Source organism: Micromonospora noduli, assembly GCF_003264475.1.
GTDB lineage: Bacteria > Actinomycetota > Actinomycetes > Mycobacteriales > Micromonosporaceae > Micromonospora > Micromonospora noduli.
This window is the reverse complement of record NZ_PYAC01000010.1, coordinates 57,672-112,989: the sequence shown is the minus strand read 5'-3', so window position 1 is coordinate 112,989 and position 55,318 is coordinate 57,672. Positions and strand designations below refer to the sequence as shown.

Here is a 55,318-nt window from a genome sequence, read left to right as displayed (position 1 = left end):
TGATGTGCCGGCGGTGCTGGCCCGGCGTGCCCGGCGGCGCTGGAGGTCGCCGCCGCGCACGGGCATCGAACGATCGTGTTGGGTGCGTGGGGATGCGGCGCTACCCGAATCGGTCGACACCGCTGGCTCAGCCGTAAGCAGCAGTGACCAACGGAAGTGGCGGCACCCACCGGTGCCGCCAATTCCGTCGTACGCCGACACCGATCCGCCCGCCGGCATCTCCGATGTCGTGCTGTCGGATCAGCGCGCTCTCGCCGCGTGAACGATCAGGTCCGCCACCGGGCCGGCCCAGCGTCTGTTTCGCCGCCTGTCCCTGCTGTCGGGGCCGGATTTCGACGCACGCCGCGCGGCGGCCCTGGACGGAAGCGATCTGGACGACACCGAGGACGCCCTCAAGGAGCTTGTTGAGCTGAGCCTGTTGCGGGCCGGAACGGACGGTCGGTATGGCTTCCACAACCTCATTCGCCTGTTCGCCAGGCAGCGACTGGTCGACGAAGAGCCGACCGCCGGCCGCGACGGGGCACCGAGGCGTCGGGTCGACCGGCGGCTGGACGGCGGCAACGTCACCGGCCCCCGGTCTGACTTTGAACCCGCCGGGCTCCGAACTCAGCGGAAGGCCGCCGTCGGCTGAGATCGCCACGGACGGTGACGACCAACTGCAGATTTGTTTCTGCATACGGTTTTTCGTGTTCTCCACCGCCCGCACCAGGTGGAATCAAGGAACGGGCACCGGACGCCGACGATGGCCAGGCTGCCGGCTCGCCCCGGGGGGCCTGGACGGAGTCCAAACGGTCTGCGTCATCTGGCTGTCCTACCTCGAACAGGTCGAGGCCACCGTGCGGCCCTACGGCGGGAAGTGGCTAGCCCAGGGTGACGTGAACCGTGGTCGAGGGGGCCTGGCCCGGCTCGGTGGTCCTGATGGAGTTCCCGGACCGCGCCGCTGCCGAGAAGTGGTACGGCTCGGCTGAGTACCAGGCTATCCTGCCGATGCGTGCCAACAACGCGATCAGTGATCTCATCCTGGTCGACGGCGTCGGCCCGGACTTCACTGTTGCCGGTTTCGCCCAGCAGGTCCGGGACGCGATCAAGGCCGCCTCCCACTGACCGCGTCCTCGCGCAGCAGCGGACACCGCATCTGAACCCGTCAACAGTGACCGTGGGCGACCGGCCGAACTCCGTGTCGCCCCGGCACGCCGGCGGATCTAGTGCCGAAAAAGGGGTAGAAACGACCATGTTGAGCTATGCAGTCCACGTCGCGCCGGCCAAGGTCGCCGTCACGGATGATCTTCCGCCGGGCGAGGATCGCCGCCGGTGGTCGCCGACGGCGTCCACGCTCATCTTCGGTGAGCGGGACGCGGTCCTGGTGGATCCTCTGATGACCATCGACGAGTCGAGAGTCCTGACCGATTGGATCCTCACTACCGGCAAGATCGTCACCACGATCTTCATCACCCATGCCCACGGTGATCACTTCTTCGGAACTCCCGGCGTGCTGGAGCGGTTCCCCGCCGCCCGGGTCGTCGCGGCGCCGAGCGTAGCCGAGCACATACCCGCGCAGTGGAGCCCTCAGTGGTTCGACGGCTACTGGCAGCCCCGCTTCCCCGGCCAGCTTTCCGGTCAGCGGTTCACCGTCGAACCACTCGCGGACGGGTGGCTCGAACTCGAAGGCGAGCAGCTGCAGGCCGTCGAGCTGGGCCACACCGACGCCGACAGCACCAGCGCGCTGTTTGTGCCCGGCATCGGACTGGTGGTGGCCGGCGACGCCGTCTACGGCGATGTACACCTCTACCTGGCCGAATCCACGGGCGGCGGCAGCGATCGGTGGCTTGAGGCACTGGACACGATCGAGGGTCTGCGCCCGAGCGCGGTCGTGTCCGGGCACAAGCGGGACGGCGACGCGGACAGTCCCGATGACATCGGCCGAACCCGGCGGTATATCGAGGACTTTTCCGCCGCGCTGAGGAAGACGGCGAACTACCAGGAGTTGTACGACTCCATGCTGGCGCTCCATCCCGACCGGATGAACCGGGGCGTGCTCTGGAACTCGGTCAAGGCCGTCTTCGCCTGACATGGTTTCCGCCCCGCATGATCGCGCTCGATCCATGTTGTAGTGGTGTCGCTGGCATCGGGAAGCCACTCGATCCTGGATTGAGCACGATCATGCAGTGGGCAGTGGGCTTCGTCGCTGCCATGATGAAGCGTCCCCAACTTCATGCGCTTCAAGTCAACCGATGTGACGGGGCACCACTCAGCGGTTTGCCCGTTCGATACCTCGCCGGACGAGGCCGCTGATGCCGGGCAGGGTGATCGCCCGGATGGTCAGATCGCTCATCCAGACGTGGAATCGGCTGGGTGGCGCGTACTGGGCCATTCCCCGACGGGCGAGTGCCTGTCGTTTGCTGACCTCCGGGCGTAGTCCGGTCTCCCACTCGGCGAGTGCTGCCGGGAGGTCGTCGGCGTGCCGCCGTAGGGCGGCGCCGAGGTGGTCGGCGCCGGCCAGGGCGAGGGCCGCGCCGTGTCCGGCGAAGAGCGTCACGCACCACGCCGCGTCTCCGAGCAGGACGACGCGACCGGTGCTCCAGCGTGGCATGACCACCTGGCTGACGGCGTCGAAGTAGGCGCTGGCCGGGTCCTTCGCAAGGTGGTCGATCGCGTCGGGCACGCCACCCGAGAGATCTCCGAACGCGGCCCGCAGCGCGTCGACCGGCCCGCGTTCCAGGTCGGCGGCGGGCTCCGCGCTGCGGTAGGTGAAGAACGCCGACGACCGTTCCGGGCCCAGGTTGACCATCGCCGCGGTGCGCCCGGGACCGATGTACGTGGTGGCGGACGACTCGGGTACGCCAGGCACCGGGTGGGTCAGCGGGAAGGCGGCCACGAGGTACGGGAGGTCCACCCGGAAGTCGGGGCCGAACACGGCGGTACGGGTGGCCGAGTGCACCCCGTCGGCACCGACCAGCAGGTCGGCCTGCTCGATGGTGCCGTCGCTCAACTCCACGCGTACGTGATCGGTGTCCTGGTCGACGGAGGTGACGGTGGTGCCGAAGCGGATGTCGACACGGTCTCGCACCGCGTCGAAGAGGCAGGATTCCAGGTCGCCGCGGAACACCGAGAGGGCCCGCTTGCCGAGTGCGGCCTCGGCGATGGCGGACGGCACTGTGAACTTGGGGCGTCCGTCGGCGTGGACCAGCACTGTGGTGAACAGCCCCAGGTCGGCGGCGGTCAGCGCGGAGATCAGGCTGAGGCGTTCGGCGGCGTCGTAGCCCGGCCCGATCAGGTTCACCATGTAGCCGCTGCTGCGCCGGGCTGGGGCACGTTCGGCCACGAGGATCTGCCACCCGTCCTGGTGGAGTCGGAGGGCTGTGGCCAGCCCGGCTATCCCCGCGCCCACGATCACCGCACGTTTCATCCAGCACCTCGCCGCCTAGAATGAGCATCTGCTCAAACTAGTATGAGCGACTGTTCATACCGGCGCAAACGGCGGCGGCGCAACCGCCTAGACTTCAGGCATGCCGCGCGGAGTCGCCATCCCAGCGCTCAGACAGCAGCTGTTCGCTGCCGTCGAGCGGTTGATCGTGGAAGAGGGGCCGAGCCAGCTCACCGGCCGGGCCGTCACGCGCGAGGCCGGCGTCGCGACAGGGCTGCTCTACGCGCACTTCGCGAACTTCGAGGATTTCCTGACCGGGTTCGCTGTCGACCGCGTCTTCCAGATCTCCGGCGAGGTGGCCGGCCTGCCGCAGCGCGCCGGGTCCGGCACGGTTGCCGACAATCTGCGCCAGGCCGTCCTGGCCACGCCGTTGGGCACGCTGACGGCACTGACCCGGCTGACCGCATTTCGGCCGGAGTTGACGGCGAACGTCGAGGCGGTCCTGGGTGGCGGTATGTCGGGGCTACGGGGGATCGAACGCGCGGTCGCCGACTACCTGGCCGCCGAGCAGACCCGTGGGCGCGTGCCGGCCGGCGCCGACACCGACGCACTGGCCCTGGCTGTGGTCAGCGTGCTGCATTACGTCGCGCTGACCAGCCACACCGACCCGACGGCGGAGCACCGGATCCAGCAGGTGATCGGCGCGCTCACTGATGGTTTCCCCGCCGCCGCACCCTCCTGAGCGCCGCGCCGCAGGCGGCGTCGCAGCCTGCGGCGCTGCCAGGCCCCGAGAGGCTCACTGATAGCCGATGTGGACGGTCAGCCTGCCCTCCCTGGGGTTGGCCCCCACGTAGACAGACGCCGGGTCGAACACTGTCGGCGGCAGGCTCAGCTCCTCAGAGAGACCCATCTCGCGTGCCAGATCCTCGGGAGACTGCCCCGCCGCGGGCACCAGGGTGATCGTTCGCCAGCATCCACCGGAGGCGCATTCCACGCTCTCGTCGGCGATCGTCGCTCCGGACGGCACCTCCGGCATCCGCGACTTCGGCGGCAACGATCCCTCGGTCTTGAACACCTGCAACCACAGGAACGACAGGACCCACAGGCACGACAGCAGACCCAGCGTCACGGACACGGCCACGAGGGCGCGCTTGGTGCGCTTCCTCAGCGCGGTCCGTGACGTCATCGCGCGATGATAGCGGGGCATGGTCGATCAGCCGGGGCGGGAATGGGCTCAGGTCAGCCGGTGAAGGGCTCGGGTCCGAGGCGGCCCCAGGTCACGAACGCGGCCATCGCGAGGTAGACCAGATTCAGCACGATGAACCTCGCCTCGCCGTAGCGCAGGTGGGTGATCATCGCGCCGATCATCAGCAGGATCCAGCAGACGGCGGTGACCGGCACCAGCACCGGTGCGATATCCAGCACGGCGGGCAGGATGAGGCCGGCTGCGGCCAGGAGTTCGAGGACGCCGAGGGTCTTGACGAAGCGCACGCTGGCGTCCCCGGTCCACCCGCCGCCGTTGACCGCTGACAACTTCTGCTTGGGTACGAACGTCTTGGTGATGCCGCCGGCCAGGGCAATTGTGGCCAACAGGCCGGCCGCTATCCACAGTGCAAGGTTCATGAGGTGTCCTCCGTTTCGGGTCACACAGGAGACACCGCCGGCCGGTGCGCCGTGACAGCTCGTGAGGTGACGAGGAGCACGGACGCCCGGCGTCACAGAAGTCGGAAGGCCGGTGTCTGGTGGGCGACGCGGTCGAGTTCGGCGAGACTGGAGGACGCATGGATGCGGAAGGCGGAATCATGAGTGCGGACGGCCGGGGGGACCGGGCCGTCGACGCGTTCGTCACACACCGGAACCTGCTCTTCACCGTGGCCTACGAGATGCTCGGCTCGGCCGCCGACGCGGAGGACGTACTCCAGGAGACATGGCTGCGGTGGGCGGACGCGGATCTCACGGCGGTGCGGGACCAGCGCGCCTACCTGGTCCGGATCACCACCCGACTGTCGCTCAACCGGCTGCGTGCCGTCGGTCGGCGTAGGGAGTCCTACGTCGGCTCCTGGTTACCCGAGCCGCTGTTGACCGCGCCCGACGTCGCCGAAGACGTCGAACTCGCCGAGAGCGTCTCGATGGCGATGCTGCTGGTGCTGGAGACGCTGGCGCCGACCGAGCGGGCGGTGTTCGTCCTTCGTGAGGTCTTCGACCTTGGATACGACGAGATCGCCGAGGCGGTCGACAAGAGCCCGGCCGCTGTCCGTCAGATCGCCCACCGTGCGCGGGCGCATGTCGCCGCGCGGCGGCCGCGCGGGATGGTCTCGCCGGCCGAAACCCGACGTGCGCTCACGGCGTTCCGGCTGGCGGTCGAGACCGGCGACGTGCAGGGCCTGCTCGACGTCCTCGCGCCGGATGTCGTGCTCCTCGGCGATGGCGGCGGGATCAAGCAGGCCGTGCTGCGGCCTGTCGCCGGGGCCGACAAGGTGGCCCGCCTGCTGTGCAGCACACATGCCAGGGTCGCGACCATGTCGCTGCATTACGCCCAGGTCAACGGTCACCCGGCGCTGGTTCTGCGGCTCGACGGCGAGCTCGACACGGTCCTCGCGCTGCGTGTCGACGGCGGTCTCATCAGCGGGGTCTACGCGGTGCGTAACCCCGAAAAGTTGTCGCACATGCGGAGCGAAACGGCCCTGCGCCGCTGACGGTCGGCGGTGACCGTCGGTCGCCTCCGTCGGGGCGGATGCGGGTTTGAGCGCTATACCTCAGAGGTATGAATATGACTCTGAGGCATACCGCTCGACCACACATCGACTTGCCGGGCCAGCCAACGCGTTAGGACTTACTCGTCTAGTACGGGGGCGTGGGCGTCTCCGGCGACCGGCGGAGGGATCGTCGCGCGTCCGCTCCGGCGACGCCGAGCAGCACCACGGCGGCGACCGCGCCGGCGGTGAGTGGCTGGAGGTGCAGTGCTGCCGGGATCAGCAGGCCGAACGCCAGCAGGCCGGCCAGCCGGGACCGGGAAACCCGACCGAAGACCTGATATTCGAGCGCCGATCGTCCGGCGAGGAAGAGCACCGGGCCGCCGAAGATGGCGATGAGCCAGGTCGCCGGGAGGTGCCCGAGCGGCTCGGCGATGAACAGCTCGAAGCCGACGCCGGTGAGCACGATCCCGGCGATCATGACCATGTGGGCGAACGCCATGTCGGTCGCGAGTCGGGCCGGGTTGCGGGAACGGTCGACGGCCGTGCCCAGCATCCCTCCCGCCACGTGGAAGTAGATCCGCCAGAGCAGGACGGTGCTCGCCAGCGCCAGGACGAACCCACCCGTCTGGTCGGTGTGGAACTCGCTGCCGCTGAAGGCGAGCCCGATGACGAAGATCGCCTCGCCGAGAGCGATGAGGAGGAACTGTTGGTACCGCTCGGCCAGGTGCTCGGCCGCGATCATCTGGACGCCGAGCCGTTGCGCGCCGAGTCGCGGGGTCGGCCAGCCGAGGAACAGCCCGGCGTAGTCGATCAGCACGGCGAGGGTCCAGAGTGCCCCGCGAACCGTGCCGTCGTTGACCAGCCCGCCGGAGACCCAGAGCGGTGCGCTCAAGCCGAACCAGAACAGAATCCGGATCGACTGTTGTGGGTCCGGCCGGCCGTGCCCGGCGACGTGGAAGAACACCACCCGGCCGATCTGGAGGGTCACCAGGGTGATGGCGAAGAGGGAGGCCCGTGCGCCGAAGCCGTGCGGCACGGCGACGGCCATCGTCATGGCGCCGACCAACGTCATGATGATGACGGTCTGGACGATCGGGGCGTCCGGGTCCAGCCAACTTGTCGACCAGACGGTCACCGACCAGACCGCCCACAGCGCCAGGAACAGCAGCAGAGCCTGGCCGAGACCCGCGTACACGCCGCTTTGACCGTCGGTGAAGTCGGCGATCAGCCGGGCGGAGATCCGGGTGAGGGCGAAGACGAAGACCAGGTCGAGGAAGAGCTCCAGAAAGGTGGCCCGCTGGCGGGTGGCTTCGCTGCGCAACAGCCTGTCGGGGGTGTTCCTCATCGGCTCGCCACGCGTCGGTGTCGCCGAACCACGTGCCCTCCCGTCGCGGTGATCTCCTCGCCTAACGAGCCAGGGGGCGGCTGTGGCACGTGGAGCGAAGGGGCCGGCGACCCACAACAGTCACCAATCCGTCACCAGACCGCTACGGCAGGTGTACGCCTCTACGCTCGTGGGCGTGCCCGGACCTGCCGAGAAGGCCACTGAACAGGACCGGCGTGACCTCATCGTCACGGTCGCGCGAGAGTTGGCCGAGACGGAGGGCTGGGCGGGTGTGACCACCCGACGGCTCGCCGAACGAACCGAGATCGACATGGGCGACATCTATCGGCACTTCGCCGATCTGGAGGCGCTGATCGCCGCGGTCGCGGTGTGCGCCTTCGCCGATCTGGCTGCCGACCTCGCCGAGGCGCACGCGGAAACCGCCGGGAGCCCCGAGGGGGTCTGGCCGGCGGTCGCGACCGCGTACCTCGACTTCGCGTACACGAATCCCGAGGTCTATGACGCGATGCTCGCGCTGACCCCCGACCTGGCTCTCGGCGTGGATGGCGTGCCGGCCGCGCCGCGGGCGGTCTTCGCCGAGCTGCGGGCGGCCCTGACCCCGCTGGCCGAGGGGCGGGACCCGGACACCTTGGCCGAGGTGGGTTGGAGCCTGCTGCACGGCGTGGTGATGCTCACCCGCGGTGGCCGGCTGCGACCCGAGGGGCAGGAGGACCGCGAAGCGTTGATCGCGCAACGGTTGCTGCGGTGGCCCTGACCAGGTCGCACCGACGCCCCCTGATCGCGGTCAGTTGATGGGCTGGCGGTCGGCCGGGCCCTTGTCGGCGAACCGGAACGTGGTGTCCAGCTTGGCGTTACCCAACTCCTTGAGGACGAGGCCGTTGCCGGGGAGGTGCTGGAGGAATCGGGTCTCGCTGCCGATCGCGTACGTGCCGTCGCCCTTGGCGATGATGGTGAACCGCTGGATCGGGTCGTCCTGGTCGCAGACGACGGCCCCGATGGTCAGTTCGGGCTCGATGTCCAGGCCGTTCACCTGCCAGCAGGACGGATCGTCGTTGGCGGGGTGGCCGTCCTTCGTGCCGAACGCCCTGATCACGTACCGGTCGCCGCCGATCGGTGTCGGCACGAACAGGGTCCGACCGCCGGTGTCGCCGCCCTCCTCGAGCCGCCCGCTGATCTCCAACGGCTTCCCCGAACCCTGCACCCGGGTGATCGTGACCTCGCGCTTGCCGGACAGCAGTGGGTCGGTCGCCGCTGCCGATGACGTGGTCGGCGCCGGTGGCGTCGGCGCGCCTGTCACGGCGCCCGACGGCGTCGGCGTGCCCGCCGCGGCGCCCGGCGCCTTGTCCGCACCGCCCTGGCACGCCACCAGCGCGCCGGTGCACGCCAGCATCGCCGCGCCGGTGACCCACTTCATGGTGAACATGCCGTACTCCTCAAGAGGCGTCCCGAACCTGGGCGGGAATCATCATGGATGTCGCCTCCGCATGACGACGGCCGAGCCGGAACGGTTCACGAAAATCCGGAAGATCTCAAATCGATCTCCCGCCTATCCTGTCTCTCGGCCTTGGCGACGGTGGCACGGGGAGGGCATGGCATGACGGTCGGTGTGGCGGCGCGACGACAGGCGCAAGTGTTGATCTTCGATGCGGACGACACGTTGTGGGAGAACAACGTCGTCTTCGAGCGGGTGATCGACGACTTCCTGGGCTGGTTGGACCACCCCACCCTGGACCGGGCCGCGCTGCGGGCCGTCCTCGACGACATCGAGCGGGCCAACGCGGTGGCGCACGGGTACGGCAGCAAGGTCTTCCTGCGCAGCCTGGCGGAGTGCCTGGAGCGGCTGCGCGAGCGGCCGGCCACCGACTCCGAACGTCAGGAGATCGACCGGCTGGCGGTGGCCCTCGTCGAGCACCAGGTGGAGCTGATGCCCGGGGTGGCCGACGCGCTCGACGAGCTGGCCGGACGGCACGAGTTGCTGCTGCTCACCAAGGGCGATCGGGAGGAGCAGCAGCGCAAGCTGGACGCCTGCGGTCTGCTGCACCACTTCGGGACCGCGCACATCGTCGCCGAGAAGAACGTCGACACGTACCGGTGGCTCACTCGCGAGCACGGCTTCGCGCCGGACGGCGCGTGGATGATCGGCAACTCCCCGAAGTCCGACATCCTGCCGGCGCGTGCCGCCGGGTTGAACGCGGTGTTCATTCCGAACGCGAACACCTGGGTGCTGGAGGACGACGAGCTGGACCCGACCGACGGCGGGGTGCTGCGGCTCGCCGCGTTCCGGGACCTGCTGCGCCACTTCTGACCGTACCGAAGCCAAACAGCGTCGGCGATCATGGTCGCGTTACGCCAAACTGCCCGATTTTGAGCGTGGGATCAGTCCTGCCGCCGGTCGTCCGACCCGGCTTGTCCGGCCGGCCGGAGCGCGCCTAACCTGGTCCGGCGCTCACGGCCCGTCGGGGTGTGTCGGGGGCGCGTCGGCCTTCGGCGGGTGAGCACCGTGGAGCTGAGTGCGAAGTGGCTGGCTCACCCCGTTCTGGCGCGTGGCGTCGTGCCACGCCCGCGCGGCGGGGTGCCGGAGCTGTCCGCTTCCCTGCCGGACGGCCGAGGGTCAGGGCCGGGTAGTTGCGGACCCGGTCCTGACCCGGCCCGCGAGTCGTTCGACCGATGCGAGCGGGGCAGACCGCGCGCCGGTTCGACTGTCAGGATGGCGGCATGAAGCGCAGATCTCTCCTACTCGGCGCGGCGGCCGGTCTGGTCGCCCCAGCCGTGATCGTCCCGGCCGCGCCCGCACTCGCGGCGGACCGGCCGCTGCGGCCGGGCTGGGGCACGGCCGCGGTGCAGCGACCCTTGCCGAAGTGGCAGCCCCAGAACCGCGCCAGCGCATTGACCACGCTGCCGGCGGAGACGAAGCAGGTGATCATCGTCGGGGCCAGCAGCTACACCACCACCTACGCCACGCTGGAGGCGTTCGTGCGGGTCCGGAGCACCTGGCAGCCGGCCTCGGCGTCGTTGCCCGCCCGGATCGGCTCAAAGGGCTTCAGCGACAACCACGTGGAGGGTGTGCCGACCACGCCGACCGGCGTCTACTCGATCGGCCCCACCATGTACGGCATCGCCGCCAACCCGGGCGTGCGATTCCCCTACCACCGGCTCGTCAGCGGTGACTGGTGGAACGAGAACCCGTCGTCCGCGCTCTACAACACCTTCCAGCAGAGTGCGACCAACCCGGGCGGGGCCAGCGAAGCACTGTGGAAGGAGGTCCCCGCGTACACGCACTTCGCGGTGATCACCTACAACATGCCGCCGAACGTGCCGAAGCCGGTGCCGAACGCGGGCAGCGGGATCTTCCTGCACCAGTTCAGCACCAGCGCCGGCAACGCCACCGCTGGTTGCGTCTCCCTCGCCAACGGTCACCTGGTCGACGTGCTCAACTGGCTGGACCCGGCGCTGTCGCCACGCATCGTGCTCAGCCCGTACGCCCAGCTCAGCCGCTACTGACAATCGGGGCGACTCAGCCGGCGTCGCGCCGGACGATCGACACTGCGACCCGGCAGAACTCGTCCATGTCCGGGTTGAACCCGGCAGCGATGTCGGGATGCAACCCGGAGCGGGTCTCCTCCAACAGTCGCTGGCAAACCTGCTCGACCGGTTCGCCGCCGTAGTCGGCGCGGATCCGCTCGGTGGCCGCCTGAAGCGCCGAGGTCAGCTGCTCCTCCAGCGGGCCGCGCAGCTTCTGCTGCACAGGATCGAGCCCGCGGGGGTCGAGCGTGACATGTGGCTCCGACATCGGTGCTCCCTTCTTCGGCGTCCGCGATACCCCACCGCGAACGTCGGTCAAACCCCGGTCGGTACGGCGGCGACCCGCACCTGGTACGAGAACTCCTCCGCCGGCTCCTCGTGGTACGACAGCCGGCGGATCTGCCGGTCGTCGTCGTAGAGGGCGACGTCCACCAGCACGCCGAGGTGGGCGAGGCCGATGCTCGACACCCGCTTCTTGTCCTGCAACACCTCACAGACGCCGCCGAGAAGGGTGCTGGCGTCGGACGTACGGTGCCCGGGCGGGCAGCGCAACACCAGGTCCACCTCGATCGGCCCGGGCAACGGCGTCCAGCCGGTGCGCTGGGCCGCGGCGAGAGCGGCCTGGAGCAGGGTGCGGACCCTCGTCGCCTGCCGGTGGCCGGCGGCGAAGATGGACAACGCTTCGGTCTTGACCGGTGGCAGGCCGCTCACCTCGAACGTCAGGGCGAGAGCGCGGGTGTCCTGCACGACGGCACCTCCTCGTTGGGACGATCCTGCCGAACCGGGGGCGCGGCGGTGGGACGTTCCCGCGATTACCAACCGATCGGGCAGGCATGGGTCGGCCGGAGGCGTGTCGACGGCGGCGGCGAACGCGCCGGCTACGGCGCTAGGAAAACGCTAGCCGACGACGCCCGCGCTCGGTAGTCGGTCGTTCACCCGGTGGGGCGTGGTGCGAAGGCGCAGAACTCGTTGCCCTCCGGGTCGGCCAGCACCCACCACCAGTGCGCCTCGTCGAGCGGCTCCCGCAGCAGTGTCGCGCCCGCCGCGATCAGCGCCATCGGCTCAGGGTCGACCAGGTCGACGTCCCAGTGCAGCCGGTTCTTGACCGTCTTGGGCTCGAGCCCTGCGACAAACACCCAGTACTCCCACGGGAACCCGGCCGCGCCGGCCACCGACGACGTGCTCGACTCGTGCTCGATGGTGCCGCCGACCACCCCGGCCCACCAGGTCGCCTGCGCCGCCGGGTCGGTCGAGTCCACCACCAGCTCGAACGGGCCCGGTCGGGTGCCGTCGCGGGCCGGGAACGCGCAGAACTCGTTGCCCTCCGGGTCGTCGAGCACCCACCAGGTCGCCTCGCCGCCCGGTTCGCGGACCAGCCGGGCGCCGTCCGCGAGCAACGCCGCCGGGTCCGCGTCGGCCAACCGCAGATCCAGGTGTACGCGGGTCTTGCCGACCCGAGGCTCGGGCACCTTGTTCACCCAGATGGACTCTGCGTTCGAGCGCGCCGAGCGGGGGTCCACCCGGGTGTCACCGTCACCGGCATCGGCCACGTCACCGTCGAGCATCCGGGCCCAGAAGGCGCCCAGTGCGAGCGGGTCGTTGGCGTCCAGACAGAGGTCCTTGAAGCGCGCGATCATCGTTCCAGCATGCCTGATCCGGTCCGGGCGAACAGTCCGGGCAGAAGGTTCGGGGCTGGAGCGATCCTGAATAGAATCCTTGCCGTTATATAACGCCGCGCGTACTATGCGCTCATGCATGAATCCACCTTCCTGATCCTCACCGCTCTGGCCGCGCAGCCGTTGCACGGCTATGGGGTCGTACAGGCGGTGGAGGAGTTGTCGGCCGGCGACGTCAAGCTGCGGCCTGGCACCCTCTACGGCGCACTCGACCGCCTGGTCGAGCAACACCTGATCGAGGTTGACCGGGAGGAGGTCGTCGACGGGAGGCTGCGTCGCTACTACCGGCTCAACGAGGCGGGAGCGGCGGCCCTGCAAACCCAGGCCGAGCGGTTGCGCCGGCATGCCACGGCGGCCGACACCCAGCTGAGCAAGCGCCCCGGTGGTGCCCTGGGCTTCGGGACGGTGATCGCATGACCGCCGCCACCTGGTCGACCGACGACCACAGTCTCGAACGCCACTACCGGAAGCTGCTGCTGGCGTACCCAGGCCGGTACCGGCAGCGGTACGGCACCGAGATGATCACGACGCTCCTTGAGATGGCGTCGCCCGGGCAGCGTCGCCCTCGACCCGGGGAGGCCCTGCACCTGCTCGCCAGCGGTGTGCGCCACCGGCTCCGGCTCCCCGCACGCCGGCCGCTCGCGGTGATCGCGGCGGTCCTCCTCGCCCTGACAATGGGCGCGTTCGGTGGGGCCGCCGGGTCGTGGGCCGGTTCCCAGACGTTCGCGGACCTGCCCGACGACGCCACGATCGCCCGCCTGGCCCAGCGGGCCAGCGGTGCCGCCAGCGATTCCATCCAGCTGCGTGTCGCGTCACCGTGGCTGGAAGAGTCGATCTCGACGACTACCGAGGTCGATGGCGCCTGGGACGCTGAGAAGGCCCGGCAGCGGTTCGCAGCTGACGGCTGGTCGGTCTCCGGCATCACGCCGCTCGGCGGCAAAGCGGTCGCGTTCAACAGTGACACCAAGTCCTTCGTCGACCTTCCGATGCGCAACTCAACGTTCAGCGCCAAGTCGAACGGGCTGACACTCCAGGTGCGGGGCTACCTCACCGCCGACCACGGCTCTGTCCACCTCGACGGCTGGGCGCAGAGCAGGCCCATGTTCCTACCTCTGATCGTGACGGGCATCCTGATCGGACTTGTCGTCGGGTGGCTGTTCGCAGCGGCCCTCGCCTATCGGATCGTGGAGGCGTCTGCCGAACGGCGACGCGCCTCCGCCGGGCTCTGGGCCGTCGCGCTGGCCGCGCTCGCTCTGCCGGCAGTAGCCCTGTACGGCAACGTACTGCGGGCATTTCGAGATCACGGCGACGTCGGTCCGGTTTTCACAGTGCACAGCGCATTCACACCCGGCTCCTATTACCCGTTGGGGCCGGCCTGGCAGATTCTCGCCCTGACCATCGCCGGTGCCGTGCTCGCGGGTGCCGCGATCCGGCTCGCCCGTCCGGACAGCCAGCCGAAGACGCAGGAAGCGGCGATAGCAAGCTGAGGGCTTCGGCCGCTGCTGTCCGATGGTCGGGACGGTAGTTCGTCATCGAACTGACTGACGGTGGTCGGAGGCTTTTCAGGGTAGATCTTGGACGGTTTCCGTTCCGGCAGAACGGAAACTGTCCAAGATCTCCAGATCCGCCGGAGCATGTCTTAGGCAGGAGGGATCTTTTCCGAGTTCACGTTCAGTGCTGCTTGGCGTACGCGACGAACGCCTTCCAGGCCGTCGGATCGACGTGCAGGGTGCCGCCGTCGCGGTCCTTGGTGTCGCGCACCAGCACCACGCTCGGCAGGTTGTCGGCGACCTCGACGCAGGCTCCGCCGTTGCCGCCGGACCGGGTCGACTTCCGCCACTGTGGGGTCAGCATGCCCATGACTTCGCCACTTCCTTGATCAGCTCGGTTGACTGCCGGCGGGGGAGCGCCTCGTTCCGCACGATCTCCCACGTCTTTGCCAGCTTAGCGACGTCGGCCGGTGCATCGACGATCTGCGCGGTGAGCTGGTTGTCGGCATAGGTCACGCGCTCACCGTCGGGCATCTCGGCGATGATGAACTGACCGCCCATCCCCAGGTACATCCCAGCATCCACCGGCACGATGTGCACCTGGATATGCTCCGCCGTCGCCAACTGGACCAGGTGCTCGCACTGCTCGACCATGAGGCCCGGCTGGTCGAGCACCGGCCGGCGCAGCACCGCCTCGTCCAGCACGGCGATGAGCTGCGGCGGGCGTGGGCGTTGCAGGATCGCCTGGCGCTCCAGCCGGGAGGCGACGATCCGGTCCACGTCCTCGGCATCGAACCGGCCACCGGCCAGCGTCGCGCGGGCGTACCGCTCGGTCTGGAGCAGGCCCGGCACGTAGGCCAACTCGAACCAGCGCAGCGTGGTCGCCTCCCGCTCGAACTCGATCCACTCGCGCAGCCAGGCCGGCTCGGCGTCGAGCCGGGCCAACCCGTCCAGCATGCGGAGGAAGCGTCCGCCGGTCTGGTGGTGGGTGTCGACCGCCCTCATGTACTCCTTCGTGGGCGGTCGCCCGCCGGTCTCCACCGAGCTGACGTGCGAACCCGAATAACCGATGCCCCTGCCGAAGTCGTCCTGACTGAGCCCGAACCCCGTCCGGAACAGGCGCAGTTCCTCCAGTACGTAGTCGGTTACGGTCCCCATCGATTCCCCAACCTTCGCTCAGTCTGGCTCGGCGTGTCCCTCATGGGTGCTCACCTGGACCGCTGAGCTGCACAAATGGCGCGAGCACGTATCGACGGTAGTCGCCTCATCACCACACTGTCACCAGTGGCGGGTCCGCTGGTGGCCGGAATGGCGGCGGCGGGCCCTGCCCTCCGGGGTCGCTCCCGTCTCCCCCTTGCGGGAGCGGCCCCTTCCCCGTCCCCGAGGAGGTCGATGTGCTCACCCCGACAGCCCAGCAGCCCTCGGCGCGGTGGCGGTGATGGTGGTCCGGCCGCCCGTCCCGCACGTCGCCATGCGCCCGCTGTGGCGGTGCCGGAACTGTGGCACCGAGTGGCCCTGCCAGCCGGCCAAGCTCGCCCTGCTGACGGAGTACCGGACCAGCCGAACCGCACTGCTGATCTACCTCGGCACTCTGATGCACGAGGCGACGAATCAGCTCACCCAACTCCACCCGGATCATCCACCGACCAGGATGACCGAGCGCTTCCTCTCCTGGGCCAGGGCCCGGAGCTGACGCTCGGGCAGCAGCGCGCAGGAAGTCAGGGCCAGCAGCTTGTGCGCAAGGCCTGGCGCTGCTCGTACCGTCAGGCGGGTTTGACTCTGGTCGCGTCCGCGTGCGAGGTCTCGGCGGCGGTCCGGCCCTCGCGCAGTGACAAGCGACGCGCCAGCACCGTGGCGCCCGCGAGTGCGGCCAGCACCATGGCGATCTCCGCGACCACCACGGGCGGCGCCGCGCTGTAGCCGGTGGCCCAGGCGAAGGCGACGGTGATCGGCATGATGACGATGCCGGCCACCGGCATGAGGACGCTCATCAACTGAGCCGTCCGCCGGATCCTGGGCAGGTCGCGTAGCCGGGTCCGTACCGCGATGACCGCTCCCGTGATGACCACGGCGGCCGGTATGCCGTAGTAGACGGCGACGGCGAGCTGGACCGGTACGTCGATCGAGCGGGGATGTCGATCATGCGGACGAAGGCCGGGTAGGCCGCCATCAGGAGGCCGTAGCCGAGCACGACACCGAGCACCGCGCCGATCAGTGCCGTGCCGAGAATGCGCCCGTAGTCGCCGCGCACCCGCCGGACGCCCGCCTCGTCGGCGAGCCGCCGCGCGAAGCCGGCCACGTCACCGCCGATCAACTGCGCGGGATCGCCCCCGTCGGCGGCCGCGGCCCGCAGGTCGAGGCGCAGGTCGGCGGCGAGTGCCGCCCGATCGGCCGAGCCGACCCCGTACCCCCGCCACGCCTGGTCGGCTTCGCCCAGAAGGCGGTCGATGGTGTCCATGGGTCAACTCCTCGTGGGGTTGTGGTCGAGCGGGCAGAGAACGGCGTCGACGGTGTCGGTGAAGCGGTTCCACTGTTTCTGCCAGGCATCCAGGTGGATCTGACCGGAGTCGGTCAGCGCGTAGACCTTTCGGGGCGGGCCGGTCGGGCTGACCTGCTGTTCGTGGGCGACAAGGCCAAGTCGGCGCATGCGGGTCAGCAGGGGATAGATGGTGCCGTAGCTGATGGCGCCGAAGCCGGCCGTTTCCATCCGCCGAACCAGCTCGTAGCCGTGCGCGGGCTCGCGTGCCAGCAGCGCCAGCAGGCACATGTCCAGCGCGCCCCGCAGGAGTTGGGTCTGCCGGTCGTTGTCGTCGATGGGCTGGCTCTCCGCCGCTACCATGCGACACATACTACCTTGCTATTTGGCGTCACGATATACCGGCGCGGACTTCCGCTGTGACAGCCATGTTTCGCGACTTCACGGGTGGGGCAGAGTAGCCGCTACAGAGCATCCGGGCCGGAGTTTCCGCAGCTTGCCGACTCGGAATCGGCTCGCCGTGCGCCGGGGCACGGATGCCCTCCCCGGTCTTTCGCCGAGGAGAGGGGGAGGGCGATGACGGACCCCGAAACGGCTCGACACCGACGCCGGCCGGTTGTTCGGCTGGGCGCGGCGGCTGCCGCGCTGGCACTCGTCGCGCCGCTGGCCGCGTGCGGCGCGGACGACGCTGGTGGCCCACCGACGATCAACCTGTACTACCCGCCCGAGCAGAACCTGCAGAAGGTCGTCGACGACTGCAACGCGCAGGCCCAGGGACGGTACGAGATCGCCTACCGGGTGCTGCCCCGGCAGGCCGACGACCAGCGGGTGCAGATGGTGCGCCGGCTGGCCGCCGAGGACAGCGGGATGGATCTGCTCGGGCTGGACGTCACCTGGACCCAGGAGTTCGCCAGCGCCGACTGGATCCGCGAGTGGACCGGCCAGGACAAGGCCGAGGTCGAGCAGGGCACCCTCGCCGGGCCGTTGGACACCGCCCGGTACGAGGACAAGCTGTACGCGGCGCCGAAGAACACCAACGTCCAGCTGCTCTGGTACCGCAAGGACCTGGTGCCGCAGCCGCCGACCACCTGGGACCAGATGATCAGCGCGGCCCAGCAGCTCAAGGACCAGGGCAAGCCGTACCAGGTGCTCACCATGGGCGCGCAGTACGAGGGTCTGGTCGTCCTCTACAACACCCTGGCCGAAAGCGCCGGTGGCAAGATCCTCAGCGACGACGGCAAGAAGGCCGTGATGGACGACGGCACGGTCCGGGCGTTGGAACAGCTGAAGAAGTTCGCCACGTCGGGCGTGACCTCGCCGTCGTTCAGCAACGCCACCGAGGACCCGGTTCGGCTGGAGTTCCAGTCCGGCGCGGGCGCGTTCCAGGTGAACTGGCCGTTCGTCTACCCGGCTCTTCAGGAGGCGAACCCGGAGCTGGCCAAGCAGGTCGGCTGGGCTCGGATTCCGGGCATCGACGAGGGCACCCCCAGCAAGGTCACCATCGGTGGGGTCAACCTGGCGGTCAGCTCCTACTCCAAGCACCCGGAGCAGTCCTTCGAGGCGGCCCGGTGCATCCGCAGCGCCGAGCACCAGAAGTTCTCCGCCATCAACGACGGTGTGCCGCCGACCATCGAGGCGGTCTTCGACGACCCGGAAATGACCGAGGCGTACCCGATGAAGGACACCATCCTGGAGGAGTTGAAGGAACCGGCGACGCGTCCGCTGACCCCCGCCTACCAGAGCATCTCCACAGTGATGTCGGCGATCCTGTCGCCGCCGTCCGGGATCCGCCCGCAGCAGACCGCCGACGAGCTGCGCGGCGCCATCGCCGACGCCCTCCAGTCCAAGGGGGTCCTGCCGTGAGTATCAACGCCACGCCGACCGGCGCCGACGTCGCCGCCGACGAGACCCGCCGGCCCGCCGCCGTACCGAAACAACGCGGCGGCCGTCGCAAGCCCCCGTTGAGCGAGAACAAGAAGGCCGAACGCCGGCTCGGTCTGCTCCTCTGCGCGCCGGCCGCGCTGGTCATGATCGCGGTGACCGCGTACCCGATCATCTATTCGGTCTGGCTGTCGTTGCAGCGCTTCGACCTGCGCTTCCCCGACCAGCGTGAGTTCATCGGGCTGGAGAACTACGTCACGGTGCTCACCAACGAGTTCTGGTGGACCGCGTTCGGGGTGACCGCGCTGATCACGGTGGTCACCGTGGCAGTCGAGCTGGTGCTCGGCATGGGCCTGGCGATCATCATGCACCGCACCCTGGTCGGGCGCGGCCTGGTCCGGACCTCGGCGCTGATCCCGTACGGGATCGTCACAGTGGTCGCCGCGTTCTCCTGGCGGTACGCCTGGACGCCCGGCACCGGCTACCTGGCCGACCTGTTCAGCGACGGCGCGCCGCTCACCGAACGGGCCAGCTCCCTGGCGATCATCATGCTGGCGGAGATCTGGAAGACCACCCCGTTCATGGCGCTGCTGCTGATGGCCGGCCTGGCGCTGGTCCCGGAGGACCTGCTCAAGGCGGCCTCCACCGACGGCGCTACCGCCTGGCAGAAGTTCACCAAGGTGATGCTGCCGGTGATGAAGCCGGCGATCCTGGTCGCGTTGCTGTTCCGCACCCTGGACGCGTTCCGGGTCTTCGACAACATCTTCGTGTTGACCGCCGGAGGCAACGAGACGTCGTCGGTGTCGATGCTCGCCTACAACAACCTGATCCGGGGCCTCAACCTCGGCATCGGTTCGACGATGTCGGTGCTGATCTTCATCACCGTGGCGATCATCGCCTTCGTCTTCGTGAAGCTGTTCGGCACCGCTGCTCCGGGCAGCGACGACGGAGAGAGGCGCTGACATGGCTGTCGAAACCACTACCAGGGCAAAGCTGCGCTGGGGTCTGCTCGACGTCCTCGTGGTCGTCTTCGCGCTGGTCCCGGTGCTGTGGATCGCGTCGCTGTCGTTCAAGACGCCGGCCACCCTCACCGACGGGAACTTCATCCCCCGGGAGTGGACGCTGGACAACTACCGGACCATCTTCGACACCGACCAGTTCGTCCGGGCGCTGGTCAACTCGATCGGCATCGCGCTGATCGCCACGCTGATCGCTGTGGTGCTCGGCGCGATGGCCGCGTACGCGATCAGCCGACTGGACTTCCCCGGTAAGAAGCTGCTGGTCGGCGTTTCCCTGCTGATCGCGATGTTCCCGCAGGTGTCACTGGTGTCGCCGCTGTTCGAGATCGAGCGTCAGCTCAAGATCTTCGACACCTGGCTGGGGCTGATCCTGCCGTACATCACCTTCGCGTTGCCGCTGGCGATCTACACGCTGTCGGCGTTCTTCAAGCAGATCCCGTGGGATCTGGAGAAGGCCGCGAAGATGGACGGCGCCACCCAGGGGCAGGCGTTCCGGCGGGTGATCGCGCCACTGGCCGCGCCCGGGCTGTTCACCACGGCGATTCTGGTCTTCATCTTCTGCTGGAACGACTTCCTGTTCGCCATCTCGCTGACCTCGACCGAGCGGTCCCGCACGGTGCCGGCCGCGTTGTCGTTCTTCACCGGCGCGTCGCAGTTCGAGGACCCCACCGGGGCGATCTGTGCCGCCGCCGTGGTGATCACCGTTCCGATCATCCTGTTCGTTCTCTTCTTCCAGCGTCGCATCGTGTCCGGCCTGACCTCCGGCGCGGTAAAGGGATAGGTGGGTAGTCATGGCTGACATCGTGCTGGACAAGGTGAGCAAGAGCTTCCCGGACGGGACCGTCGCCGTGCAGGACGTCGACCTGGAGATCGCCGACGGCGAGTTCGTGATCCTGGTCGGGCCCTCGGGCTGCGGCAAGTCCACCACCCTCAACATGATCGCCGGGCTGGAGGACATCAGCTCCGGTGAGCTGCGCATCGCCGGGCAGCGGGTCAACGACAAGGCCCCCCGGGACCGGGACATCGCCATGGTGTTCCAGTCGTACGCGCTGTACCCGAACATGACAGTGCGGGAGAACATGGCGTTCCCGCTGCGGCTGGCGAAACTCGACAAGGAGACCATCGACCGCAAGGTCGACGAGGCGGCGAAGGTGCTGGAGCTGACCTCGCTGCTGGACCGCAAGCCGGCCAACCTCTCCGGTGGCCAGCGTCAGCGGGTGGCGATGGGCCGGGCGATCGTCCGCCAGCCGAAAGCGTTCCTGATGGACGAGCCGTTGTCCAACCTCGACGCCAAGCTGCGGGTGCAGATGCGCACCGTGGTGTCCCGCCTGCAGAAGCAGCTCGGCACCACCACCGTCTACGTCACCCACGACCAGACCGAGGCGATGACCCTCGGCGACCGTGTGGTGATCATGCGCGGGGGCGCGGTGCAGCAGGTCGGGCCGCCGCAGGAGCTGTACGACCACCCGAAGAACCTCTTCGTGGCCGGCTTCATCGGTTCGCCGTCGATGAACTTCCTGCACGCCGCCGTGCAGGACGGCGAGCTGCACACCGCCCTGGGCAAGGTGCCGATCGGTGACCGGGTCCGCCGGGAGTTGGAGTCGGCCGACGCGCCCCGGGAGCTGATCCTCGGCATCCGGCCCGAGCACTTCGAGGACGCCGAACTGGTCGACGACGACACCCGTCGGCGGGGCATGGAGTTCGAGGCGCCGGTGGACATCGTCGAGTCGATGGGCTCGGACAAGTACGTCTACTTCACAGTCGAGGGGGAGAAGGCCAGCGCCGCCGAGCTGGAGGAGTTGGCCGCCGACGCGGGCGCCGCCGACTTCGCCGGTGCCGGCGGCAACCTGGTGACCCGGTTGTCCGCCGAGTCCCCGGTCGCCGAGGGGCAGACGCGGCGGGTCTGGTTCAACCTGGAGAAGATCCACCTGTTCGACCCGGCCAACGGCCGCAACCTGACCCTGCACGAGGGTCGAGCCGCCGGCGCGCTCGCCGACTGACGGCCCTTCTCGCGCCGATCTTGCACTTTCGGCTGTCGATACAGGTGGAAGGCTCCTTGTGTCGGGACAGGAAGTGCAAGATCGGCGCGGCGGGGGCGCGCGGGGCGCGGGCGGGGGCGCGTGCCCTGCGGTGTGGGGGCGGGCGTGGCAAGGTGGTCGCAGGTTTCGTCGTGAAGCGGGGGACGGCATGAACCGACGACTGGCCGCGCTGGCAAACGCGCACGGTGTTTCCACCTGGTACGAGGATTGGCGGCACCGCCGCGTCGCTGTCGCACCGGACACCGTGGTGGGTGTGCTGGGGCTGCTCGGCGTGGACGCCAGCAGCCCGTCGGCGATCGCCGACGCGCTCGCCGCCGCCCGCGCGGTCGACCGGAGCGCCCTGCCGGAGACGGTCGTGCTCACCCAAGGGCGCAGCCGGGCGCTGCCCGGCCCCGGGGTGGTGACCCTGGAGGACGGTGGCCGTCGCGCGGTCGACGGTGAGCTGCCGGCGGACCTGCCGCTGGGTTGGCACCGGCTGGCCTGCGCCGACCGGGAGGTGACACTGGTGGTGGTGCCGCGCCGGCTGCCGGTGCCGCCGTCGAGCTGGGGGTGGATGCTCCAGCTCTACGCGCTCACCTCGGAGCGCTCCTGGGGCATGGGAGACCTCGGTGACCTCGCCGAGTTCACCGGGTGGGCCGGTGACACCGGGGCCGGGCTGGTGCTGCTCAACCCGCTGCACGCGGTCGGGCCGGCGCATCCGGTGGCCACCTCACCGTATTCGCCCGCCAGTCGACGCTTCGTCAACCCGCTGTACCTACGGGTCAGCGACACCGCCGCGTACCGGGCGGCCGACCCGGCCACCCGTGCGGTGGTCGACGCGTTGCGTCCCGACCGCGGGCCCCTGATCGACTACGACGAGGTGTGGGCCGCCAAGCGGCGCGCCCTGGAGTTGCTGCATCCGTACGCCCAGCCGGTGGATCTTGCCGCGGACCCGGCGCTGACCAGCTTCGCCACCTGGTGCGCGCTCGCCGAGCGGCACGGCAACGACTGGCGTGCCTGGCCGGCGGAACTGCACCACCCGGACGCCCCGGCGGTCGCCGAGCAGCGTCGGCGCCTCGCCGACCGGGTCACCTTCCACGCCTGGCTGCAACACCTGTGCGACGAGCAGCTCGACGCCGTCACGGCGGCGGCCCGCTCGGCGGGAATGCCGGTCGGTGTCCTGCACGATCTGGCCGTCGGCATCGACCCGGGCGGCGCGGACGGATGGCAGCTCGCCGACGTGCTGGCCCAGGGCGTGCGGGTCGGCGCGCCACCGGACGACTTCAACCAGCTCGGCCAGGACTGGGGGCTCGCCGCGTGGCGCCCGGACCGGCTCGCCGCCACCGGTTACGCCGCCTACCGGGACATGCTGCGCCGCGTCCTGCGGCACGCGGGTGGCCTGCGGGTCGACCACGTCGCCGGCCTGTGGCGACTGTGGTGGGTGCCGCCGGGCGGCGGCGCCGCCGAGGGCACCTACGTGCGCTACGACGCCGAGGCGATGCTCGGCATCCTCGCGTTGGAGGCGCACCGGGCCGGCGCGGTGGTGGTCGGTGAGGATCTCGGCACGGTCCAACCGGCGGTGACCCGAGGGTTGCGGGGGCGCAACATGCTCGGCTCGACAGTGCTGTGGTTCGCCCGCGACGAGGCCGGTGACTTCGTCCCGCCGGCCCGGTGGCCGCGCAACGCCCTCGCCACCATCTCCACCCACGACCTGCCCACCGCGCCGGGCTTCCTGACCGGTGAGCACGTGCGGGTGCGTGACGAGTTGAAGCTGCTCGGCACCGACGTGGCGGTGGAGCGGGCCCGCGCCGCCGACGATCGGGACCGGCTGCTCACGATGTTGGCTGCCGAGAGACTGCTGCCCGAGCCGGCTGTGGGGTCTGAGTCGGCTGAACCGGCGAAGACGCCCGACGACGGCGAGGTGGTGGTGGCGATGCACGCCGCGCTCGCGGCCAGCCCGACCCGGCTGGTCGGCGTCTCCCTCTACGACGTGCTGGGTGAGGTGCGCCAACCCAACATGCCGGGCACTGTGGACGAGTACCCGAACTGGCGGCTGCCGCTGCCGGCCAGCGTGGCGCAGATCCGCGCGGACCCCCGGGTGACCCGGATCGTCGACCTGCTCAGCGCCGCCCGCCCACGACCGGCCGACCCGGCACCACCGGAGCAGTGACGCCGCCGGGTCAGGTCAACCAGTCGTAGCGGGCCGGCAGCCCGAGGAAGGCGGCGTAGCGCCCGAGCGCCTGCTCCACCCGGGCCCGTGCGGCGGCGTCGAGCGTGGTGAGCGGCTGGATCGTCACGGTGACCGCGGTGCGGCCGACCTTGCGCTTCCACACGCCCACCACCCGACCGGCGCGGACCACTGTGGCCTGGAAGATGCCGTTGTTGCCCGGCACGACGGCCGCCTGGTGGGCGGGGTCGAGCATCAACGTGCGGTCCCGGAAGCCGAGCAGATACTCGTCGAAGCCGGGCAGCGCCAACACGTCGTCCGGCGCGGTGCGTGGCGCGTCGGCCACTGCCGCGTCGACGTACATCGGAGTGCCGTCGACGCGTACCGTGCTCAGCGCGTCGTCGGCGGCGGCCAGGCCGCGCCGGGCGTCGGTCAGGGTGAGGCCGCTCCACCCGGCGAACTCGCGGTCGGTGACCGGGCCGTGCCCGCGAACGTAGCGGTGGGCGAGCAGAGCCAGCGCCTCGTCCCGCTCCAGCCGGTGGGACGTGGGTGCCCACTCGTCGAGCAGGGCGAAGGTCTGCTCGGTGCCGACGTTCGGCGCCACGCACGTCACGCCGCGAACGCTCGCATACCACAGCAGGTGGTAGCCACGCTGCCCGTCGGTGCCCAGGCCGGCCGCCCGCAGGGTGGCCAGGCACTGCGCGCGGGTGAGTCGCCCGCCGCCGGCCAACGCGGTGCCGAGCACCTCCACCGCCCGGTCCGCGTCGGCCTCGGTGAGCCCGAGCTGCGCCCGCCGGGTCGCCACGCCGGCCAGGGATCGTACGCCGGTCAGCTCCAGCATCCAGCGGGCGTCGGCGGACGGGACGAGGTGCACGGTGCCCCGCATCGGCCAGGTCCGCAGCGCCTCACGCCGCTCCAACGCCGCCTGCACGTCGGCCACACTGCGACCGGGTAGCCGGGCGCCCAGCGACCACAGCCCGCTGGCCAGATCCTGTGCCTGCATCGCGCCGAACCACTCGACCACCTCGGCGACGGTGCCGGGTCGGATGCTCGGGTGTGGGCGCAGCAGCAGGCTGGTCATCCGCAGCGCCAGCGCGTCGGCCGCGCTGAGGTCGACAGGCATCGGGCGCTCCTTTTCGTGGCCGGGCGGCCAGCCTAGGGCCGACCACCGACACTCCTGCTGGTGGGAGGCGTAACGGCGGTCGTCGGGGGAATGCCCTCGCCGCAAGTACGCGCGCCGCGCGTACGGAAGGGAATCTCATGACTGCCGCAAGCGAGCCGGCGCGGGGCGCCGGCGTAACGGCCGGATCCCGCGGCCATCGGGGGGACACCCGCGCGAAGACGAGCGCCGCGGCGACCTTCGCCCTGGTGTTCGGAGTGGCTGGTCTGTTCAGCGTGTTGACGGCGATCCTCGCCTGGCTGGGGTTGGTCCTCGGCATCATCGGGATCATCCTCGGCATCGTCGGCCTCAAGATGGCGCGCCGACCCGGGGTCACCGGTCGCGGCGTGTCGATCGGCGGCCTGGTGCTCAGCATCCTGGCCGTGCTGATCGGGCTCGGTCTGGCCGCGGGCATCACCACGTTCGTCAACAACGAGAACGCTGTGGACCGCCTGCAGACCCAGGTCGACAAGCTACGCGACAAGCTCGACTGACCCGCGCGTGCCGGTCTGGGCCGGCCAGCCACCCGTCCCTGCCGGCCACAGTAGGGTGGGCGGCGTGCTCCGCCAGGTCACCGCGATCCGATACGTCACCCCGCTGCGCGAGGGTGGGTCACTGCCGGGCGTGGTGGAGGCCGACGACCTCGGCACCTACGTGGCGAAGTTCCGAGGCGCCGGGCAGGGGCCCAAGGCGCTGATCGCCGAGGTGATCTGCGGTGAGCTGGCGCGCCGGCTGGGGTTGCGGGTGCCGCCGCTGGTGGTCCTCGACATCGACCCGGTGATCGGGCGGGCCGAGCCCGACCAGGAGGTGCAGGAGCTGCTGCGCAACAGCGGCGGCGCCAACCTCGGGATGGACTTCCTGCCCGGGGCGCTGGGCTTCGACCCGGTGGCGCACCCCGTCGACCCGGCGCTGGCCTCCCGGGTGCTCTGGTTCGACGCGTACGTGGAGAACGTCGACCGGAGTTGGCGCAATCCGAACCTGCTCGTCTGGCACCGGGAGCTGTGGTTGATCGACCACGGCGCCTCGCTGTACTTCCACCACAACTGGCCACGCGCCGAGGCCGCTGTGCACCGGGCCTACCGCGCGGAGGACCACGTGCTGGCGCCGTACGCGTCGCGGCTGGCCGAGGCCGACGCCGAGCTGGCCCCCCAGGTCACCCCGGAGCTGCTCACCGAGGTGCTGGCCCTGGTGCCGGGGGAGTGGTTGACCGCCGCCGACTTCGAGACGGCCGACGCGGCGCGCGACGCGTACCTGAATCACCTGTCCCGCCGGGTCGCCCGCACGGCCGACTGGCTGCCATCGGGGAGCGGGGCATGAGGCAACCCTTCGAGTACGCGCTGATCCGGCTCGTGCCCCGCATCGAGCGCGGTGAGCAGATCAACGTCGGGGTGTTGCTCTACTGCCAGCAGCGCGACTTCCTGGCCGCGCGGACGCACCTGGACGCCGACCGGGTTCGCGCGCTGGCGCCCGACGTCGACCTGCCGGCGGTGGCCGCGGTGCTCGACTCCTGGGACCGGACCTGCTCCGGTGACGGGCCGGCGACCCGGATGCGCCTCGGTGAGCGGTTCCACTGGTTGGCCGCGCCGCGTAGCACGATGATCCAGACGGGGCCGGTGCACACCGGTCTCACCGTCGACCCGGCGGCCGAGCTGGACCGGCTGATGGCGACCCTGGTCCGCTGAGCCGGAGCGGGGCGCGGGGAGCGGTGATCGTCCCCTGATCGCGCTGCGCCAGCGCCGTTGCCGGCGGAGCGCGATCCCCCGTTCAGGTGCCCGGTGCGGGGCGGCGGCTCGATCCCGCCGGCACCGATGGCACCAGGATCGCGGTCCGGGCGCGACGTCGGGCCGGAACGACCGGGAAGTTGCGGAAAACTTGAGCCGGCGGACCGGTAACCGGGAGCGCCGGGGCTGTCGTTAGAGCGGGTCCGCAACGGGTAGTCGCGGGAGCTGATCCGAGACGAGAAGGGGACACTCTGATGGCTGCCCAGACCAAGGTAGCGGTGATCTACTACAGCGCCACCGGCATCACGTACCAGATGGCGCAGGCCGTGTGTGAGGCCGCCGGGGACGCCGGTGCCGACGTGCGCCTGCGCAAGGTGCGCGAGTTGGCGCCGGACGAGGCGATCCGCTCCAACTCCGGCTGGCAGGCGCACCGCCTGGAGACCCAGGACGTGCCCGAGGCGATGGTCGACGACCTGGCCTGGGCCGACGTGGTGATCCTCGGCGCGCCGACCCGGTACGGCATGGTCGCGGCGCAGCTGAAGCAGTTCATCGACACCACCGGCCCGCTGTGGGCCCAGGGCGCGCTGGCCAACAAGGTCTACTCCGCCTTCACCTCGACGGCGACCTCGCACGGGGGTCAGGAGACCACGCTGACCTCGCTCTTCAACGTCTTCTACCACTGGGGCGGTGTGGTGGTCACCCCCGGTTACACCGACACCAGTCAGTTCATCGCCGGCAACCCGTACGGCCCCTCGCACACCAGCAACAACGGGGAGATCGCCCCGGACGCCGTGGCGCTCGGGGCGTGCGCGCTGACCGCCCGGCGCGCCGTGCAGATGGGTGCGGCGCTGAAGGCGGGCCTGGCCGGCTGACGGACGAGGGCGACCGGCGGCGCGGGCGGGGGCTCTCGGCCCGTCCGCGCCGCCGGTCCATCCAGCCCTACCCCCGGGCCGGGGCGACTATGCGCCTCCGCGCGTCGCGGACAGCTCGTCCGGGCGTGGCGCGGGCAGCAGCTCGGTCAACAGCTCGCTGAGCACGGCGAGCCCGTCCGGGCTGAGCACCGACTCCGCGTGGAACTGCACCCCGGCGAAGCCGTGTCCCCGCAGCGCGTGCACGGCGCCGTCGTCCGGGTCCCGGGCCAGCTCCACCGGCCCGTACGCGGTGGTCAGCCGGTCGGCGTCGGAGCGGGCGGTGAACGTCGAGTAGAACCCGACCCGGCGGGTCCGGCCGAACAGCGGCACCTCCCGCTGCAACCCCTGGTAGGGCGCGTCCCTGCGGTGCAGCGTCAGCCCCAGCAGCCCGGCCAGCACCTGATGGCCGAGGCAGACCGCGAGGGTCGGACGGCCGGTGGCCAGCAGCCCGGTCAGCAGCTTCCGCAGCGCCAGCATCTTCGGCTCGTCCGTGCTGCCCGGGTCGCCCGGTCCGGGACCGGCGACCACCAGGTCGTAGTCGTCGACCGGGCCGCTCGCGTGCCAGGGGAGGGTGGTCACCGCGAGACCCAACGCGCTCAGTTGGTGGGCCAGCATTCCGGTGAAGGTGTCCTCGGCGTCCACGATCAACACCCGGCGGCCGACCAGCCCGGGCAGTCCGGGCGCGTCCGGTGACCGCTGATCCAGCCAGAATCGCGCCAGCGGCGCGTTGCGGGCGGCCAGCGCGTCGCGTACCGCCGGGTCGTCGGCCAGGCGCGCGACCGGCCCGCGGTCGCCGACGGACGCCGCCGGCCCGAGGCCGAGCGCGGCCAGCACCCCGGCGGCCTTGGCGTGCGTCTCGGCCACCTCGCCGGCCGCCGTCGAGTGCCGGACCAGGGTCGCACCGACCGGCACCCGCAGTCGGCCGGTGGGGGAGATCTCGGCGGTCCGGATCAGGATCGGGGCGTCGAGCGTCTGCCGGCCGCCCTCGTCGTGGCCGAGTAGTGCCAGCACGCCCCCGTAGTAGCCCCGGCCCCGGCGTTCGTGTCGGGCGATCACCCGGCAGGCGTTCTCGATCGGGCTGCCGGTGACGGTGGGGGCGAACATCGTCTCGCGCAGCACCTCCCGCACGTCGCGGGTGCCCCGCCCGGCGAGCAGGTACTCGGTGTGCGCCAGGTGCGACATCTCCTTCAGGTACGGGCCGATCACCTGCCCACCGTGCTCGGCGACGGTGGCCATCATCTTCAGCTCCTCGTCGAGCACCATGTACAGCTCTTCGGTCTCCTTCTCATCGGCGAGGAAGCGCAGCAGGGCCGCCCGGTCCGCGACCCCACCGGGGCAGCGGAAGGTGCCGCTGATCGGGTTCATCATCACCAGTCCGTCGTCGACGCTGACGTGGCGCTCCGGGCTGGCTCCGACCAGCGTCCGGGTGCCGGTGTGCACCGCGAACGTCCAGTACGCGCCGCGCTCGGCGACCAGCAGCCGGCGCAGTGCGGCCAGCGCGGCCTTCAGCGGTGGGCCCTGCACTGTGGCGTGCAGGGCGCGGTGGATGACGAAGTTCGCCCCCTCGCCGCGGCCGATCTCCTCGGACAGCACCCGCTGCACGGTCCGCGCGTACTCCTCGTCGCTGACGTCGAAGCCGGCGTCGGTGGTGTGCACCGGTTCGTCGGGCAGCGCGGCGAGGGCGTCGGTGAGCGTGATCCGCTGGTGCTCGCGGACCTGGAGGAACTCCAGCGGGGCGGCGTCGTCGACGCAGGCGAAGCCGCGCTCGGTGATCTGCCGGTACGGCACCAGGGCCAGCGTCCGTGCCCCGGGCGGGCCCGTCGGCAGCGGGAGGTCGGTGAGCTCTTCGACGGTGTCGACTGGGCCGCTGAACAGGTCCAGTTCGTCCGCGCCCTCGCGGCGCAGCAGCGCGAAGGGGCCGGGGTCGACGCCGTGCGCGACGGCGGCGAGCAGGTCGGTCAGGTGGGTCATCGGGGTCTCCGTGGGGCTGGGTGCCGCCGTCGGGCGGCCCTGGAGCCGGGAGATCCGGCGACCGCCTCGATGGCGGCCGCGTGGATGGAGCTACGCGCGGGTGGTGGCCGCCGGGTCGGCGGGCCACCAACTGGTCAACTGCGCGAGCATGTGATCCACCCTACGCGCCCGTCGCCCGGCTGGCACGGGGTAACTTGACCGGCGATGAACATTCTCGCGCTCGACCTGGGCACCTCCTCGGTACGCGGGCTGGTGCTGGACGCGGACACCCAGCCGCTGCCCGGCGCTCTGGCCCGCCGCAAGGTCGACCTCGCCATCGGCGACGACGGCACCGGCACGCTGTCCGGTCCGGACTATCTGGCGAGCCTGGTCGAGTGCCTGGACGAGCTGGCCGACTCGGGGCACCTGCACGACGTCGGCCTGGTGGCGGTCTCCGCCCAGTGGCACTCGGTGCTCCCGCTGGACCGCGGCGGCGCCCCCATGGGCCCGGTGGTCACCTGGCTGGACACCCGGCCCGCCCCGGTCGGGCGCACCGCCGGCCCGGCCGACCCGGACGGCTTCCACCAGCGCACCGGCTGCTGGTGGCACCGTTCGTACTGGTCGATGCGGTTGCCCTGGGTGCGCGAGCAGTCCGGCACCCCGATCGCCCGGTTCGTCGGTCTGCCCGAGTACGTGCTGGGCGAACTGCTCGACACGGCGCCCATGTCGATCTCCCAGGCCTCCGGGACCGGTCTGCTGGACCTGCGCACCCTGCGCTGGGACGAGGAGGCGCTGACGCTGGCCGAGGCGCGACCGGAGGAGCTGCCGCCGCTGGGCGAGCTGGACTGGCACGGCCGGCTCCGGGTCGACCTGGCCCGTCGGTGGCCGCAGTTGGCGCAGGCCCGGTGGACGCCGCCGGTGGGCGACGGTGGGGCGTCGAACGTCGGCTCCGGCTGCGTCGACCCGAGCCGGGCCGCCGTCACAGTGGGCACCTCCGCGGCAGTACGGCTGATGCAGCGGATCCCGGCGGGCGAGCCGATGCCGCGCCTGCCCGAACGGCTGTGGCGTTACCGGGTCGACCACGACCACGTGGTGACCGGGGCCGCGTACGCCAACGGCGGCAACCTCTTCGCCTGGGCGGACCGGGAGCTGCGGTTGCCCCGGGGTGCCGAGCTGGACGCGGCGCTGGCGCTGGTGCCGACGGGCGGTGGCCGGCCGGCGGATCCCCGCTTCGGTGGCGACCGGGCGCCCGGGCTGGCGCCGGCGGGCAGCGGTGAGCTGCGCGGTCTGAGCTTCAGCACCACCTCGGTCGACATCCTGGCCGGGCTGATGCAGGGGTTGTGTGAGCTGGTCGCCGAGGATCTCGGGGTGCTGGAGTCTACCATCGACAAACCGGTCGGTGTGGTGCTGGGCGGCGGTGCGGTGGCCGCCTCGGTGTGGTGGCGGCAGGCCTTCGCGACCGCGCTCGCACCGCGACCGGTGTCGCATCAACGCAACCCGGAGATCGGCGCCACCGGTGCCGCGTTGGTGGCTCTGGGGCGCTTCGGTGACGCGATCCAGCTCGCCGACATCGGCCGGACGGACGAGCTGGTTTTACCGACCACGGCAGGACGTTCCCACCCGCAGTATCCTTCCTGAACCTCGGCCTCGCCCGGGCCGTTGACAGCGGTACCGAGCCTGGTTGGATGGACTGCGCTCCCCCGACCGCGGTGGACGCGGTAGGACGGAGGAGGCAGGGTGGCGGCAGGTCCCGACCCGGCGAACGGCGCGGTGTCGAACCATCGCCGACGCCGCTTCGATGTCCGAGTCGTTCCGCATCGACGGCGATCGCCGTTCCGGCTGCGCGACTGGCGGATGAGCACGAAGCTCGCCACAGTGCTGCTGGTGCCGTCGATGGCGTTCCTCCTGCTCGCCGGGGTGCAGACCAGCACCCTGGTGGGGCGGACGACGGCGTTGAACGACTTCTCCAGTCAGGTCGGCATCGGCCGGCAGATCACCGCGGCGGTGCACCAGCTCCAGCAGGAGCGGGACCGCTCGGCGGGGGAGCTGGGTGAGCTGCGTAAGGGCGGTGACCGGCAGGCCGCCGCGAACGACCTGAAGCCGTTGCAGGCGGCCACCGACAAGGCCATCGTGGACCTCAGCCGCGCCGCCGAGCCGTTGGCGGACGCGGACGCGTCCTGGCGGGTGGCCTTCTCCGAGGCGCTGGAGGCGTACGACCAGGTGGTCGACATCCGCGCGGCGATTCCGCCGGCGGTGCTCAGCAGCGAGACCATCCTGAGCAACTACCACCGGGCCATCGGGGCGTTGCTCGACCTGCTCGCCGAACCGACGCCGGGGCAGAACCAGCCGGCGTTGAACGACGCGGTGCTGCGCTACGTCCAGTTGGCCCGGGTCAAGGAGCTCTCCTCCCGGGTGCGGGCCCAGCTCTACGCCGCCGCCCGCGTCGGTGCGTACGGCACCGAGGACCGGGTGATCCTCGCCGACCTGCGCGGTCAGCAACTCACCGCGCTCGGCGCGTTCCGGGTGGCCGCGACCAGTGAGCAGATCCGCCGCTACGACGAGACCTCGGTGTCGCCGAATTTCCTGGTCGCCACGGGGTTGGAGGAGCGCAGCCTGTCCTCCGGCGGCGCGTCGCCGCAGGTGCTGCCGTCGGAGCAGTGGTGGTCGGCCAGCCAGCAACGCCAGGAGCTGCTGCGTCAGCTTGAGGCGGGTGTGCTCGACGACGCCGTACGGCAGGCCGAGGAGGCCAGCGACGATCAGCTGCGGACGACCCTGCTGGTCGTCGGCGGGGTGGTCACGGTCCTGCTGGCCGCCCTGCTGATCTCGTTGCTCATCGGGCGGTCGGTCGCCCGGTCGATGCGGATGCTGCGCAGCCAGGCGCTGCGGATCGCCCAGGTCGAGTTGCCGGACGCCCTGGACCGACTGAAGACCGTCACCGGTGGGGTGCCGCGCATCGATGTCGCGCCGGCTGTGGTCCGCTCACTCGACGAGATCGGCGAGCTGGCTGAGGCGTTCGTGGCGGTGCACCGCAGCGCGGTCACGGTCGCCGTCGAGCAGGCGCTGATGCGGCGCAACGTCAACGCGATGTTCGTCAACCTGGCCCGCCGTAGCCAGGTGCTGGTGGAGCGTCAGCTGGAACTGCTGGACGACCTCGAACGCGAGGAGAGCGACCCGGACCAGCTGGAGAACCTGTTCAAGCTCGATCACCTGGCCGCCCGGATGCGCCGTAACGACGAGAGCCTGCTGGTGCTCGCCGGCACCGACTCGACCCGCCGGTGGAACCGGCCGGTCGGGCTCGGTGCGGTGCTGTTGGCCGCCGCCGCGGAGATCGAGCAGTACCAGCGGGTCCGGATCGAGTCGGTTGCCGATGTGCACGTGGTGGGGCACGCCGTCGGCGAGTTGGTGCACCTGCTGGCCGAGCTGCTGGAGAACGCCACTGCCTTCTCCCGTCCGGACACCGTCGTGGTGGTGACCGCCCGGGTCGAGGCGGGGGGTGCGCTGATCGAGATCGTCGACCGGGGTCTGGGTATGAGCCCGACCGCGTTGGTGCAGGCGAACGAGGTGCTGGCCAGCCCTCCGGCCGCGGACGTCGCGGCGGTGGAGCGGATGGGGCTCTTCGTGGTCAGTCACCTCGCGGCCCGGCTGGGCGTCCGCGTGCGGTTGGAGGGCGGTGAGGACGGGCTGGTCGCCCGGCTCGCCCTGCCCGCGGTGCTGCTGGCTCCGGCGGGCACTGTGGAGTTGGATGCGCCCCCGTCGGCCCGGATGCTGGCGTCAAGCGCGGCGCGGGGGTTGGTTCCGCAGCCCGGGGCAGCCCGGCAGGCCGCTGCCCCGATGCCGAACGGCGCGGTGCGGGACCTGCCGGTGGCCGGCCGCCCGCCGGGCGTCGGCGTGCCGCGTCAGGGCCGCCCGGTGCCGGTACGCGCCGAGGACGTGTTGACCCCCGCCGCTGATCGCGGTGCCGGCGGGGGCTGGTATTCGCGGCAGGGCCCGACCGCGCCGGTGGTGCCCGCTGCGGCGGCGCCACCGACGATCCCGGTGACCGCCGGCACCAATGAGCGGGGATTGCCGGTGCGGGTGCCCATGGCGCAGTTGAGCGCGGTCACCCGTTCGGCACAACCGATGACGGCACCGACCCGCACCGACCCGGACCCGGAGGCGGTCGGCGGCATGCTCTCGCGGCTCTACAGCGGAGTACGGCGCGCCGAGGCTGAGGACACCACCGAGATACCCGTGCCACCGTCCGGGGGGCACGACGAAAGGGGACGACGACAGTGACGACGTTGAGCCAGGAGGCGCGTGACCTGAGCTGGCTGGTGAGCGCGTTCGCGGAGCGGGTGCCGGGTGTGGCGCACGCGGTGGTGGTCTCCTCTGACGGGCTGCTGGTGGCGATCTCCGATCACCTGCCGCGTGACAACGCGGACAAGCTCGCCGCGGTGACCTCCGGGCTGATGAGTATCACCGCGGGCGCGGCCTCGATGTTCGACGGCGATGTCGTCAAGCAGACGGTGGTTGAGATGGGCCGTGGCTACTTCCTGGTGATGCAGATCCGCGACGGTTCGATTCTGGCCACGTTGGCCGCCGGTGACGCGGACATCGGCGTCGTGGGCTACGAGATGGCCCGGCTGGCCAAGCAGGCGGGGGAGATGCTCACCCCGGCCCTGCGGGCGGAGTTGCAGCAGGCGCTGCCCCGCTGAGTGAGCCGGCCGAGGCCCGGACGGTCACGGCTCACCCGAGCCGAGCCGTCCGGGCCCGGCCGTCCGGGTGGCGGCGCGGTCAGAAGCCGCCGTCGGCGATGACGGAGCGGTACCAGGTGGCGGAGTTCTTGAGCACCCGACGCTGAGTGGCGTAGTCGACGTAGACCAGGCCCCAGCGCTGGTCGTAGCCCTGGTCCCACTCGAAGTTGTCCAGCAGTGACCAGACGTGGAAGCTCTCCAGCGGCACTCCGTCGGCGATCGCCCGGTGCGCGGCGGTGAGGTGGTCGCGCAGGAAGCTGATCCGGCCGGCGTCCTGGACGGTGTCGTCCGCGCCCAAAGTGTCCGGTGTGGGCAGCCCGTTCTCGGTGATGGTGAGCGGGATCGGCCCGTATTCGCGGGTGATCCGGGTCAGCAGGTCGTACATCCCCTCGGGGTAGATCTGCTGCCATTCGGCCTCGGAGGTCGCCCAGCGGTGCGCGGTGCCGCCGTCGCCGGTGACGTAGATCGGGGTGTAGTACTGCACGGCCAGCAGGTCGACCGGCGCGGAGATGGTCTTCAGGTCGCCGTCGCGGATGCCCTGGACCATCCGGCTCTGCGGGCCCAGGTCGGCCAGCAGGTCCTCCGGGTAGCTGCCCCTGAGCAGGGAGTCGAGATAGAGGCGGTTCTCGTAGGCGTCGTAGAGGTGGGCGGCCGCGGCAGCCTGCGGGGAGTCGTCGGCGGGGTAGCAGGGGTGCAGGTTGAGCGCAGGGCCGATGCGGCTGTCGCTGCCGGTGGCCCGCAGCGCGGCGACGGCGAACCCGTGGGCGAGTTGCAGATGGTGGGCGACCAGGTAGGCGGCGTCCGGGTCCTGTCGCCCGGGGGCGTGGTGGCCGGTGAGGTAGCCGTTCTGCACGACGGTCTTGGGTTCGTTGATGGTGAGCCAGGCGGGCACCCGGTCGCCGAGGGCGCGGAAGACCACGTCGGCGTAGTCGGCGAAGCGGTGGGCGGTGTCGCGTGACTCCCAGCCGCCGGCGTCCTGGAGCGCCTGCGGGAGGTCCCAGTGGAACAGCGTGGCCATCGGGGTGATTCCGCGCTCGTGCAGGCCGTCGAGGAGGCGGCGGTAGAAGTCGAGGCCGCGTTGATTGGGCGTGCCGGTGCCGTCGGGCTGGATCCGGGGCCAGGAGATGGAGAAGCGGTAGCTGCGCAACCCGAGGTCGCGCATGAGGTCGAGGTCCTCGGCGTAGCGGTGATAGTGGTCGATGGCCACGTCGCCGGTGTCGCCGTTGCGGGTGCGCCCTGGGACGCGGCTGAAGGTGTCCCAGACCGACTCGCCGCGCCCGTCCTCCTTGGCGGCGCCCTCGATCTGGTAGGCGGAGGTGGCCGCGCCCCAGCCGAAGTTCTCCGGGAAGCGCAGCGGGCCGGCGGGCCCGATAGGTATCGACATGGATTCTCCTCATGGATACGGGGCCACCGCCGAAAGATTCGGGAGCGCTCCCATGATAGGGCAGACGCTGCCGGCCGGTCAGCCGGCCGTCAGGACGGCCGGCGCTGGCGGGTGGGAGGCGGGTGTGTGGCCCCGGGCAGCGAACGAGGCCGTCCGGGCGGCGCGGCGCGCCTGTCCCGTCGGCCTCTTTTCCTATCGTGTACGGGGGTTTAGTGTGGGGACGGGGGAGGGCAACCCCCGTCCCCACCGTAACTGCACACACACGGGCGGAATTTGGGTCCTGCCGTGCGTGTCGCGCGGGAGCCGGGCCACGCGAGTGGCTCTGGTTCCACCTCCCTCCCTGTGGCGGGACGATGGCTGACGACGGCGTCCGGGCTGGCCCGTCGTCGGCCCTCGGTCTGGTTCCCTGGGCTCGTCAGGAACGACCCCAGCGATCTTCTTGTTGGAACCTTGTCGATGGAAGCGCTCCCATCGACCGATGTTGCGACTGTAACGCCCGTCACGCCTTTGTGAAAGACCCAAAACGAGATCGAAACAAGGAGCTGATCCAGCGCCCCGTTCGCTTGTTGTGGGAGCGCTTCCATGGCACACTGTCGATTCGACGCGACAGGAGCCACATCGCGTAGTGCGGGTCCACCGAGGGCAACCGGCAGCACCAGCTCCGGTCACGGTCACCCGAGCGCAGCCGGCGGGACCCCCTCCCGTGCGGGCCGCACGCCCTACCCCGGCCGGGCCCGGGGAAGACCACCTTCCCGGCGCCTCGACATCCCCGCGGACCACCACCACCCTCGCGGGCAGGCGCCTCGCCGGGGACCATCCCGGCCTGGTCCGAGGAGACACCGCGCACATGAGACAACTGGCAATACGCCGGCGCGTGGCGATCGCCGCCGCCGCGCTGCTCGCCATCGGCGGGGTGACCCTGCCTGCCGGCGCCGCACAGGCCGCACCAGCCTGCGACGTGGTCTACGCGACCAACGACTGGAACACCGGCTTCACCGCGAACGTCACCATCAAGAACCTGGGTGACCCGGTGAGCAACTGGACGCTCAAGTGGACCTTCCCGACCAGCGGTCAGCGGGTCACCCAGGGCTGGTCGGCCAAGTTCAGCCAGACCGGCAGCGAGGTCACCGCGACAAACGAGTCGTACAACGGCAACCTTGCCACCGGCGCCTCCACCACCATCGGCTTCAACGGCGCCCACTCGGGCAGCAACCCGAAGCCCACCTCGTTCACGCTCAACGGCACTCCCTGCAACGGCACCCCGGCCAACCAGCCGCCGACGGTCTCCCTCGGCGTGCCGGCCGGGCCGTTCACCGCGCCGGCCGACGTGCCGCTGACGGCCACCGCCAGCGACCCGGACGGGACGATCAGCAAGGTCGAGTTCTACCGCAACGGCCTGCTGATCAACACCGACACCTCCGCCCCGTACGCGTACACCCAGGAGGACCTGCCGGCCGGCAGCTACACCGTCCAGGCCAAGGCGTACGACAACGCCAACGGCATCGGGGTCGACGAGAAGGCGTTCACCGTCGGAGCCGCCAACGGCCCGACACTGGTCGCCACCCCGTCCGCGGTGAGCGTCACCGAGGGTGGCAGCGCCACCTTCAACCTGAAGCTCAGCGCCGCCCCGACGGCCAACGTGCCGGTCACCCTCACCCGCACCGGTGACACCGACGTCACGGTCTCGCCGGCCACCGCCACGCTGACCCCGAGCAACTGGAACACCGGGGTCACCGTCACGGTCGCCGCGGCGGAGGACACCGACACCGTCGGCGGCGCCGCCACCATCACCGCCTCCGCCACCGGTCTCGCTTCGTTGGCGGTCAGCGCCACCGAGATCGACAACGACACCCCCGGCGGCGACAACGCCTACACCGCGAAGTTCCTGGAGCAGTACGGCAAGATCAAGAACTCGGGCTACTTCAGCCCCGAGGGTGTGCCGTACCACTCGGTGGAGACGCTGATCGTCGAGGCGCCCGACCACGGCCACGAAACGACCTCCGAGGCGTTCAGCTTCTGGCTCTGGCTGGAGGCCTACTACGGCAAGGTCACCCAGAACTGGGCCCCGTTCAACAACGCCTGGACGGTGATGGAGAAGTACATCATCCCCACGCACGCCGACCAGCCGACCGCCGGCTCCGCGGGCACCCCGCAGTACGCCGCGGAGTACAACCTGCCCAGCCAGTACCCGTCGGCGCTGAACCCGAACGTCCCGGTCGGTCAGGACCCGCTGCGCTCGGAGCTGCAGTCCACCTACGGCACCGGCGACATCTACGGCATGCACTGGCTGATGGACGTCGACAACACCTACGGCTTCGGCCGCTGCGGTGACGGCACCACCAAGCCGGCCTACATCAACACCTTCCAGCGGGGCACCCAGGAGTCGGTGTGGGAGACCGTTCCGCAGCCCTCCTGCGACACCTTCAAGCACGGCGGTCAGTACGGCTACCTCGACCTGTTCGTCAAGGACACCGGCGCCCCCGCCAAGCAGTGGAAGTACACCAACGCCCCGGACGCCGACGCCCGCGCCGTGCAGGCCGCGTACTGGGCGCTGACCTGGTCCAAGGCGCAGAACAAGCAGGCCGACGTCGCGGCCACCATCGCCAAGGCCGCGAAGATGGGCGACTACCTGCGGTACGCGATGTTCGACAAGTACTTCAAGAAGATCGGCAACTGCGTCGGGGCCAGCACCTGCCCCGCCGGCAGCGGCAAGGACTCGGCGCACTACCTGCTGTCCTGGTACTACGCCTGGGGCGGCGCGTACGACGCCAGCCAGAACTGGTCCTGGCGGATCGGCTCCAGCCACAACCACTTCGGCTACCAGAACCCGTTCGCGGCCTGGGCGCTGACCAACACCCCGGAGCTCAAGCCGCAGTCGTCGACAGCGGTCGCCGACTGGACCAAGAGCTTCGAGCGGCAGCTGGAGTTCTACACCTGGTTGCAGTCCGCCGAGGGCGGCATCGCCGGTGGCGCCACCAACAGCTGGGACGGTAGCTACGCCCAGCCGCCGGCCGGCACCAGCACCTTCTACGGCATGTTCTACGACGTCGACCCGGTCTACAACGACCCGCCGTCGAACCAGTGGTTCGGCATGCAGGCCTGGTCGATGCAGCGCATCGCCGAGCTGTACCAGCAGACCGGCAACGCGAAGGCCAAGGCGCTGCTGGACAAGTGGGTGCCCTGGGCGATCGCCAACACCACCCTCGGCACCAACTGGTCGATCCCGTCGGACATGGCGTGGACCGGTCAGCCGACCACCTGGAACCCGTCCAACCCGCAGCCCAACACCGGCCTGCACGTCGAGGTCATCAGCAAGGGTCAGGACGTCGGTGTCACCGCCGCCTACGCCCGGATCCTGATCGCCTACGCGGCCAAGTCGGGCAACGTGGCGGCGAAGAACACCGCCAAGGGGCTGCTCGACGCCCTGTCGGCCGCCAGCGACGCCAAGGGTGTCTCCACCACCGAGAAGCGTGGCGACTACCGGCGCTTCGACGACGTCTACAACGCGTCCACCGGGCAGGGCCTCTACGTCCCGTCGGGCTGGACCGGGAAGATGCCGAACGGCGACACCATCGCCGCCGGCAAGAGCTTCCTCGACATCCGGTCCTTCTACAAGAACGACCCGGACTGGCCCAAGGTGCAGGCGTACCTGGACGGTGGTGCGGAGCCGAGCTTCAACTACCACCGGTTCTGGGCACAGGCTGACGTCGCCATGGCGTACGCCGACTACGGCAGCATGTTCCCGAACGGCTGAGACGACCCGGGGTGGGTGGCGTGGACCGCCCACCCCGGGATCCGGCCCGGGTCCGGGGAACGCGGACCGGGGCTGGCGGACGGCCTGACACCCACGGTCAGGCCGGGGTGGGCCAGCCATCTGGCCGACGCAGCGGATCGGCTGGCCCACCCCACCGCCCGGACTGGAGCTACGCGCGAAAAAGCCCAGAAATTCGGGCCGCCGCGGGATCACACCGAGGACTGTGACGGAGTAACGTACGTCACCGGAGAGGCCGCTCCCCCCGTGGCGGCCTCTCCACTTTTTTGCCCCGCGTCCGGCCGCTTCTCTGCCCCGGTCTGGCCCTGCGGGACTGGTTTCAGCGAGGCGGCGCGACCGGGTGACGCAGCCCCGGATGCCCGGCCGGCAGCGAACGCCGCAGCACCACCCAGCTCAGCGCCAGCGCCGCGGCGACCAGCGGCCAGGTCAGCGCCACCCGGGCCACCACCAGCGCGAGCACCTGCCCACCCAGGTAGAGCGGCACGAACACGGCGAGCCGCAGCAGGTAGGTCGCCGTCCACACCCAACTCGCCCGGCCGTACCCGCGCAGCAGCGCCGGGTCGCGCCGCCACCGGGCGCGCTGGCCCAGCACCGCGCCGACCAGCACACCGAGCAGTGGCCACCGCACCACGATGCTGACCGTCCACGCCAGAGCGCTCGCGGCGTTCGACAGCACCTGGATCAGAAAGAAGTTCTCGGCCCGGCCGGTGCGCACCGCGATCAACGCCGCGACGCAGACGGCCAGCAGCCCGATCAGCACCGAGCGCGGCCGGTCACCTCGACGCAGCCGTACGCCGGCCACCACCGCGCCCACGACCAGCGCCGCGCCGACCCCGCCCCACAGCGACTCGCCGCCCAGCAGCCAGCCCGCCGCGAACGCCAGCGGCGGCAGGGTGGCGTCGATGGCACCGCGTCGCCCGCCCAGCAGATCCGTCAGCGACTCGACGCGCGCCGGCCCACCCGGACCGGTGTCCGAGCCGGCCCGAGCCGGCCCTCGCGACCCCGGGTTGTCGCCTTCACGCTGCTCCGGGCCGGGTTCGGCCGGGCCGTTGTCGCGCTCCGGTGTTCCGCTCACCACCGCCTCCTCGCCTCCGGCACAACCTAACCGGCGGTTGGCGGCAGGCCACCGGCCGGACCGCCGACACCTGCCGCTACGGTGTGCGGATGCGCGCGACGGCACGGGGTTGGACCGCGGTCTGGTTGGTCGTACTGGCCCTCGTCCAGGCGGCCGCCTTCCTCGCCGTGTGGCGGGTGGCCGTGCACCTTGAGATCGGTCAGTGGGTGGACACGGTAGCCCTCACCGGCAACCGGATCGGGCAGGACACCATCGACGGTCCGGTCGACCGGATCCTCAACGCGATGTCGGTGGTCTCGCTGCTGGCCGCCACCGCGATGATCGGGTTCATCGCGCTGATCCGGGGGCGGATCGCCCTGGCGATCACCGCGACCCTGCTCATTGCCGGAGCGAACGTCACGACCCAGTTGCTCAAGTACGGGCTGAGCCGGCCCGACTACGGTGTCGACCCGGAACGCGCGGCGGTGGGCAACAGCCTCCCGAGCGGGCACGCCACGGTGGCCGCCTCGGTGGCGGTCGCGCTGATGCTCGTGTTGCCGCGCAAGGTGCGGGCCGTCGGCGCCTTCATCGGTGCCGGCTACGCCGCCGTCGCCGGAGTCGCCACCCTCTCCGCCGGCTGGCACCGGCCCAGCGACGCGGTCGCCGCGTACCTGGTGGTGGGTGTGTGGGCGGCGTTGGCCGGGTTGCTGCTGCTGGTCGCCCAGCGGGAGCAGGCCGAGATCGCCCCCGGCGACGCGCACCGGGTCGCCGCGCTGGTGCTCGGGCTCGGTGGTGTGCTCGCCCTGGTGGCCTGCGGGCTCTCCCTGTCCTGGCTGCTGGACCTGCGCGGCACCGGGCCGGAGGAGTTGGCCCGCCGTCCCCTGTTCGTCGGGTACGCGGGCAGCGCCGCCGGGATCGCCGGCACGATGGCGGTGGTGATGGCGTTGGCGCTCACCGTCGTGCACCGGCTGGTGCCAAGGGTCAAGGGCTGAGCGGGCATCAGGAGGATCCGCGGATGATCGGGAACCTGGATGCCCGCAGCCGCAGGGAACCCGTCCGCGTGGCGTTCTCCGCCGAGTGCGCGCAGCTCACCGAGATCCTGGCCGAGTTGGTCGACGCCGACCTCGACCGACCCACCGACTGCCCGCCGTGGACCGTCCGGGAGCTGATCGCCCACATCCGCACCGGAGTGGGCCGGCTGGCCGACATGCTCGCTGCGCCGGCCCCGCCACGCCCCGAGGTGGACGCCGCGGGCTACTTCGGCAGGGCGAAGTTCACCGCGCAGGTGGACGCCGACCGGATCGCCGGTGGCCGGCAGGACGCGCTACAGGTGGACCGAGCAGCGCTGGCGACCGAGTTGGACCGGGCCTGGCGGACCACCGACGTGGCGGTCGCCGCCGCGCCGACCGATCGGGTGGTACGCACCCGGCACGGCGACGCAATGCTCCTCACCGAGTTCCTGCGGACCCGGGTCGTCGAGGTGGGTGTGCACGGTCTGGACCTGGCCGCCGCGCTGGGCCGGCGGCCATGGCTCACCCCGCAGGCGTCTGCGGTGATCGCCGACCTGCTCACCGGCGGGAAACCGACACCGGCCGGGCTGCGCTGGGACGAGCTGACCCTGATCCGCAAGACCACCGGCCGAGCGGCGCTGACCGCCCCGGAACAGGCCGCGATCGACGCCGCCAACTTCCGTTGGCTCGCCTTCGGCCGCTGACCCTGGTCGCGGCCGGCACCGGCCTGGGCGGGTCAGCTCGCGGAGCGGGGTGCGGGGACGTGCGGGGCGACACCGCGCAGGTGCGTCAGCACCACCGGGTCGATCCGCCCCGGCACCAGCCGCTCCTCCAGGTTCTCCAACCCGGCCCAGGAGATCAACGCCGCTTCCGTGCCGTCCTCGTGCACCGGATGGCCCAGCGCGCCGAGCAACGCCGCCACCTCGTCGGCGACCGCGCCGCTCAGGTCGAGCAGGGTGGCCGGGTCGGGTCGGCCGAACAGCATGGTGTGCACAGTGAGCAGGCGACCCAGCTCGGCGACCGGGTTCGGGTGGTCGTCCACGCGCAGGTCCACCACCACGTCGCTGGTGCCGCCGTACCCGCCGCCGCTCTCGACCACGAGCAGGCCGGCGCTCTGCCGGCCACGCCGGTCGCCGCCGGCCTCGTCGCCGGCCCGTAGCGCGGCGACCAGCCGCTCGGCGAAGGGCAGCGCCGTTCCCGCCAGCCAGGCTTCGCCGAGGGCGTCGACGACCTCCGGGCCGGTGAGCACGTTGCCCTGCGCGGCCCAGCCGTCGCCGGTCCGGCCGCCGGCCCACGGGTGGCAGGCCGGCCCGGTCCAGTTGGCGCCCGAGCCGGTGGCCCCCACGATGCCGAGCTGGCGGTGCTCCCGCTCGGGGTCGGCGGCGATCAGCCCGGCCACCACGTCGGCGGCGGCCACCCCGGTGCGCAGCAGGGTGAGGCCCTGCGGGCGGTAGGCGAGGTTGACGTGCGCCTGGGTGGCCAGCGCGCCCACCTCGGCGGCGGCGGCCGGCACCAACGCCCCGGCGGCGAGGAACTTGCTGGCGACGGCCACGCCGTGCAGGCGGCCGTCGGCGGAGCGGGCGACGAGCGAGAAGGTCACCCGCCGAGACTAACCGGATCCCCCGGCTTCACATCGTCGTACGTCGTTCGATCAGGACGGTGGCGCGGCGGCCTCCGGTGGGGCGCCGTGGGCCCGGCGGGCGTCGGCGACCGCGACCGCGCCGAGCACCAGCGCCGCAACGGCGGTGGCGGCCAGTCCGGGCAGGTGCAGCAACGGGACGGCAGCCGCCGCCAGTACCAGGATGGCGATCCACCGTGCGCGGGAGACCCGCCCGAACACCTCGTACTCGAAGCGGGCCCGGCCGGCCAGGAACAGCGCCGGCCCACCCAGCACCGTGGCCAGCCACGGCCCCGGGATCCGGTCCAACGGTTGTTCGATGATCAGCTCGTAGCCGATCGCGGTCGCGGCCAGGCCCACCACCATGACCAGGTGGGTGTTGGCCGCGGAGCGGCCGATACTGGCGGGGCGCCGGGCCTTCATCACCGCCTCGGCCAAGACCTGCCCGGCCCGTTGCACATAGACCCGCCACAGCAGGATCGACGTCGCCAGGGCCAGCGAGAACGCCCAGGCGTGCCCCGCCTTGTACGGTGCCTTGGTGTAGGTGAGCCCCGCCACCAGGAGCGTCTCGCCCAGCGCGACGAGGAAGAACTGCTGGTAGCGCTCGGCCAGGTGCTCCCCGGCGATCTCCCACTTCGAGACCGTCGACCGGCCCAGCCCGGGCACCGGCCAGCCGAACCAGGCGGCCGCGTACTCAAGGACCAGCGCCGCCGTCCAGAGCAGCACCTGAGCGCCTGTTCCCAGCAGCGCCCCGGTGATCCACAGCACCCCGGTGACGGCGAACACCACCGCCATGCGCACCTTCAGCCAGCGGTATGGGCGCGGCCCGAACACCATCGACAGGACCACCGGTCGGGAGACCTGCGCGACCACGTACGCCACCGCGAACATCAGCGCGGTCTGGCTGAACGCTTGGGGGATCGCCACCCCCATCACCATCCCGGCCACCAGGGCGGTCAGCACCACGCTCTGCAACGCAATCCGGTACGGGTCGTACCGGCTGGTCGTCCAGGTGGTGCCCTGCCAGATCGACCAGAGCGCGAGCAGCAACAGCAGCGTCTTGCCGCCGCCGGTGACCGCCGCCCAGCCGTTCTCCCGGCCCGGCCCACTGGTCAGATCCTCGAACGCGCGCGCGGAGATGCGGGTGAGCGCGAAGACGTAGGCCAGGTCGAAGAAGAGTTCCAGGAACGTCGCCCGACCGGGCCCCGTCGCCGCCGGGACCGGCTCCAGGTGTCCCGCCGCCCTGGAAACCATGGTCAGCGGCCTGCGCCCTCGGTCCGGTCCACCTCGAAGTGGTAGCACCTCCCACCGGCGCGCACGGCCGGAAACCGGCGATTCTGCCCAACCCGGGGATCTTGCTCGGGCCCGCGTCAACGGGCACGATCGACCGGTGACGAATCGATGGGGCATGACGGTGCCGCTGGGCGGAATCGCGCTGGCGCAGCACGACGCGGCCTACGCGGCCCTCGACCGGGCCGGGTTCACCGACGTCTGGTCGTCCGAGGTCGCCGGGACCGACGCGTTCACCCCGCTGGCGCTCGCCGCGGCCTGGCAGCCGGGGCTGCGGCTCGGCACCGCGATCACACCGGTCTTCACCCGGGGCCCCGGGTTGCTGGCGATGAGCGCGGCGGCGCTGGCCGAGGCCGCGCCGGGCCGGTTCTCGCTCGGCATCGGCGCGTCCTCGCCCGTGCTGGTACGGGACTGGAACGCGGTGCCGTTCGACGAGCCGTTCCGCCGCACCCGCGACATGCTGCGTTTCCTGCGCGCCGCGCTGGCCGGCGAGACCGTCGACGAGGCCTACGACACGTTCACCGTCCGCCGGTTCACGCTGGAACGACCGCCCGCGGTGCCGCCACCGATCCTGCTCGCCGCGCTGCGCCCGGGCATGCTCCGGCTGGCCGGCGCGGAAGCCGACGGGGTCATCCTCAACTGGCTCAGCGCCGACGACGTGCCGCGCGCCCTCGCCGAGCTGGGCGAGCGCCGCACCGGCTTCGAGGTCGCCGCCCGGATCTTCGTCTGCCCCACCGAGGACGCCGCGTACGCCCGGGCGCTGGGCCGTCGGCTCATCACCAGCTACCTCACCGTCCCGGCGTACGCCGAGTTCCACCGTTGGCTCGGCCGCGACGAGGCGCTCGCGCCCATGTGGGCGGCCTGGGCCGCCGGTGACCGGCGCGGGGCCAGCGCGGCGGTGCCCGACGAGGTGGTCGACGCGCTGGTGCTGCACGGCTCACCGGAGCGGTGCCGCGCCGAGGTGCGCCGCTACGCCGACAACGGGGTGGACGTGCCCATCGTCGCGCTGCTGCCCACCCCCGAGGTCACCGCCGGCGGCGCGACCGCGCTGCTCAGCCTCATCGCCCGATTGGGCACCAACTCCGTGGAGGCGTCCGCGTGAACCTCACCGACCGGATCGTGGTGGTCACCGGCGGAGCCGGCGGCATCGGCGCGGCGCTGTCGCGCCGGTTCGCCGCCGAGGGGGCCGCCGCCGTGGTGGTCGCCGACCTGGACGCCGACGCGGCCCGCGCGGTGGCCGAGGGCATCGGCCCGGTCGCGCACGCCCGCGCCCTCGACGTCACCGACGAGGAGCAGGTCCGCGCGCTGGTCGCCGACACCGAGCAGCGGTACGGCCGGATCGACCTGTTCTGCGCCAACGCCGGGGTGACCACCGGCGGGGGAGTGGAGGTCGACGACGTCGGCTGGGACCGCTCCTGGCGGGTCAACGTGCTGGCCCACGTCTACTCGGCCCGCGCGGTGCTGCCCGGAATGCTGGCCCGGGGCGGCGGGCACCTGCTGCACACCTGCTCCGCAGCCGGTGTGCTGACCGCGGTGGGCGACGCCGCGTACACCGCGACGAAGCACGCCTCGGTGGGGTTCGCCGAGTGGCTGGCCATCACCTACCGGGACCGGGGCATCCGGGTCAGCGCGCTCTGCCCGCAGGGGGTGGACACCCCGATGCTCGCCGACGGGCTCGCCGACGGTCACCTGGGCGCCCGGGTGGTCGCCGCGTCCGGTGCGGTGCTCACCCCGGACCAGGTCGCCGACGCGGCCATCGCCGGGCTGGCCGAGGAACGGTTCCTGATCCTGCCGCACCCCGAGGTCGCCGACTACGCGCGCCGCCGCGCCGAGGACCCGGACGGCTGGCAGGCCGGCATGCGCAAACTGATCCGCCGGCTGACCGCCTGAGCCCGCTACCGCGCCGGAACGCGCCCGGCGGCCAGGAGATGGGCACTGGAGCTGATCAGCGAGCGGACCGTCCGTCGCCACCTGTCTGCCGCCCAGGTGCCGTCAGTGCGTCGGCAACCGGCCAAGCTGACGGCGCACGCGATGGTCTGATGCCTATCGGGCCGACCGCTCGCCTGCTTCAGCCCAGCGCAAACCGGGGGCGGCAAAGCTGCCGCCCCCGGTCCGGGCTAGCCGTCCGGACAAGAAATCTCCGTCACGCTGGCTGCCATATCTCGCGCTCGGTGTAGGTCTAGACCTACACTCGTTGCATCGTCCGGCTCGTTACAAGTCGTTACAACGAGGCGAGACGATACGAAGGCCGACGCTTGGGCGTGGAAACTTCGGCGACGGCTTGACGCTGGTGGTGTGGGTCTGCCGACCTGTTGGTTCAGGTGGGCCCACCACTGGATGAGTTGGTCAGGATGACGACCAACATCACCACGTAGTAGACGATCTTCAGTGCGGTTGCTGCTACTTCGCCCGCTCTCCGGCACCAGTCGGTGTTGAATCGCAGACCGTGGCCCGATGGACGGGCCGAGTGTTTTCCCACCTACCACCCCTTCAGGTAAGGGGGACCACGGACCTTTTCGTCGTCCCCGCGGCCGCTGGGGACGTACTGAGGTCATCTCAGGTTGGCGAGCAGTATCGGCCAAAGCCCTTGTATCGCCTCGATGTACCTCCTTCGTCCTCAGTGGAGACGCTACAGCCGCCGGGCCGGTAGCTGGACCCAACCTGTAGGCGACTTACAGCGGTGCAACTACTAGATATACGGTCGGCCCTACGGCGAGTCGGGTCAAGTTGACCGGCGTGTCCGGCGCGTCACGGACCACCCGCCGGATCGCTGAGCAGCAGCAGGATCCAGCATCGAAAAGCAGGCCCTGCCAGGGAGTCGGAGCGTCGCCTGTCAGCTCGTGGGTTGTCACGTCCAGAACGCTACGGGGACGTGGGCGGTTGTGTCGCAAGCCCCGCAGCGCTGTAGCTCACGCTGCGTCTACGTATGATTGCGATCTGTAGCCACAGCTGACGGACTGTGCATGACTGTGCCAGTCAGTGCAGTTGATCTATCCGTTTGGTGGATGCTTCCACTCACCCGAACGCCAAACAGACTGTGCAGATTCGGGCACGCGTAGCGCTGTGCCCGGCGCGTCGTTCCGCACAACGTAAAGCGCCCGTCCCCTGTCTCGGGGCGGACGCTTTCGCGCGCCTGGCGTTGGTTACGACCGCTCGGCGAACTCACCGACGAACGCGGCCCACGCGGCCGGAGGGAAGGTCAGCGCCGGACCCGACGGGTCCTTTGAGTCGCGCACCGCGACGACGCCCGGAAGGTTGTCGGCAACCTCGACGCAGTCGCCGCCGTTGGAGCTACTGCGGGTGCTCTTGCGCCAAAGGGCACCGGTCAGGTCAGCCATGATCTTGCCTCTAGGTAGTCGATGGTTTGGCGGCGTGGGAGAGCCACTGAGCGCAGCGTATCCCAGGTGGCCCAAAGGGCGGCGGTGTCGTTGGTCAGCCGTCCGGCAGCCTGATCATCGAGGTAAGCGACATCGCCGTCTTCGGTGGTGGCGATGACGAACGGCCCCGCTTGTCCGGCGTGAAGGCCCGCATCCAGCGGCAACACGTGAACAAACACATTCGGCCGCTGGGCCATCTTTACCAGGTGGTCTAGCTGCGGATTCATGATGCCGGGGTCGCCACGACGAAGAGCGAATTCGTCAATCACCGCGACGAAGAGTGGGGGCTTGCGTCGGTCGAGCACCACCGTTTGCCTGCGTAGCCGGGTCTCGACGTAGTCCGCGACCTCGTCCGGGCCGAGCACCCCACTGGCCAGCACCGCCGAGGCGTAATCAGGGGTTTGCAACAAGCCGGGAATGACCGCCACCTGAAAGGCGCGCAGGGCAGACGCCTGAAGCTCGGTCTCCACCCACGAGCGTAGCCACGCCGGTTCCCGCCGCTTCAAGACGTCCGGCCAAATGTCCTCAGCCTCACGGCCGAGCGCAGCGGCTGCGCCTGCGCGGTGGCGCGGGTGTGGGACTCGGCCGGGATTGACCCAGCGCGCCACCGTCTTCGGGTCTACGCCGACCTGCTCGGCAAGACTTTCGACGGTCTCACCTGTGTCAGCCATTGCCGCTCGTAGCGCCTGGTTCATGTCCACCTCCGAGCGGACGTCTTCAACGTCTAGAGAACGTATAGCTACGTGGTGTAGCCGTCCAGCTTCGATGGGCAAGGTGCTTCGTAGACGGCGCGGCCGGTAGGAATTAGAACCCGGCGGACGCGTTCGTAACCGGGGCCGCCCCTACTCGGCGATGCACTTATGGGGGCGGCCATCTTCAAAGCTAGGAGCAGGGGGAGCGCGCGTGCCCGAGCCACCCGAACCGAAGCCTGAACGGAAGCCCGCGCAGAAGCCTGGCCCGGTGAAACCGCCGATGCCCTGGCCGCTGGGGACCTTCGTCCAGGTCGGGCCGTCCCCGACTAGGCCGTTTACATGCCGTAACCACGTCCCTGATAGCCGCTGGGTGCACGCATGAGCGCGGCCGCGCGGAAGGTGGCGACGGGCGACGTCCTGCACCTGACCCGCGCCGCCAGTGTGCAGTTCATGCGCCCGATCTTCGTGCGCGTGATTCGGGTACTCGACTGGCCGACGTACGACGGTTGGCTCTGGCTCGACGGGTACGAGCTGGGCGCGAGCGGGGACGCTGTCGCGCGGCGTTCGTTGTTCGTCATGTCCGGCGGCCTGGTTTGGCAAGACCCTCCGCCACCTCCCGCTCGGAAGACCGCCCGTTGCCCGGTCGCCCGCGAGCCGATTCGGGTCGGCTGATGCGCGACGAGCCGGAGCACAAGCCGTTACGCCCGTCGTGGCGCTGCCCTAACTGCGGCATTCTCTGGCCCTGCTCGGCCGCGAAGCTGCGCCTCCTCGGGAAGTTCCGCGAGGATCGGCCGGGCCTGCTCGTGCACATGGCAAAGGTTCAGGAGGAGGCGGCGGCCGACCTGAAGCGGCTCAACCCAGACGCCACGCTGCCGGACCTGACCCCGCGCTTCGTCGGCTGGGCCCAGGCTCGCTAGCTCCCACCACTTCGCCCGGACGTGCCGAATCGCCCGCGAGGAGTGGCAGGGCGGGTCCGGCCTTTCGGGGCCGCGTGCACCAGACCCGCTTACAGGCAGCATCGTGGCCTCGGCCGCCGTCAGGGCGTCGGACTGCCGACGGCCACGCTACGAAGAGACCTACCCTGAACACGGGTGGCCGTGTCCCTATCAGCGGTCCGCCGACGCCACCCGACCCGGCGACAACCCCCCGGATCATCCGAACGACAGGGGCAGGAAGTCATACCGGGCCGGGCGACCGAGGGTCCCCGGCTGGGGACGATCAAAAAGGTAACGGGGGCGGGACCCTTAGACCCGACTCCCTCACCGAAGCGGCATAGCGTCCCTGGCTCTGTGCGGGCCGGCAGGTCAAAGTCAACAAATCGTGGATGCTCAGCCGATAAGCTCCTAAAGGATCATCCGCTGCTGGGCCCCGTCGCAGGTGAATGATGACCGACGATGTAAGCTCGCAGCGTGACTAACCCGGATAACGCCCACTCGGCGGAGGAGGGCACCACCTCAGGTGCGGGTCCTCGCAAGGGCAGCGGTAAGCGCAAGGCGAGGGGCCAACGGATCATCGGCCAGCGAAGCCCGCAGATGGGGAACTACATCAAGCGAAAGCTCATGCGTTCACCGTTCAAGCGCGGCGGTGGCCCTGCTCCGGAACGAGTTCGCGACTCGTCCGGCGATGACAGAAGCCGAACCAAGCCGAAGCCTTTTTCTGCGCAGGTCCCGCTGATTGATCAAATTCGGTATGCCGTGCGTCCTTATGTTGTCACGGCCGAAAAGGCATTGCGGTCTCCTAAGGTCCGCGCGTCAACGGCTAAGACGCGGACCACGTTCTATGTCGCTAGCATCGGGCCAGAGCTGACAGGTCGAGAAGAGCGCTCAGCTCTGGATGAGATCTCGGTCGTCGTCTACCTCGATACGGACGATGAAGAGATGATTGCGCGAACGCTTGACCGGGTCGACGCGCTGCGCATGCTTGCCGGGTACGGTGCTGAAGAAGACATCAGTGTCCGCCGTGGATCAATCTTCCGGCGCTCCCGCGCGGCGGTGCAACGAGTCTTCTCTTCCCGCGAGGTAAAAGACCGCCTAGTGAAGCTAGAGCGGGCGCTTGAGTTGACCGTGGTCGACAGTCGGCAAGCGGAGTACGACAGCGTCGAGGCCGACGCGGTTCAAAAATTGCTTGAGTCGCTTCAGGACATCCCTCGTGCTTGCATGCGGGTGGGTTCGATATTTGTAGTGAAGTACCAGGCTGCGGGGGAGTCGGTAATCCTCGTGCGCAACCTGTCGCAGATGGAGATCCGTGCCCTTGAGCGCTTCCCCGAGATTCAAGCTTCGCCAGAGCGCGCCTTCGGAGCACTTGCTACGGCGGTCGATTCCATGGACGAGGTGAGGGCGCAGAACGAGCGGATCACTTTGCAGGCGACGTCAGAGGAGGCGTAGTCCGCCTCGGTTAAGCGTCAATAGGACGATCAGTGACCGTGCCCGTTAGAGCTTAAATCGTCCACGCTTGATGGTCGTCGTTGCGCCTACACACCGCCAGCGTGTTTCGACCCGGCACCTGCCACCGCTGACCCTCCCGTCGGTGATCAAGAGGTTTGCGTCAGAGGTGGACCCGCAGTCGACGCAAAGCTCTTGATCAGCGCGGGGCGCGGCGTGCGCGGCGCAGGGGAGTGGGGTGCACGGACCAGAGCAGGCGGCGCCACCAGGGGCGGGCCGAGCGCAGGGTGGCCACGTAGGCGGTGGCCACCTCGGCGGCGCGAGCCGCCTGGTCCGGCGTCGCGGCGCCGGGGGCGAAGCCCACCTGATTGAGCAGGGCCGCCAACTCGTCGACGGCCGGGCTGGACTCGCCCACCGCCGCTGCGCCGCCGATGGACGCGTCGGCGGTCGTGTCGTCGCCGGTCGTGCCCGCTCGGGCGTCGGCGAGGGCCCGGCGGGCGTGCCCGGCGATCTCGGTGGCGGCCAGGTCGTCCCCGACCGGTCTGCCGGCCAGCCGGAGCGCGTCGGTGACCTCCCGCCAGGCGCCGGCGATGCGCTGGCCGGGGTCGCCCCGCACCAGCCGGCTGCGGGTGAGGGAGCGGCGCATCGCCAGCAGGGTGAGCAGGAGTGCCCCCACCACCAGCAGCAGGCCGCTACTGCCGCCGGCGACCAGCACCGGCGTGGAGACCCCGTCCGGGCCGGGCGGGGCGTCGGCGACGGCCGCCGGCTCCGGTGAGGCGCTCGGCTCCGCGGTCGGTGCCGGCGCCTCCGACGGCGGCGGGTCCTCCGGCGTCGGGCGGAAATCCTCCTCCACCGGTCTCGGCTCGTCGTTCGGGCGGGGCAGTGGGTTGAACGCCACCCAACCCAGCCCGTCGAAGAGCACCTCCGGCCAGGCGTACGCGTCACCGGCCAGCACCGGCCCCTGCCCGCTGGTCCGGAAGCCCACCACCACCCGCGTGGGCAGCCCGGAGAGCCGGCCGAGAACCGCGAAGGCCGCCGCGAACTGCTCCGAGGTGCCCTCCTGCCCGCCGCCGTTGCGGGGCCCGAACAGGAAGAAGCCCAGATTCGGGTACGCGTGCCCGCTCGGGGCGTCCGCCACCACCCGGTAGTGCTCGGCCAGGAACTGCTCGATCGCCGACGCCCGTGCGAACGGCGCGCCGTTCTCCTCGGCGAGTTGGGTGGCCAGCCGGCGCATCGGGTCGGGCACCCCGTCCGCGACCCGCAGCACCCGGGCCACCTCGTCGCCGGCGGGCACGTTCGCGCTGGCCAACAGGTTCGAGTCGGGGCGTTCCTCGGCGGAGGTCACCGTGTACCGCAGCCCCGGCGTCAGCCCCTCCGGCCGGATCAGCGTCCCGCTCGCCGGGTCGTACGCCACCCGCGCCCCACTGACCTCCCGGGGCGTCGCCACGGCGGGCAGCAGCCGGCCGCTCAGCTCGGCGACGCTGATCTGCTGCCGGACCGTCTGCACAGTGCTGTCCCGGGCCGCGGTCGCGGCCGGCAGGATCCGCCCGGCGTTGCGGTACGTCGCGCCGACCCGCCAGGTCACCCCGTCGTAGTCGCTGAGCACCGCCAACCGGATTCGCACACTGCGAGCGGTGTCCGCCGCCGGGTCAGCCTCGGGCGGTGCGTCGGCGGGCGGTGCGTCGGGGCGTTGCGTGCTCACGTCGAGGAGTTTCTGCTCCGGGTGCAGCGCCCAGCCGGAGATCCGGATCAACGGGTTCTCGTCGAGCGTCTGCACCTGCGGTGGCTCCACGTACCGGCGCGGGTCCACCGGCCGGCCGTCGACCTGTTGCGCGACGACCGGGCCGAGCAACGCCACCAGCCCGACCACCACTGCCACCCCGAACGCCGCGCTGGTGGCCAGCCGCAGTCGCACCGCCGCGCGTACCCGGGGGGTCAGCTCGGCGGTCGGATCGCCGCCGCCGGACGCGGTCCGGGTGGGGGCGGCCAGACCGAGGGCCGCGACCGCCACGAATACCAGCGTCGAACCCAGCGCCGGTTCGGCGTTCGGGCCGACCACGTAGAGGGCGGCAGCGTACAGCCCCGCCGCCGGCAGGTAACCCAGCAGCACCCGGCCGGTGCGCAGCGCCACCTCCGCGCCGGTCAGCCCGGCCAGCCAGGCCGCGACGACCGGCACCAGCACCGTGTCCGGGGTGGGCTCCACCGGGATCATCGCGGTGAGCAGCCGGGGGATGCCGTTGCGGGCGGCGTCCGCCGTGACCTCCAGCAGGCCGCCCGGCAACTCGGCGCGGGTGGCGGCCAGCCGCAGCGACCACAGTGTCCAGCCGGCCATCGCGGCCACCGACACCGGCGCCACCAGCCACGACGGCAGCCGCCGGGCGGCCACGCTGACCAGCACCGAACCCGCCGCCGCGCCGACGACCAGCCAGGTCAGCAGGCCACCGGCGTACACCCGGCCGAGCACCACCCCAGCGAGCGCCGTCAGCCCGATCAGCGCCAGCGGCAGGACCGCCGCCCGCAGCACCCGCACGGCGCCCGTCACCACCGGCGTACCCCGTCCCACTCGGCGGCGAACTGTGCACCGTCGGCCGCGTCGACGACCACCAGGCCGGCGGCGCCCGGCGGCGTCGGCTCGGCCGCGCCGAACACAGCGACCACCACCGACGGGTACGCCCCGCGCAGCGCCCCGACGTGCCCCAGCTCGTCGCGACCACCCGGCCCGGTCAGGAAGATCAGCGTGTCGCCGAGCCGGTCCTGCCGCAGCCGGGTGGTGGCCACCCGCACCGCGTCACCGTCGTCGGACAGGTCGGCGGCGGCGAGCCGGTCCAGCGGCCCGAGCGCGCCGTCGGCCTCGCCGTCGGGGCCTGTGGCCTCCGCAAGCTCCGCGGCGGCCAACAGCAACAGCACCGGCAGGTCGGCGCGGTGCGCGGCGGTGACGACCGACGCCGCCGCCTCACAGGCCGACTCGAACGACTCCGCCACCCCGCCGACCCGCTGCGGGTGCGCGGCGGCACGGTTGTCCAGCAGGACGACCAGGCGCGGCAGGCTGGTGTCCACGTTCTCCCGCACCATCAGCTCACCCACCCGGGCGCTGGTGCGCCAGTGCACCCGCCGCAGCTCGTCACCGACCACGTACTCCCGCAACGAGTCGAACGTGATCGACCCGTGCGGAACCCCGTCCACCCGGCCGTCGAGGCTGCGCCCCGCGCCTCGGGGCACCGCCGTCAGCGGATGGATCCGGGGGTGCACCCAGACCGGCACCGCCGCACCGTACGGGCGGGCCAGCGCCACCAACCCCAACGGGTCGCGTCGGGTCACCCGCAGCGGACCGACCGGCACCACCCCACGACGGTCAGTCGGCACGTCGTAGCGGACCTCGGTGTCCCGGCCGGGGCGCAGGCGCAGCACCGGCACCGGCACGGCCCGCTCCCCGCACCGGTCCTCGGCCAGCAGGTTCGCCGAGCGCAGCCGCCCGGTGTTGCGCACTGTCACCGTCATGCTCGCCGGCTCGCCGCGCGCCACACGGTCCGGGTCCGCGCGGCGGGTGACCGTCAGCCGGGGCCGCCAGGCCGCGACCAGCGCGGCGTAGCCGACGGCCGCGCCGGCCGCCGCGCCGAGCAACGTCAACTCGGGGTACGCGAACCGGAAACCCACCCCCAGCAGCACCACGGCGGCGACGAGCAGCCCGACCCCACGGGCGGTGATCCCCATCGCGCTGCTGCCGGTCAGCCCTGCACCGGAGCGGGTTGCCCCGACGGCAGCGGCACCGGCACCGAGGCGACGGCCTGGCGCAGCACCTCCGCGGGGGTCATCCCGCGCACCTGGGCGTCCGGGGTGAGCAGCAGCCGATGCGCGAACACCGCCTCGACGAGCGCCTTGAGATCCTCCGGCATGATCCAGCCCCGCCCGTCGATCAGCGCGTACGCGCACGCCGCGCGGGTCAACGCGATCACGCCCCGGGGGCTGACCCCGACGCGTACCTGCGGGTGGGTGCGGGTGGCCGCGGCCAACCGGACCGCGTACGCGTAGAGCGGCTCGGCGATGTGCACCCGGCGGGCCATCCGGACCATCTCGCCGACGGTGGCGGTGTCGGTGACCGGGGCGAGCGCCTCGGGGGACCGCACTGTCGCCCCGCGCAGCACCTCGACCTCGACGGCCTCGTCCGGGTATCCGACGGAGAGCTTCACCAGGAAGCGGTCCAACTGCGCCTCGGGCAGCCGGTAGGTGCCGTCCATCTCCACCGGGTTCTGGGTGGCGACCACCAGGAACGGCGACGGCACCGGGTGCCGGACCCCGTCCACTGTGACCGTGCGTTCCTCCATCACCTCCAGCAGCGCCGACTGGGTCTTCGGCGACGCCCGGTTGATCTCGTCGGCGATGACGATGTTGGCGAAGACCGGCCCCGGATGGAACTCGAAGTCCCGGGTCGCCTGGTTGAAGATCGTCACACCGGACACGTCCGAGGGGAGCAGGTCGGGCGTGAACTGGATGCGCCGCCACTCGCCCTTCACCGTGGCGGCGATGGCCCGCGCCAGGGTCGTCTTACCGACCCCGGGCACGTCCTCCAGCAGCACGTGACCCTGGGCGAAGAGCGCGGTCAGTGCCAGCCGCA

Annotated in this window: 55 protein-coding genes (1 of these 55 running past the window's edge); 30 read left to right on the top strand and 25 right to left on the bottom strand. The window is 70.9% G+C overall.

Features of this window, described 5'->3' with window-relative positions:
* Positions 1–127: 127 nt before the first annotated feature.
* Positions 128–697: a hypothetical protein gene (locus MED15_RS33230; protein WP_146766717.1), complete on the bottom strand. Its 570-nt coding sequence runs from the start codon at positions 695–697 to the stop codon at positions 128–130.
* Positions 698–918: 221 nt separating this feature from the next.
* On the opposite strand from MED15_RS33230, the gene MED15_RS33820 reads away from it, so the two are divergent.
* The gene (locus tag MED15_RS33820) at positions 919–1,104 is read left to right on the top strand and encodes a DUF1330 domain-containing protein (RefSeq protein WP_208646654.1); all 186 of its coding nucleotides are present in this window, start codon (positions 919–921) and stop codon (positions 1,102–1,104) included.
* Positions 1,105–1,150: 46 nt separating this feature from the next.
* Positions 1,151–2,068, top strand: coding sequence for an MBL fold metallo-hydrolase (locus MED15_RS14110; RefSeq protein WP_208646652.1), 918 nt, complete (start codon positions 1,151–1,153; stop codon positions 2,066–2,068).
* A gap of 180 nt (positions 2,069–2,248) precedes the next feature.
* Here the strand turns inward: MED15_RS14110 and MED15_RS14105 are convergent, their stop codons facing one another.
* On the bottom strand, positions 2,249–3,406 hold the full coding sequence (locus tag MED15_RS14105; protein ID WP_112735878.1) for an FAD-dependent oxidoreductase: 1,158 nt from the start codon (positions 3,404–3,406) through the stop codon (positions 2,249–2,251).
* A gap of 100 nt (positions 3,407–3,506) precedes the next feature.
* Between MED15_RS14105 and MED15_RS14100 the strand changes: the two genes are divergently transcribed.
* Positions 3,507–4,106 carry a TetR/AcrR family transcriptional regulator gene (locus MED15_RS14100; protein WP_112735877.1) on the top strand — a complete coding sequence of 200 codons (600 nt, stop codon included), beginning with the start codon at positions 3,507–3,509 and terminating at the stop codon, positions 4,104–4,106.
* Between the two features lie 54 nt (positions 4,107–4,160).
* Here MED15_RS14100 and MED15_RS14095 read toward each other — a convergent pair whose 3' ends face one another.
* The gene (locus MED15_RS14095; RefSeq protein ID WP_112583011.1) at positions 4,161–4,550 is read right to left on the bottom strand and encodes a hypothetical protein; all 390 of its coding nucleotides are present in this window, start codon (positions 4,548–4,550) and stop codon (positions 4,161–4,163) included.
* 53 nt (positions 4,551–4,603) lie between these two features.
* Positions 4,604–4,987, bottom strand: coding sequence for a DoxX family protein (locus MED15_RS14090; protein ID WP_112602343.1), 384 nt, complete (start codon positions 4,985–4,987; stop codon positions 4,604–4,606).
* 179 nt (positions 4,988–5,166) lie between these two features.
* Between MED15_RS14090 and MED15_RS14085 the strand changes: the two genes are divergently transcribed.
* The gene (locus MED15_RS14085) at positions 5,167–6,060 is read left to right on the top strand and encodes an RNA polymerase sigma-70 factor (RefSeq protein ID WP_208646650.1); all 894 of its coding nucleotides are present in this window, start codon (positions 5,167–5,169) and stop codon (positions 6,058–6,060) included.
* A 145-nt stretch (positions 6,061–6,205) separates the two neighbouring features.
* On the opposite strand, the gene MED15_RS14080 is transcribed toward MED15_RS14085, so the two are convergent.
* Positions 6,206–7,405, bottom strand: a complete 1,200-nt coding sequence (locus tag MED15_RS14080; protein ID WP_112735875.1) for a low temperature requirement protein A — start codon at positions 7,403–7,405, stop codon at positions 6,206–6,208.
* Positions 7,406–7,580: 175 nt separating this feature from the next.
* On the opposite strand from MED15_RS14080, the gene MED15_RS14075 reads away from it, so the two are divergent.
* Positions 7,581–8,159, top strand: a complete 579-nt coding sequence (locus MED15_RS14075) for a TetR/AcrR family transcriptional regulator (protein WP_112602341.1) — start codon at positions 7,581–7,583, stop codon at positions 8,157–8,159.
* Between the two features lie 30 nt (positions 8,160–8,189).
* Here the strand turns inward: MED15_RS14075 and MED15_RS14070 are convergent, their stop codons facing one another.
* The gene (locus MED15_RS14070) at positions 8,190–8,828 is read right to left on the bottom strand and encodes a hypothetical protein (protein ID WP_112602340.1); all 639 of its coding nucleotides are present in this window, start codon (positions 8,826–8,828) and stop codon (positions 8,190–8,192) included.
* A gap of 171 nt (positions 8,829–8,999) precedes the next feature.
* Between MED15_RS14070 and MED15_RS14065 the strand changes: the two genes are divergently transcribed.
* Both MED15_RS14065 and MED15_RS14060 read left to right on the top strand, forming a co-directional pair.
* Positions 9,000–9,710: an HAD family hydrolase gene (locus MED15_RS14065; RefSeq protein WP_112735873.1), complete on the top strand. Its 711-nt coding sequence runs from the start codon at positions 9,000–9,002 to the stop codon at positions 9,708–9,710.
* Between the two features lie 410 nt (positions 9,711–10,120).
* Positions 10,121–10,906: a L,D-transpeptidase family protein gene (locus MED15_RS14060; RefSeq protein WP_151497410.1), complete on the top strand. Its 786-nt coding sequence runs from the start codon at positions 10,121–10,123 to the stop codon at positions 10,904–10,906.
* 13 nt (positions 10,907–10,919) lie between these two features.
* Here the strand turns inward: MED15_RS14060 and MED15_RS14055 are convergent, their stop codons facing one another.
* The 3 genes from MED15_RS14055 to MED15_RS14045 form a co-directional block, all read right to left on the bottom strand.
* Entirely contained in the window at positions 10,920–11,195 is a 276-nt protein-coding gene (locus MED15_RS14055; RefSeq protein ID WP_112583018.1) for a hypothetical protein, read from the bottom strand.
* A 47-nt stretch (positions 11,196–11,242) separates the two neighbouring features.
* Entirely contained in the window at positions 11,243–11,674 is a 432-nt protein-coding gene (locus MED15_RS14050; protein WP_112735869.1) for a RusA family crossover junction endodeoxyribonuclease, read from the bottom strand.
* A gap of 185 nt (positions 11,675–11,859) precedes the next feature.
* Positions 11,860–12,564 (bottom strand): VOC family protein, encoded by a 705-nt coding sequence (locus tag MED15_RS14045; protein WP_112602339.1) that lies wholly within the window; start codon positions 12,562–12,564, stop codon positions 11,860–11,862.
* A 114-nt stretch (positions 12,565–12,678) separates the two neighbouring features.
* Between MED15_RS14045 and MED15_RS14040 the strand changes: the two genes are divergently transcribed.
* Together MED15_RS14040 and MED15_RS14035 are read left to right on the top strand one after the other, a co-directional pair.
* The gene (locus MED15_RS14040) at positions 12,679–13,020 is read left to right on the top strand and encodes a PadR family transcriptional regulator (RefSeq protein WP_112583021.1); all 342 of its coding nucleotides are present in this window, start codon (positions 12,679–12,681) and stop codon (positions 13,018–13,020) included.
* Entirely contained in the window at positions 13,017–14,090 is a 1,074-nt protein-coding gene (locus tag MED15_RS14035) for a DotU family type IV/VI secretion system protein (protein ID WP_112735867.1), read from the top strand. The genes MED15_RS14040 and MED15_RS14035 overlap by 4 nt, the downstream gene beginning before the upstream one ends.
* 184 nt (positions 14,091–14,274) lie before the next feature.
* Here MED15_RS14035 and MED15_RS14030 read toward each other — a convergent pair whose 3' ends face one another.
* Together MED15_RS14030 and MED15_RS14025 are read right to left on the bottom strand one after the other, a co-directional pair.
* On the bottom strand, positions 14,275–14,457 hold the full coding sequence (locus tag MED15_RS14030) for a DUF397 domain-containing protein (RefSeq protein WP_091405267.1): 183 nt from the start codon (positions 14,455–14,457) through the stop codon (positions 14,275–14,277).
* Positions 14,451–15,251, bottom strand: a complete 801-nt coding sequence (locus tag MED15_RS14025) for a helix-turn-helix domain-containing protein (protein WP_112726867.1) — start codon at positions 15,249–15,251, stop codon at positions 14,451–14,453. Before MED15_RS14025 ends, MED15_RS14030 begins: the two co-directional genes overlap by 7 nt.
* A gap of 280 nt (positions 15,252–15,531) precedes the next feature.
* Between MED15_RS14025 and MED15_RS14020 the strand changes: the two genes are divergently transcribed.
* Entirely contained in the window at positions 15,532–15,786 is a 255-nt protein-coding gene (locus tag MED15_RS14020) for a flavin reductase (protein ID WP_112602373.1), read from the top strand.
* Between the two features lie 70 nt (positions 15,787–15,856).
* On the opposite strand, the gene MED15_RS14015 is transcribed toward MED15_RS14020, so the two are convergent.
* From MED15_RS14015 to MED15_RS14005, 3 genes are read right to left on the bottom strand one after another with little or no spacing between them, the layout of a single operon-like run.
* The gene (locus MED15_RS14015) at positions 15,857–16,084 is read right to left on the bottom strand and encodes a hypothetical protein (RefSeq protein WP_112735865.1); all 228 of its coding nucleotides are present in this window, start codon (positions 16,082–16,084) and stop codon (positions 15,857–15,859) included.
* The gene (locus MED15_RS14010) at positions 16,084–16,551 is read right to left on the bottom strand and encodes a hypothetical protein (RefSeq protein WP_112735863.1); all 468 of its coding nucleotides are present in this window, start codon (positions 16,549–16,551) and stop codon (positions 16,084–16,086) included. Before MED15_RS14010 ends, MED15_RS14015 begins: the two co-directional genes overlap by 1 nt.
* Before the next feature lie 3 nt (positions 16,552–16,554).
* Positions 16,555–16,932, bottom strand: coding sequence for a PadR family transcriptional regulator (locus tag MED15_RS14005; RefSeq protein ID WP_112726869.1), 378 nt, complete (start codon positions 16,930–16,932; stop codon positions 16,555–16,557).
* Positions 16,933–17,145: 213 nt separating this feature from the next.
* On the opposite strand from MED15_RS14005, the gene MED15_RS14000 reads away from it, so the two are divergent.
* From MED15_RS14000 to malQ, 5 genes are all read left to right on the top strand, one after another.
* Positions 17,146–18,432, top strand: a complete 1,287-nt coding sequence (locus tag MED15_RS14000) for an ABC transporter substrate-binding protein (protein ID WP_112583026.1) — start codon at positions 17,146–17,148, stop codon at positions 18,430–18,432.
* Entirely contained in the window at positions 18,429–19,412 is a 984-nt protein-coding gene (locus MED15_RS13995; protein ID WP_112602333.1) for a carbohydrate ABC transporter permease, read from the top strand. The genes MED15_RS14000 and MED15_RS13995 overlap by 4 nt, the downstream gene beginning before the upstream one ends.
* A gap of 1 nt (position 19,413) precedes the next feature.
* Positions 19,414–20,250 carry a carbohydrate ABC transporter permease gene (locus MED15_RS13990; RefSeq protein WP_091404101.1) on the top strand — a complete coding sequence of 279 codons (837 nt, stop codon included), beginning with the start codon at positions 19,414–19,416 and terminating at the stop codon, positions 20,248–20,250.
* A 10-nt stretch (positions 20,251–20,260) separates the two neighbouring features.
* Entirely contained in the window at positions 20,261–21,469 is a 1,209-nt protein-coding gene (locus MED15_RS13985) for an ABC transporter ATP-binding protein (protein WP_091404103.1), read from the top strand.
* A 187-nt stretch (positions 21,470–21,656) separates the two neighbouring features.
* On the top strand, positions 21,657–23,657 hold the full coding sequence (gene malQ / locus MED15_RS13980) for a 4-alpha-glucanotransferase (protein ID WP_112735861.1): 2,001 nt from the start codon (positions 21,657–21,659) through the stop codon (positions 23,655–23,657).
* 10 nt (positions 23,658–23,667) lie between these two features.
* Here malQ and MED15_RS13975 read toward each other — a convergent pair whose 3' ends face one another.
* The gene (locus MED15_RS13975) at positions 23,668–24,777 is read right to left on the bottom strand and encodes a winged helix DNA-binding domain-containing protein (protein WP_112602331.1); all 1,110 of its coding nucleotides are present in this window, start codon (positions 24,775–24,777) and stop codon (positions 23,668–23,670) included.
* A gap of 137 nt (positions 24,778–24,914) precedes the next feature.
* Between MED15_RS13975 and MED15_RS13970 the strand changes: the two genes are divergently transcribed.
* From MED15_RS13970 to wrbA, 4 genes are all read left to right on the top strand, one after another.
* Positions 24,915–25,307: a hypothetical protein gene (locus MED15_RS13970; RefSeq protein ID WP_091404114.1), complete on the top strand. Its 393-nt coding sequence runs from the start codon at positions 24,915–24,917 to the stop codon at positions 25,305–25,307.
* Between the two features lie 64 nt (positions 25,308–25,371).
* The gene (locus MED15_RS13965) at positions 25,372–26,130 is read left to right on the top strand and encodes a HipA family kinase (RefSeq protein ID WP_112583311.1); all 759 of its coding nucleotides are present in this window, start codon (positions 25,372–25,374) and stop codon (positions 26,128–26,130) included.
* The gene (locus tag MED15_RS13960) at positions 26,127–26,495 is read left to right on the top strand and encodes a DUF3037 domain-containing protein (protein ID WP_091404117.1); all 369 of its coding nucleotides are present in this window, start codon (positions 26,127–26,129) and stop codon (positions 26,493–26,495) included. Before MED15_RS13965 ends, MED15_RS13960 begins: the two co-directional genes overlap by 4 nt.
* A gap of 293 nt (positions 26,496–26,788) precedes the next feature.
* Complete coding sequence (wrbA, locus tag MED15_RS13955) at positions 26,789–27,406, top strand: NAD(P)H:quinone oxidoreductase (protein ID WP_112583030.1); 618 nt, start codon at positions 26,789–26,791, stop codon at positions 27,404–27,406.
* An 87-nt stretch (positions 27,407–27,493) separates the two neighbouring features.
* Here wrbA and MED15_RS13950 read toward each other — a convergent pair whose 3' ends face one another.
* Positions 27,494–29,416: an anthranilate synthase family protein gene (locus MED15_RS13950; protein WP_112726874.1), complete on the bottom strand. Its 1,923-nt coding sequence runs from the start codon at positions 29,414–29,416 to the stop codon at positions 27,494–27,496.
* A gap of 204 nt (positions 29,417–29,620) precedes the next feature.
* Here MED15_RS13950 and MED15_RS13945 point away from each other — a divergent pair, with 204 nt between their 5' ends.
* The 3 genes from MED15_RS13945 to MED15_RS13935 all read left to right on the top strand — a co-directional run bounded on the left by MED15_RS13945 (position 29,621) and on the right by MED15_RS13935 (position 34,089).
* Complete coding sequence (locus MED15_RS13945; protein ID WP_112726875.1) at positions 29,621–31,033, top strand: FGGY family carbohydrate kinase; 1,413 nt, start codon at positions 29,621–29,623, stop codon at positions 31,031–31,033.
* A 99-nt stretch (positions 31,034–31,132) separates the two neighbouring features.
* Positions 31,133–33,670: a sensor histidine kinase gene (locus MED15_RS13940; RefSeq protein WP_181518531.1), complete on the top strand. Its 2,538-nt coding sequence runs from the start codon at positions 31,133–31,135 to the stop codon at positions 33,668–33,670.
* On the top strand, positions 33,667–34,089 hold the full coding sequence (locus tag MED15_RS13935; RefSeq protein WP_088988684.1) for a roadblock/LC7 domain-containing protein: 423 nt from the start codon (positions 33,667–33,669) through the stop codon (positions 34,087–34,089). The genes MED15_RS13940 and MED15_RS13935 overlap by 4 nt, the downstream gene beginning before the upstream one ends.
* Before the next feature lie 79 nt (positions 34,090–34,168).
* Here the strand turns inward: MED15_RS13935 and MED15_RS13930 are convergent, their stop codons facing one another.
* Positions 34,169–35,512: a GH1 family beta-glucosidase gene (locus tag MED15_RS13930; protein ID WP_112602328.1), complete on the bottom strand. Its 1,344-nt coding sequence runs from the start codon at positions 35,510–35,512 to the stop codon at positions 34,169–34,171.
* 847 nt (positions 35,513–36,359) lie between these two features.
* Here MED15_RS13930 and MED15_RS13925 point away from each other — a divergent pair.
* Complete coding sequence (locus tag MED15_RS13925) at positions 36,360–39,266, top strand: glycoside hydrolase family 48 protein (protein WP_112726876.1); 2,907 nt, start codon at positions 36,360–36,362, stop codon at positions 39,264–39,266.
* Between the two features lie 337 nt (positions 39,267–39,603).
* On the opposite strand, the gene MED15_RS13920 is transcribed toward MED15_RS13925, so the two are convergent.
* Positions 39,604–40,212 carry a DUF3159 domain-containing protein gene (locus MED15_RS13920; RefSeq protein WP_181518535.1) on the bottom strand — a complete coding sequence of 203 codons (609 nt, stop codon included), beginning with the start codon at positions 40,210–40,212 and terminating at the stop codon, positions 39,604–39,606.
* Between the two features lie 230 nt (positions 40,213–40,442).
* Between MED15_RS13920 and MED15_RS13915 the strand changes: the two genes are divergently transcribed.
* Both MED15_RS13915 and MED15_RS13910 read left to right on the top strand, forming a co-directional pair.
* Entirely contained in the window at positions 40,443–41,330 is an 888-nt protein-coding gene (locus MED15_RS13915) for a phosphatase PAP2 family protein (RefSeq protein WP_181562583.1), read from the top strand.
* Between the two features lie 23 nt (positions 41,331–41,353).
* Positions 41,354–42,052 carry a maleylpyruvate isomerase N-terminal domain-containing protein gene (locus MED15_RS13910; protein ID WP_112735859.1) on the top strand — a complete coding sequence of 233 codons (699 nt, stop codon included), beginning with the start codon at positions 41,354–41,356 and terminating at the stop codon, positions 42,050–42,052.
* A 32-nt stretch (positions 42,053–42,084) separates the two neighbouring features.
* On the opposite strand, the gene MED15_RS13905 is transcribed toward MED15_RS13910, so the two are convergent.
* Both MED15_RS13905 and MED15_RS13900 read right to left on the bottom strand, forming a co-directional pair.
* A complete protein-coding gene (locus MED15_RS13905; protein WP_112735857.1) occupies positions 42,085–42,948 on the bottom strand; it encodes a DUF1028 domain-containing protein in 864 nt (287 codons plus the stop codon).
* A 51-nt stretch (positions 42,949–42,999) separates the two neighbouring features.
* A complete protein-coding gene (locus MED15_RS13900) occupies positions 43,000–44,220 on the bottom strand; it encodes a low temperature requirement protein A (protein WP_112732973.1) in 1,221 nt (406 codons plus the stop codon).
* 154 nt (positions 44,221–44,374) lie between these two features.
* Here MED15_RS13900 and MED15_RS13895 point away from each other — a divergent pair, with 154 nt between their 5' ends.
* A complete protein-coding gene (locus MED15_RS13895) occupies positions 44,375–45,358 on the top strand; it encodes an LLM class F420-dependent oxidoreductase (RefSeq protein ID WP_112698980.1) in 984 nt (327 codons plus the stop codon).
* The gene (locus MED15_RS13890; RefSeq protein ID WP_112698979.1) at positions 45,355–46,146 is read left to right on the top strand and encodes an SDR family oxidoreductase; all 792 of its coding nucleotides are present in this window, start codon (positions 45,355–45,357) and stop codon (positions 46,144–46,146) included. The genes MED15_RS13895 and MED15_RS13890 overlap by 4 nt, the downstream gene beginning before the upstream one ends.
* Before the next feature lie 1,253 nt (positions 46,147–47,399).
* Here MED15_RS13890 and MED15_RS13885 read toward each other — a convergent pair.
* Positions 47,400–47,594 carry a DUF397 domain-containing protein gene (locus MED15_RS13885; protein ID WP_112698978.1) on the bottom strand — a complete coding sequence of 65 codons (195 nt, stop codon included), beginning with the start codon at positions 47,592–47,594 and terminating at the stop codon, positions 47,400–47,402.
* Positions 47,582–48,328 carry a DUF5753 domain-containing protein gene (locus MED15_RS13880; RefSeq protein WP_112735887.1) on the bottom strand — a complete coding sequence of 249 codons (747 nt, stop codon included), beginning with the start codon at positions 48,326–48,328 and terminating at the stop codon, positions 47,582–47,584. The genes MED15_RS13885 and MED15_RS13880 overlap by 13 nt, the downstream gene beginning before the upstream one ends.
* A gap of 375 nt (positions 48,329–48,703) precedes the next feature.
* Between MED15_RS13880 and MED15_RS13875 the strand changes: the two genes are divergently transcribed.
* The 3 genes from MED15_RS13875 to MED15_RS33225 all read left to right on the top strand — a co-directional run bounded on the left by MED15_RS13875 (position 48,704) and on the right by MED15_RS33225 (position 50,709).
* Positions 48,704–48,997, top strand: a complete 294-nt coding sequence (locus MED15_RS13875) for a hypothetical protein (RefSeq protein WP_112735855.1) — start codon at positions 48,704–48,706, stop codon at positions 48,995–48,997.
* A complete protein-coding gene (locus tag MED15_RS13870; protein WP_112735853.1) occupies positions 48,997–49,242 on the top strand; it encodes a flavin reductase in 246 nt (81 codons plus the stop codon). The genes MED15_RS13875 and MED15_RS13870 overlap by 1 nt, the downstream gene beginning before the upstream one ends.
* A gap of 492 nt (positions 49,243–49,734) precedes the next feature.
* Positions 49,735–50,709 (top strand): DNA replication complex GINS family protein, encoded by a 975-nt coding sequence (locus MED15_RS33225; RefSeq protein WP_146765905.1) that lies wholly within the window; start codon positions 49,735–49,737, stop codon positions 50,707–50,709.
* Positions 50,710–50,905: 196 nt separating this feature from the next.
* Here MED15_RS33225 and MED15_RS13860 read toward each other — a convergent pair whose 3' ends face one another.
* The 3 genes in view from MED15_RS13860 to MED15_RS13850 are tightly spaced (at most 14 nt apart) and all read right to left on the bottom strand, a layout consistent with a single transcriptional unit that may run on beyond the window.
* Positions 50,906–53,269, bottom strand: a complete 2,364-nt coding sequence (locus tag MED15_RS13860; RefSeq protein WP_112735851.1) for a transglutaminase TgpA family protein — start codon at positions 53,267–53,269, stop codon at positions 50,906–50,908.
* Complete coding sequence (locus MED15_RS13855; protein WP_112735849.1) at positions 53,245–54,417, bottom strand: DUF58 domain-containing protein; 1,173 nt, start codon at positions 54,415–54,417, stop codon at positions 53,245–53,247. Before MED15_RS13855 ends, MED15_RS13860 begins: the two co-directional genes overlap by 25 nt.
* Positions 54,418–54,431: 14 nt before the next feature.
* On the bottom strand, positions 54,432–55,318 hold the 3' portion of the coding sequence (locus tag MED15_RS13850; protein WP_112583044.1) for an AAA family ATPase. Its footprint extends 109 nt past the window's final position; 887 of the gene's 996 nt are visible here — the last part of the coding sequence; the start codon falls outside the window, past its right edge; it ends in the stop codon at positions 54,432–54,434.

Excerpts from the sequence above, each read along its gene's own strand:
- MED15_RS14040 (WP_112583021.1), top strand. The coding sequence starts at position 12,679 with ATGCATGAATCCACCTTCCTGATCCTCACCGCTCTGGCCGCGCAGCCG.
- MED15_RS13985 (WP_091404103.1), top strand. The coding sequence starts at position 20,261 with ATGGCTGACATCGTGCTGGACAAGGTGAGCAAGAGCTTCCCGGACGGG.
- malQ (WP_112735861.1), top strand. The coding sequence starts at position 21,657 with ATGAACCGACGACTGGCCGCGCTGGCAAACGCGCACGGTGTTTCCACC.
- MED15_RS14060 (WP_151497410.1), top strand. The coding sequence starts at position 10,121 with ATGAAGCGCAGATCTCTCCTACTCGGCGCGGCGGCCGGTCTGGTCGCC.
- wrbA (WP_112583030.1), top strand. The coding sequence starts at position 26,789 with ATGGCTGCCCAGACCAAGGTAGCGGTGATCTACTACAGCGCCACCGGC.
- MED15_RS33820 (WP_208646654.1), top strand. The coding sequence starts at position 919 with ATGGAGTTCCCGGACCGCGCCGCTGCCGAGAAGTGGTACGGCTCGGCT.
- MED15_RS14070 (WP_112602340.1), bottom strand. The coding sequence starts at position 8,828 with ATGTTCACCATGAAGTGGGTCACCGGCGCGGCGATGCTGGCGTGCACC.
- MED15_RS14025 (WP_112726867.1), bottom strand. The coding sequence starts at position 15,251 with ATGGGGACCGTAACCGACTACGTACTGGAGGAACTGCGCCTGTTCCGG.
- MED15_RS14035 (WP_112735867.1), top strand. The coding sequence starts at position 13,017 with ATGACCGCCGCCACCTGGTCGACCGACGACCACAGTCTCGAACGCCAC.
- MED15_RS13945 (WP_112726875.1), top strand. The coding sequence starts at position 29,621 with ATGAACATTCTCGCGCTCGACCTGGGCACCTCCTCGGTACGCGGGCTG.
- MED15_RS13975 (WP_112602331.1), bottom strand. The coding sequence starts at position 24,777 with ATGCCTGTCGACCTCAGCGCGGCCGACGCGCTGGCGCTGCGGATGACC.
- MED15_RS14005 (WP_112726869.1), bottom strand. The coding sequence starts at position 16,932 with ATGGTAGCGGCGGAGAGCCAGCCCATCGACGACAACGACCGGCAGACC.
- MED15_RS13895 (WP_112698980.1), top strand. The coding sequence starts at position 44,375 with ATGACGGTGCCGCTGGGCGGAATCGCGCTGGCGCAGCACGACGCGGCC.
- MED15_RS13875 (WP_112735855.1), top strand. The coding sequence starts at position 48,704 with ATGAGCGCGGCCGCGCGGAAGGTGGCGACGGGCGACGTCCTGCACCTG.
- MED15_RS14000 (WP_112583026.1), top strand. The coding sequence starts at position 17,146 with ATGACGGACCCCGAAACGGCTCGACACCGACGCCGGCCGGTTGTTCGG.
- MED15_RS13880 (WP_112735887.1), bottom strand. The coding sequence starts at position 48,328 with ATGAACCAGGCGCTACGAGCGGCAATGGCTGACACAGGTGAGACCGTC.
- MED15_RS14055 (WP_112583018.1), bottom strand. The coding sequence starts at position 11,195 with ATGTCGGAGCCACATGTCACGCTCGACCCCCGCGGGCTCGATCCTGTG.
- MED15_RS14015 (WP_112735865.1), bottom strand. The coding sequence starts at position 16,084 with ATGAGCGTCCTCATGCCGGTGGCCGGCATCGTCATCATGCCGATCACC.
- MED15_RS13900 (WP_112732973.1), bottom strand. The coding sequence starts at position 44,220 with ATGGTTTCCAGGGCGGCGGGACACCTGGAGCCGGTCCCGGCGGCGACG.
- MED15_RS13990 (WP_091404101.1), top strand. The coding sequence starts at position 19,414 with ATGGCTGTCGAAACCACTACCAGGGCAAAGCTGCGCTGGGGTCTGCTC.
- MED15_RS14085 (WP_208646650.1), top strand. The coding sequence starts at position 5,167 with ATGAGTGCGGACGGCCGGGGGGACCGGGCCGTCGACGCGTTCGTCACA.
- MED15_RS13970 (WP_091404114.1), top strand. The coding sequence starts at position 24,915 with ATGACTGCCGCAAGCGAGCCGGCGCGGGGCGCCGGCGTAACGGCCGGA.
- MED15_RS13910 (WP_112735859.1), top strand. The coding sequence starts at position 41,354 with ATGATCGGGAACCTGGATGCCCGCAGCCGCAGGGAACCCGTCCGCGTG.
- MED15_RS14045 (WP_112602339.1), bottom strand. The coding sequence starts at position 12,564 with ATGATCGCGCGCTTCAAGGACCTCTGTCTGGACGCCAACGACCCGCTC.
- MED15_RS14030 (WP_091405267.1), bottom strand. The coding sequence starts at position 14,457 with ATGCTGACCCCACAGTGGCGGAAGTCGACCCGGTCCGGCGGCAACGGC.
- MED15_RS13950 (WP_112726874.1), bottom strand. The coding sequence starts at position 29,416 with ATGACCCACCTGACCGACCTGCTCGCCGCCGTCGCGCACGGCGTCGAC.
- MED15_RS14105 (WP_112735878.1), bottom strand. The coding sequence starts at position 3,406 with ATGAAACGTGCGGTGATCGTGGGCGCGGGGATAGCCGGGCTGGCCACA.
- MED15_RS13960 (WP_091404117.1), top strand. The coding sequence starts at position 26,127 with ATGAGGCAACCCTTCGAGTACGCGCTGATCCGGCTCGTGCCCCGCATC.
- MED15_RS14100 (WP_112735877.1), top strand. The coding sequence starts at position 3,507 with ATGCCGCGCGGAGTCGCCATCCCAGCGCTCAGACAGCAGCTGTTCGCT.
- MED15_RS13855 (WP_112735849.1), bottom strand. The coding sequence starts at position 54,417 with ATGGGGATCACCGCCCGTGGGGTCGGGCTGCTCGTCGCCGCCGTGGTG.
- MED15_RS13930 (WP_112602328.1), bottom strand. The coding sequence starts at position 35,512 with ATGTCGATACCTATCGGGCCCGCCGGCCCGCTGCGCTTCCCGGAGAAC.
- MED15_RS14065 (WP_112735873.1), top strand. The coding sequence starts at position 9,000 with ATGACGGTCGGTGTGGCGGCGCGACGACAGGCGCAAGTGTTGATCTTC.
- MED15_RS14010 (WP_112735863.1), bottom strand. The coding sequence starts at position 16,551 with ATGGACACCATCGACCGCCTTCTGGGCGAAGCCGACCAGGCGTGGCGG.
- MED15_RS14090 (WP_112602343.1), bottom strand. The coding sequence starts at position 4,987 with ATGAACCTTGCACTGTGGATAGCGGCCGGCCTGTTGGCCACAATTGCC.
- MED15_RS14095 (WP_112583011.1), bottom strand. The coding sequence starts at position 4,550 with ATGACGTCACGGACCGCGCTGAGGAAGCGCACCAAGCGCGCCCTCGTG.
- MED15_RS13870 (WP_112735853.1), top strand. The coding sequence starts at position 48,997 with ATGCGCGACGAGCCGGAGCACAAGCCGTTACGCCCGTCGTGGCGCTGC.
- MED15_RS13925 (WP_112726876.1), top strand. The coding sequence starts at position 36,360 with ATGAGACAACTGGCAATACGCCGGCGCGTGGCGATCGCCGCCGCCGCG.
- MED15_RS14080 (WP_112735875.1), bottom strand. The coding sequence starts at position 7,405 with ATGAGGAACACCCCCGACAGGCTGTTGCGCAGCGAAGCCACCCGCCAG.
- MED15_RS13885 (WP_112698978.1), bottom strand. The coding sequence starts at position 47,594 with ATGGCTGACCTGACCGGTGCCCTTTGGCGCAAGAGCACCCGCAGTAGC.
- MED15_RS14020 (WP_112602373.1), top strand. The coding sequence starts at position 15,532 with ATGGTGGTCCGGCCGCCCGTCCCGCACGTCGCCATGCGCCCGCTGTGG.